48 protein-coding genes (1 of these 48 running past the window's edge) are annotated in these 57,671 nt (G+C 65.1%); 32 read left to right on the top strand and 16 right to left on the bottom strand.

Annotated elements, in window-relative coordinates:
- The 3 genes from WIMU1_RS18235 to WIMU1_RS18225 form a co-directional block, all read left to right on the top strand.
- On the top strand, positions 1–143 hold the final stretch of the coding sequence (locus WIMU1_RS18235) for a succinate dehydrogenase/fumarate reductase iron-sulfur subunit (RefSeq protein WP_062799328.1). It extends 604 nt beyond the left edge of the window; only the last 143 of its 747 coding nucleotides appear in the window; its start codon lies off the left edge, out of view; the stop codon is at positions 141–143.
- Positions 144–339: 196 nt separating this feature from the next.
- Positions 340–2,202 carry a maltose alpha-D-glucosyltransferase gene (gene treS / locus WIMU1_RS18230; RefSeq protein WP_062799795.1) on the top strand — a complete coding sequence of 621 codons (1,863 nt, stop codon included), beginning with the start codon at positions 340–342 and terminating at the stop codon, positions 2,200–2,202.
- Complete coding sequence (locus tag WIMU1_RS18225) at positions 2,199–3,575, top strand: maltokinase N-terminal cap-like domain-containing protein (protein WP_062799326.1); 1,377 nt, start codon at positions 2,199–2,201, stop codon at positions 3,573–3,575. Before treS ends, WIMU1_RS18225 begins: the two co-directional genes overlap by 4 nt.
- A 23-nt stretch (positions 3,576–3,598) precedes the next feature.
- Here the strand turns inward: WIMU1_RS18225 and WIMU1_RS18220 are convergent, their stop codons facing one another.
- Positions 3,599–4,132, bottom strand: a complete 534-nt coding sequence (locus WIMU1_RS18220) for a 2'-5' RNA ligase family protein (protein ID WP_062799324.1) — start codon at positions 4,130–4,132, stop codon at positions 3,599–3,601.
- Positions 4,133–4,211: 79 nt separating this feature from the next.
- Positions 4,212–6,506, bottom strand: coding sequence for a molybdopterin-dependent oxidoreductase (locus tag WIMU1_RS18215; RefSeq protein WP_062799794.1), 2,295 nt, complete (start codon positions 6,504–6,506; stop codon positions 4,212–4,214).
- 43 nt (positions 6,507–6,549) lie between these two features.
- Between WIMU1_RS18215 and WIMU1_RS18210 the strand changes: the two genes are divergently transcribed.
- Positions 6,550–7,614 carry an isocitrate/isopropylmalate dehydrogenase family protein gene (locus tag WIMU1_RS18210; RefSeq protein ID WP_062799322.1) on the top strand — a complete coding sequence of 355 codons (1,065 nt, stop codon included), beginning with the start codon at positions 6,550–6,552 and terminating at the stop codon, positions 7,612–7,614.
- On the opposite strand, the gene WIMU1_RS18205 is transcribed toward WIMU1_RS18210, so the two are convergent.
- Positions 7,611–8,405: a class I SAM-dependent methyltransferase gene (locus WIMU1_RS18205; RefSeq protein ID WP_062799321.1), complete on the bottom strand. Its 795-nt coding sequence runs from the start codon at positions 8,403–8,405 to the stop codon at positions 7,611–7,613. The two genes, WIMU1_RS18210 and WIMU1_RS18205, sit on opposite strands and share 4 nt — an antisense overlap.
- A 168-nt stretch (positions 8,406–8,573) precedes the next feature.
- On the opposite strand from WIMU1_RS18205, the gene rpsA reads away from it, so the two are divergent.
- The 3 genes from rpsA to coaE all read left to right on the top strand — a co-directional run bounded on the left by rpsA (position 8,574) and on the right by coaE (position 12,486).
- A complete protein-coding gene (gene rpsA / locus WIMU1_RS18200) occupies positions 8,574–10,064 on the top strand; it encodes a 30S ribosomal protein S1 (RefSeq protein WP_023960724.1) in 1,491 nt (496 codons plus the stop codon).
- 81 nt (positions 10,065–10,145) lie between these two features.
- The gene (gene aztD, locus WIMU1_RS18195) at positions 10,146–11,408 is read left to right on the top strand and encodes a zinc metallochaperone AztD (RefSeq protein WP_062799320.1); all 1,263 of its coding nucleotides are present in this window, start codon (positions 10,146–10,148) and stop codon (positions 11,406–11,408) included.
- A gap of 151 nt (positions 11,409–11,559) precedes the next feature.
- Positions 11,560–12,486 (top strand): dephospho-CoA kinase, encoded by a 927-nt coding sequence (gene coaE / locus WIMU1_RS18190; protein ID WP_062799319.1) that lies wholly within the window; start codon positions 11,560–11,562, stop codon positions 12,484–12,486.
- Between the two features lie 49 nt (positions 12,487–12,535).
- On the opposite strand, the gene WIMU1_RS18185 is transcribed toward coaE, so the two are convergent.
- The gene (locus tag WIMU1_RS18185) at positions 12,536–13,048 is read right to left on the bottom strand and encodes a ribonuclease FAU-1 family protein (protein ID WP_062799318.1); all 513 of its coding nucleotides are present in this window, start codon (positions 13,046–13,048) and stop codon (positions 12,536–12,538) included.
- A 119-nt stretch (positions 13,049–13,167) separates the two neighbouring features.
- On the opposite strand from WIMU1_RS18185, the gene uvrB reads away from it, so the two are divergent.
- Together uvrB and WIMU1_RS18175 are read left to right on the top strand one after the other, a co-directional pair.
- Positions 13,168–15,327, top strand: coding sequence for an excinuclease ABC subunit UvrB (gene uvrB / locus WIMU1_RS18180; RefSeq protein WP_023960718.1), 2,160 nt, complete (start codon positions 13,168–13,170; stop codon positions 15,325–15,327).
- Between the two features lie 197 nt (positions 15,328–15,524).
- A complete protein-coding gene (locus WIMU1_RS18175) occupies positions 15,525–15,971 on the top strand; it encodes a universal stress protein (RefSeq protein WP_023960716.1) in 447 nt (148 codons plus the stop codon).
- Here the strand turns inward: WIMU1_RS18175 and WIMU1_RS18170 are convergent.
- The 5 genes from WIMU1_RS18170 to WIMU1_RS18150 form a co-directional block, all read right to left on the bottom strand.
- On the bottom strand, positions 15,959–18,211 hold the full coding sequence (locus WIMU1_RS18170; RefSeq protein WP_062799316.1) for a HelD family protein: 2,253 nt from the start codon (positions 18,209–18,211) through the stop codon (positions 15,959–15,961). The two genes, WIMU1_RS18175 and WIMU1_RS18170, sit on opposite strands and share 13 nt — an antisense overlap.
- Before the next feature lie 176 nt (positions 18,212–18,387).
- Positions 18,388–18,645, bottom strand: coding sequence for an HPr family phosphocarrier protein (locus tag WIMU1_RS18165; protein WP_023960713.1), 258 nt, complete (start codon positions 18,643–18,645; stop codon positions 18,388–18,390).
- Positions 18,646–18,695: 50 nt separating this feature from the next.
- The gene (locus WIMU1_RS18160) at positions 18,696–20,771 is read right to left on the bottom strand and encodes a PTS fructose transporter subunit IIABC (protein ID WP_062799314.1); all 2,076 of its coding nucleotides are present in this window, start codon (positions 20,769–20,771) and stop codon (positions 18,696–18,698) included.
- A 31-nt stretch (positions 20,772–20,802) separates the two neighbouring features.
- The gene (locus tag WIMU1_RS18155; protein WP_062799312.1) at positions 20,803–21,783 is read right to left on the bottom strand and encodes a 1-phosphofructokinase family hexose kinase; all 981 of its coding nucleotides are present in this window, start codon (positions 21,781–21,783) and stop codon (positions 20,803–20,805) included.
- Positions 21,780–22,547 (bottom strand): DeoR/GlpR family DNA-binding transcription regulator, encoded by a 768-nt coding sequence (locus WIMU1_RS18150; RefSeq protein WP_030173170.1) that lies wholly within the window; start codon positions 22,545–22,547, stop codon positions 21,780–21,782. Before WIMU1_RS18150 ends, WIMU1_RS18155 begins: the two co-directional genes overlap by 4 nt.
- Positions 22,548–22,704: 157 nt before the next feature.
- Here WIMU1_RS18150 and WIMU1_RS18145 point away from each other — a divergent pair, with 157 nt between their 5' ends.
- Positions 22,705–24,387, top strand: a complete 1,683-nt coding sequence (locus WIMU1_RS18145) for a phosphoenolpyruvate--protein phosphotransferase (RefSeq protein WP_062799310.1) — start codon at positions 22,705–22,707, stop codon at positions 24,385–24,387.
- A gap of 56 nt (positions 24,388–24,443) precedes the next feature.
- Here WIMU1_RS18145 and WIMU1_RS26710 read toward each other — a convergent pair whose 3' ends face one another.
- Positions 24,444–25,655, bottom strand: coding sequence for a DoxX family protein (locus WIMU1_RS26710; protein ID WP_084248374.1), 1,212 nt, complete (start codon positions 25,653–25,655; stop codon positions 24,444–24,446).
- 357 nt (positions 25,656–26,012) lie between these two features.
- Here WIMU1_RS26710 and WIMU1_RS18135 point away from each other — a divergent pair, with 357 nt between their 5' ends.
- On the top strand, positions 26,013–26,366 hold the full coding sequence (locus WIMU1_RS18135; RefSeq protein ID WP_147431383.1) for a hypothetical protein: 354 nt from the start codon (positions 26,013–26,015) through the stop codon (positions 26,364–26,366).
- Here WIMU1_RS18135 and WIMU1_RS18130 read toward each other — a convergent pair whose 3' ends face one another.
- Both WIMU1_RS18130 and WIMU1_RS18125 read right to left on the bottom strand, forming a co-directional pair.
- A complete protein-coding gene (locus tag WIMU1_RS18130; protein WP_062799307.1) occupies positions 26,367–27,041 on the bottom strand; it encodes an MBL fold metallo-hydrolase in 675 nt (224 codons plus the stop codon).
- Positions 27,042–27,060: 19 nt separating this feature from the next.
- Positions 27,061–28,038, bottom strand: a complete 978-nt coding sequence (locus WIMU1_RS18125; RefSeq protein WP_062799305.1) for a GlxA family transcriptional regulator — start codon at positions 28,036–28,038, stop codon at positions 27,061–27,063.
- Positions 28,039–28,066: 28 nt separating this feature from the next.
- On the opposite strand from WIMU1_RS18125, the gene WIMU1_RS18120 reads away from it, so the two are divergent.
- From WIMU1_RS18120 to ilvD, 3 genes are all read left to right on the top strand, one after another.
- Positions 28,067–29,434, top strand: a complete 1,368-nt coding sequence (locus WIMU1_RS18120; protein ID WP_084248373.1) for an MFS transporter — start codon at positions 28,067–28,069, stop codon at positions 29,432–29,434.
- A 171-nt stretch (positions 29,435–29,605) separates the two neighbouring features.
- Entirely contained in the window at positions 29,606–32,563 is a 2,958-nt protein-coding gene (gene uvrA / locus WIMU1_RS18115; protein ID WP_062799303.1) for an excinuclease ABC subunit UvrA, read from the top strand.
- A gap of 45 nt (positions 32,564–32,608) precedes the next feature.
- Complete coding sequence (gene ilvD / locus WIMU1_RS18110) at positions 32,609–34,297, top strand: dihydroxy-acid dehydratase (RefSeq protein WP_062799301.1); 1,689 nt, start codon at positions 32,609–32,611, stop codon at positions 34,295–34,297.
- A 77-nt stretch (positions 34,298–34,374) separates the two neighbouring features.
- Here ilvD and WIMU1_RS18105 read toward each other — a convergent pair whose 3' ends face one another.
- Entirely contained in the window at positions 34,375–34,725 is a 351-nt protein-coding gene (locus WIMU1_RS18105; RefSeq protein ID WP_023960690.1) for a DUF1844 domain-containing protein, read from the bottom strand.
- A gap of 364 nt (positions 34,726–35,089) precedes the next feature.
- Here WIMU1_RS18105 and infC point away from each other — a divergent pair, with 364 nt between their 5' ends.
- The 6 genes from infC to pheT all read left to right on the top strand — a co-directional run bounded on the left by infC (position 35,090) and on the right by pheT (position 40,855).
- Positions 35,090–35,722, top strand: a complete 633-nt coding sequence (gene infC / locus WIMU1_RS18100; RefSeq protein ID WP_051721925.1) for a translation initiation factor IF-3 — start codon at positions 35,090–35,092, stop codon at positions 35,720–35,722.
- Between the two features lie 36 nt (positions 35,723–35,758).
- On the top strand, positions 35,759–35,953 hold the full coding sequence (gene rpmI, locus WIMU1_RS18095) for a 50S ribosomal protein L35 (RefSeq protein ID WP_023960686.1): 195 nt from the start codon (positions 35,759–35,761) through the stop codon (positions 35,951–35,953).
- Positions 35,954–36,017: 64 nt separating this feature from the next.
- Positions 36,018–36,398, top strand: coding sequence for a 50S ribosomal protein L20 (gene rplT / locus WIMU1_RS18090; RefSeq protein ID WP_030173202.1), 381 nt, complete (start codon positions 36,018–36,020; stop codon positions 36,396–36,398).
- 17 nt (positions 36,399–36,415) lie between these two features.
- The gene (locus tag WIMU1_RS18085; protein ID WP_062799299.1) at positions 36,416–37,255 is read left to right on the top strand and encodes a TrmH family RNA methyltransferase; all 840 of its coding nucleotides are present in this window, start codon (positions 36,416–36,418) and stop codon (positions 37,253–37,255) included.
- 42 nt (positions 37,256–37,297) lie between these two features.
- Complete coding sequence (gene pheS / locus WIMU1_RS18080; protein WP_062799297.1) at positions 37,298–38,347, top strand: phenylalanine--tRNA ligase subunit alpha; 1,050 nt, start codon at positions 37,298–37,300, stop codon at positions 38,345–38,347.
- Positions 38,348–38,377: 30 nt separating this feature from the next.
- On the top strand, positions 38,378–40,855 hold the full coding sequence (gene pheT / locus WIMU1_RS18075) for a phenylalanine--tRNA ligase subunit beta (protein WP_062799295.1): 2,478 nt from the start codon (positions 38,378–38,380) through the stop codon (positions 40,853–40,855).
- Positions 40,856–40,933: 78 nt separating this feature from the next.
- Here the strand turns inward: pheT and WIMU1_RS18070 are convergent, their stop codons facing one another.
- The 3 genes from WIMU1_RS18070 to WIMU1_RS18060 are packed head-to-tail and all read right to left on the bottom strand — an operon-like array spanning position 40,934 to position 43,072.
- The gene (locus WIMU1_RS18070; RefSeq protein WP_062799293.1) at positions 40,934–41,533 is read right to left on the bottom strand and encodes a TetR/AcrR family transcriptional regulator; all 600 of its coding nucleotides are present in this window, start codon (positions 41,531–41,533) and stop codon (positions 40,934–40,936) included.
- Between the two features lie 46 nt (positions 41,534–41,579).
- A complete protein-coding gene (locus WIMU1_RS18065) occupies positions 41,580–42,335 on the bottom strand; it encodes an ABC transporter permease (protein ID WP_062799291.1) in 756 nt (251 codons plus the stop codon).
- Positions 42,332–43,072 carry an ABC transporter ATP-binding protein gene (locus WIMU1_RS18060; protein ID WP_062799289.1) on the bottom strand — a complete coding sequence of 247 codons (741 nt, stop codon included), beginning with the start codon at positions 43,070–43,072 and terminating at the stop codon, positions 42,332–42,334. The genes WIMU1_RS18065 and WIMU1_RS18060 overlap by 4 nt, the downstream gene beginning before the upstream one ends.
- Before the next feature lie 119 nt (positions 43,073–43,191).
- On the opposite strand from WIMU1_RS18060, the gene argC reads away from it, so the two are divergent.
- The 12 genes from argC (at position 43,192) to tyrS (ending at position 57,027) form a co-directional block, all read left to right on the top strand.
- Positions 43,192–44,229, top strand: coding sequence for an N-acetyl-gamma-glutamyl-phosphate reductase (gene argC, locus WIMU1_RS18055; RefSeq protein WP_062799790.1), 1,038 nt, complete (start codon positions 43,192–43,194; stop codon positions 44,227–44,229).
- An 86-nt stretch (positions 44,230–44,315) separates the two neighbouring features.
- On the top strand, positions 44,316–45,503 hold the full coding sequence (argJ, locus tag WIMU1_RS18050) for a bifunctional glutamate N-acetyltransferase/amino-acid acetyltransferase ArgJ (protein WP_030173229.1): 1,188 nt from the start codon (positions 44,316–44,318) through the stop codon (positions 45,501–45,503).
- Positions 45,503–46,468 (top strand): acetylglutamate kinase, encoded by a 966-nt coding sequence (gene argB / locus WIMU1_RS18045; RefSeq protein ID WP_245968997.1) that lies wholly within the window; start codon positions 45,503–45,505, stop codon positions 46,466–46,468. The genes argJ and argB overlap by 1 nt, the downstream gene beginning before the upstream one ends.
- Positions 46,465–47,658 carry an acetylornithine transaminase gene (locus tag WIMU1_RS18040; RefSeq protein ID WP_023960664.1) on the top strand — a complete coding sequence of 398 codons (1,194 nt, stop codon included), beginning with the start codon at positions 46,465–46,467 and terminating at the stop codon, positions 47,656–47,658. Before argB ends, WIMU1_RS18040 begins: the two co-directional genes overlap by 4 nt.
- Positions 47,655–48,578: an ornithine carbamoyltransferase gene (argF, locus tag WIMU1_RS18035; RefSeq protein ID WP_062799287.1), complete on the top strand. Its 924-nt coding sequence runs from the start codon at positions 47,655–47,657 to the stop codon at positions 48,576–48,578. Before WIMU1_RS18040 ends, argF begins: the two co-directional genes overlap by 4 nt.
- Positions 48,557–49,045, top strand: coding sequence for an arginine repressor (locus WIMU1_RS18030; RefSeq protein ID WP_051406618.1), 489 nt, complete (start codon positions 48,557–48,559; stop codon positions 49,043–49,045). Before argF ends, WIMU1_RS18030 begins: the two co-directional genes overlap by 22 nt.
- A gap of 77 nt (positions 49,046–49,122) precedes the next feature.
- On the top strand, positions 49,123–50,319 hold the full coding sequence (locus WIMU1_RS18025; RefSeq protein WP_023960659.1) for an argininosuccinate synthase: 1,197 nt from the start codon (positions 49,123–49,125) through the stop codon (positions 50,317–50,319).
- Positions 50,320–51,723 (top strand): argininosuccinate lyase, encoded by a 1,404-nt coding sequence (gene argH, locus WIMU1_RS18020; RefSeq protein ID WP_062799285.1) that lies wholly within the window; start codon positions 50,320–50,322, stop codon positions 51,721–51,723.
- Positions 51,724–51,809: 86 nt separating this feature from the next.
- Positions 51,810–54,791 carry an AMP-binding protein gene (locus WIMU1_RS18015; RefSeq protein WP_084248408.1) on the top strand — a complete coding sequence of 994 codons (2,982 nt, stop codon included), beginning with the start codon at positions 51,810–51,812 and terminating at the stop codon, positions 54,789–54,791.
- A gap of 32 nt (positions 54,792–54,823) precedes the next feature.
- Positions 54,824–55,063, top strand: a complete 240-nt coding sequence (locus tag WIMU1_RS18010) for a Trm112 family protein (RefSeq protein WP_023960653.1) — start codon at positions 54,824–54,826, stop codon at positions 55,061–55,063.
- 27 nt (positions 55,064–55,090) lie between these two features.
- Positions 55,091–55,762: a DNA-3-methyladenine glycosylase gene (locus tag WIMU1_RS18005; protein ID WP_245968999.1), complete on the top strand. Its 672-nt coding sequence runs from the start codon at positions 55,091–55,093 to the stop codon at positions 55,760–55,762.
- Positions 55,759–57,027 (top strand): tyrosine--tRNA ligase, encoded by a 1,269-nt coding sequence (gene tyrS, locus WIMU1_RS18000; protein ID WP_062799281.1) that lies wholly within the window; start codon positions 55,759–55,761, stop codon positions 57,025–57,027. The genes WIMU1_RS18005 and tyrS overlap by 4 nt, the downstream gene beginning before the upstream one ends.
- The last annotated feature ends 644 nt before the right edge of the window (positions 57,028–57,671 follow it).

Genomic DNA, 57,671 nt, shown 5'->3' with positions numbered 1-57,671 from the left:
GCAACATCACCAAGTGTTGTTCGGAAGTATGCCCGGAGCACATCAAGATCACCGACAATGCGCTGATCCCGATGAAGGAACGCGTTGTGGACCGCAAATACGATCCGCTGGTGTGGTTGGGTAACAAGCTTTTTCGGCGCTGAGACATTGGTGTTCGGCTTGAGGTCGGTGTTTGCCGGGTGAGTAGCCGCCCGGAGCGGCCGTCGGCCAGCGCATATCGGCTTTGCGGTAGCGGATGTGTGGCTTCGGCGGAATCCGGGTATGTGCGACCCGAACCAACACTGCGTTCAACACGTAGGGTTGGTCACGTCAACCGCCGAGCCGATCGACGAGGTGTGCATGCCGCTGGAGAACCCCCTGAACCCGCTCGAACCGCCGGTGCCGCCACCGGACACGGGCGACGCCGAGCACACTGCCGACGGCCATCTGGTCGAAGCGCAGTCCGACGACTTCGCTCATGCGAAGCCGTTGCGCGTCGACAACGACTGGTTCAAGAAAGCGGTGTTCTATGAGGTGCTGGTTCGAGCATTCAACGACTCCAACAACGACGGTGTCGGTGATCTTCGCGGCCTGATCGAGCAACTCGACTACCTGTCGTGGCTGGGCGTCGATTGCCTGTGGTTGCCGCCGTTCTACGACTCGCCGCTGCGCGACGGCGGGTACGACATCCGGGATTTCCGTACGGTGCTGCCCGAATTCGGCACGGTGGACGACTTCGTCGAGCTACTCGAGCAGGCTCATCGCCGGGGAATCCGGATCATCACCGACCTGGTCATGAACCACACGTCGGACACCCATCAATGGTTCCAGGAATCACGCACCGACCCTGACGGACCGTACGGCGACTACTACGTGTGGGCCGACGACGACTCGGGCTACTCCGACGCCCGGATCATCTTCGTCGACACCGAGATCTCAAACTGGACCTGGGATCCTGTTCGCGGCCAATACTATTGGCATCGATTCTTCTCCCATCAGCCCGATCTCAACTACGACAACCCCGAAGTCGCGACCGCGATGATCGACGTGATGCGGTTCTGGCTCGACCTGGGCATCGACGGCTTCCGCCTCGACGCTGTGCCGTACCTGTTCGAGCGCGAGGACACCAACTGCGAAAACCTCTCGGAGACGCACGAGTTCTTGCGGCGTTGCCGCAAGGTGGTCGACGACGAGTACCCCGGCCGCGTGTTGCTGGCCGAGGCCAACCAGTGGCCTGCAGATGTGGTGGATTACTTCGGTGAACCCGAGGAGGGCGACGAATGCCACATGGCATTCCACTTCCCGCTGATGCCGCGCATATTCATGGCCGTTCGGCGACAGAACAGGTTCCCCATCTCGGAGATCCTGGCTCAGACACCAGCGATCCCGAAATCGGCGCAGTGGGCGATCTTCCTGCGCAACCACGACGAGTTGACCCTCGAGATGGTCACCGACGAGGAACGCGACTACATGTACTCCGAGTATGCGAAAGACCCTCGGATGAAGGCGAACATCGGGATCCGCCGTCGCCTCGCGCCGCTGCTCGACAACGATCGAAATCAGCTCGAGCTGTTCACCGCGCTGCTCCTGAGTCTGCCGGGTTCGCCGATGTTGTACTACGGCGACGAGATCGGCATGGGCGACAACATCTGGCTCGGCGACCGGGATTCGGTTCGTACCCCCATGCAGTGGACGCCGGACCGCAACGCCGGGTTCTCCCGAACCGATCCGGCCCGGATGTATCTGCCGGTGATCATGGATCCCACCTACGGTTTCCAGTCGGTGAACGTGGAAGCGCAGATGAATTCCACGAACACCCTGCTGCACTGGACCAGGCGGATGATCGAGGTACGCAAGCAGCACCCGGCATTCGGCCTCGGGACGTTCACCGAACTCGGCAACAACAACCCGTCCGTGCTGACGTATCTGCGCGAGCTCGCCCCGTCGAACGAGGAACGTCGTTCCAGCGACGTGATTCTGTGCGTGAACAACCTGTCGCGTTTCCCGCAGGCGGTCATCCTCGATCTCACGCCGTTCGACGGCCGGATACCGGTGGAACTGACGGGATCGATCCCGTTCCCGAAGATCGAGGGCCACGACTACATGGTCACCTTGCCGGGTCACGGGTTCTATTGGTTTGCCTTGCAGCCCGATCCGGCTGACGCCAATGTCGCCCCGGGTTATCCGCTCAGCAGCGAAGCAGAGGCGGCGGTGCAGCCATGACCACTCCCGTACCCAGCGATGAACAGCTCGCCGTCGATCTCCGGAGCTGGTTGCCGAGTCAGCGCTGGTTCTCCGGCAAGAACCGAACGATCGCCCAGGTCCGGGTGGTGATGCGCGTTCCACTCCTCGACGAGGAGGGTTTCGCCGCCGAGCACGTACTGGTCGAAGTAGATTTCGATGCGGGTCCGCAGCAGCGTTATCAAATCCCCCTCGGGTTCCGGACACATTTGTCCGACCCACTGCTGACCTGGTCGCTACCCGAACCACCGTCGGATGTCGCTGCGGGGTACGACGGACTGCACGACCCGGAGATCCTCGCCCGGTACCTCACCGCGCTGGCCGGTCAGGAAGACCTCGGCCCGCTGGCGTTCCGGACGCTGCCCGACGTCACCATCGACCTCGCAGATACGGGCCGAAGTCTGGGTGTGGAACAGTCGAACACGTCGGTGGTGTACGGAGAGTCCCTGCTGTTCAAGGCCTTTCGCCAGGTTGAAGTCGGGATCAATCCCGATGTGGAACTCCATCGGGCGCTCAGCGAGGTGGGGTGTGAGCACGTCGCCGCTCTGCGTGGCTGGGTCGAAACCGAGATCGACGGCGAGACCACGACGTTGGGCATGGCTCAAGAATTCGTCGAGAACGCCGCCGACGGCTGGAGTATGGCGCTGGTCAGTGTGCGGGATCTCTTCGCCGAAGCCGATCTGCACGCAGCGGAACTCGGCAGCGACTTCGCGGGTGACGCAGAACGTCTCGGTGCCGCGGTGGCACACGTACACGCCGACCTCGCAGCGAGTCTCGGCACCGAAGAGCGCCAGGCTTCCGACCTCGCGATCGATGAGATGCGCGCTCGGCTCGATGCGGCCGCCGAAGCCATCCCCGACATCGCCGAGTACCGCGATGGCGTGCTCCGCGTGTACGACGAGGCCGCACAGGCCGGCCCGACCACGATCCAGCGGGTCCACGGTGACCTCCATCTCGGCCAGGTCTTGCGGACGCCCTGGAAGTGGCTGCTCATCGACTTCGAGGGCGAGCCGGTGAAGTCGGTTGCGGATCGTCGTAAACCCGACAGCCCGCTACGCGATGTTGCGGGAATGCTGCGGTCGTTCGACTACGCAGGACACCACCTGCTGGGAGAGAAGTCGCCCAATCGAACTCACCAGCGTGAGTTCCGTGCCAGTGAGTGGGTCGAACGGAACTCGTCGGCATTCTGTGACGGCTACGCAGCGGTCACCGGGACAGATCCGCGCGCTTCGTCAGCGCTGTTGCGGGCGTACGAACTGGACAAGGCCGTGTACGAAGCGGTGTACGAGGCGCGGCACCGGCCTTCGTGGCTGCCGTTGCCGTTGAGTGCGATCGCCAGGCTCGTCGCGCACTGACCTGCGTGCGCGGCGGCCGCCACTCAGACTCTGGGGAGTAGGTGGAACTCCTCGCGGCTGTCGCCGTTCCACCGTCGCAACCCGGCCACGGTGGCGGTGAAGGTATCGGGCGAATTGTTGAGCGCCGCAGCGACCTCGGCGATCTGCCCATGGTCGAGTCGACGCGCGAGCGTCACGTGTGGGGTCCAACTCCCCGGCGTCACATGCTGCAGAGGTTCACCCGTCACGTGCAAGGCGGCCGCGCGATAGACGGCGGCATGCAGGTGCAACAACGGCAGTGACGGCACCACGAGACGCGCCGCAGTGGCGCGTCGCCCCCTGAAGATCAGCAGGGCGCCGATGTCTACGGACATCCCCACCACGTCCGTCATCGCCACGAGAGTCGAGTCGATGGCGGGGTCGATCGACTCCGCGGCGACAAGGGTGACGTGCGGCCGATTGGACGTCGACCGGATGTTGCCCTGACTGGGAAGACCTGCTTCGGTCAGCGCGGCCCACTGTTCACCGATGGCGGTGTCGGTGTTCTCGTCGAATATGAGCTCTATCGAATGCGCCATCAGTGCTCACCTCGTCCGAATTTTGTCCAAAAGCTGAGCGGCGCAACAGGAACGGCCCGACGTGTGAATTGTCTCCGCGTCATTGCTGCCTCGACCACGCGAGATGGTCATGCACGACAACAGGTGCACGGTCGCCGTCGTATCTCTCGATCTGGACCCTCACCAATTGTCCGGTCGAGCCCTGCGCGAGCCGTGAGGTGCCCACGTCAGGAGCGAGCACGTTCGGATTACCGTGCACGCAGTCGGCGACGTTCGGTGCGCTGTAGTCGTACCAGGCTCCCGTGGAAATCTGTGCGACATGCCGTGCAACGTTGTCATCGAGCACCGCTCCGGCCAGCATCTGCGCAGTCTCGCTGCGGACCAGCACAACATCGCCTTCGTTGATCGAGCGCGCTGCGGCATCGTCGGGGTGGAGGCGAATCGGTTCTCGCCCCTGCACTTTCGAGGCCGCGCTGTACGCGCCGTGGTCGAGCTGGCTGTGCAGCCTCGTCTTCGGGTTGTTGGCGACAAGACACAACGGGTACCGACCCGAGCCGAGCCCGGCCACTTCGTGCGGCGAAAGCCACGCCGGATGCGGCGGACAGTCGTCGTACCCGAAGTCGTCGATGGTGTCCGAGACGATCTCGATCAGGCCGCTCGGGGTCGCCAACGGGTGGGCGATGGGGTCGTTGCGGAAGTCCTGGTACATCACGTGGCCGGCCATCGCGCCGCGAAGATCGAGCCGGCCCTTTTCCCAGAACTGCACGAAGTCTTCTCGGGGCCGGTACTGGTCGGGAGTCACCGCACGCCACCGCTCGTACATCTTCTCCAGCCAGCCGAGTTCGTCCAGATTCTCGGTGAACTCTTCGTGGACTCCGAGTCGTTTGCTCAGGTGGGAGAAGACGTCGTAGTCGTTCATCGACTCACCGACGGGAGAGGTGATCTGTCGCATGGCAACCATCGCCTCGTCGAAACGCCCGCAGCCGATGTCGTTGCGTTCGAGTGTGGTGGTCACCGGGAACACGATGTCGGCGTGGCGTGCGGTCGCCGTCCAGAACGGTTCGTGCACGATGACGGTCTCGGGTCGCCCGAACGCGCGTCGGAGGCGCCCGAGATCTTGGTGATGGTGGAACGGGTTGCCGCCGGCCCAATAGATCAGGCGGGTGTCCGGGTAGTTCATGGTCGTGCCGTTGAATTCGTAGCTCTCACCGGGGTGCAACAGCATGTCTGCGATGCGGGCGACCGGGATGAACTCACGCACCGGGTTGTAGCCCTGACGAAACGTGGGCAGGTCGTACGGGAGTTTGGCGGCGCCCATCCCTCCCGTCGAGCCGTAGCCGTGCCCGAAACCCCCACCGGGCAGTCCGATCTGACCGAGGAACGCGGCCAATGCGATGGAGGCCCACAGGGGCTGTTCGCCGAATGACGCCCGCTGCAGCGACCACGACGTGGTCACCATGGTCCTCGACGACGCCATCCGTCGCGCCAGTGCCGTGATGGTCGCGGCGTCGATACCGCAGATCTGCGCTGCCCAGCGTGCATCTTTGACCACGCCGTCCGACCGACCGCAGAGGTAGTCGGCGAATCGTTCGGTACCCGCGCAATGGTCGTCGAGAAACTCTTTGTCCCACAGCTTCTCGTCGAGAAGCACCCAGCACAACGCCAGCATCAGGGCAGTGTCGCTCGCCGGGGTGACGGGTATCCACTGGTCCCGCGGTTGTAATTCGAGGTCGTCCGCCAGCGGGCTGATCAAGACGAACTCGGCACCGTTGTCACGGGCGACGTCGATGGCACCTCGGACGATGTGTTTGCTGACCCCGCCGGCGTTGATCTGGAAGTTCTTGGCGGGGATCCCGCCGAAACACACGAACAACTCGGTGTGTTCACTCATCACCTGCCAGGTGGTCGGCTCGTACAACGGCTCCAGGCCGCCGACCACATGGGGGAGCAATGTCTCGGACGCTCCGTGGCTGTACGTGTGCCGTGACCTGGTATATCCGCCGAGGCAGTTGAGGAACCGGTGCAGTTGGCTCTGTGCATGGTGGAAGCGGCCCGCGCTGGCCCAGCCGTACGAGCCACCGAAGATCGCAGTGTTGCCGAATGTGGAACGCACACGCTCCAATTCGCGTGAGGCCAGGTCGAGCGCGTGGTCCCAGGTCACCTCCACGAACTCGTCGTCGCCCCGTGCGCCTGCACCCGGTCCGTCGTTCAGCCATCCGCGGCGGACGTACGGATGCAGGATGCGTGCACGGGTGTCGAGTGATGCCGGGATGTTGCCGAGCAGGGCCGAGGGGTCGGGATCGTCGGCGTCCGGGATGACACGCAGTCCGTCGGATTCGACGGATGCAGTGAACAAACCCCAGTGAGAGCTGTTGCCCAGTGCTTCGTTCGGCATGTGGCCAAGTGTCGCAGCAGTCCGGTCTGGGAGCATCGGTGCCATGACACACCCGTATCGGATCGGTCTGATCGACGGCGACGGAATCGGGCCGGAAGTGGTGCCTGCAGCGGCCCGGATCGTGGAAGCGGCGGTCGGTGCCGCCGGTCGCGCAGTCGAGTGGGTACCGCTCGACATCGGACGCGCCGCCATCGAGTCGTACGGGGATGCGATCCCGCAGAAAACGCTGGCTGCCCTGGACGAATTGGAGATGTGGATACTCGGGCCGCACGATTCGGCGGGGTATCCGCCGGAGCACCGCACCGGATTGACGCCAGGCGCGGTCATCCGCAAACGCTTCGACCTGTTCGCCAACATCCGTCCGGCAAAGGCTTATTCGGGCATACCGGCGGTGAACCCGCGGATGGATCTGATCATCGTGCGCGAAAACAGCGAAGGGCTGTACGCAGACCGAAACATGGCGCGGGGCACGGGGGAGTTCATGCCGACACCGGATGTGGCGTTGGCGGTCGGGGTGGTCACCCGAGAGGCGTCGACACGAATTGCGGTGTCCGCGTTTGAACTCGCGATGACCCGTCGAAAACGGGTGACCATCGTGCACAAGGCGAATGTGCTGACAATGACAACCGGATTGTTCCGGGACGTGTGCCGTGACGTCGGCAGGCAGTACCCGGAGGTCGAGGTCGACGAGCAACATGTCGATGCCATGGCTGCGCACCTGGTCCGTCGAGGACACGAGTTCGATGTGGTGGTCACCGAGAACCTCTTCGGCGACATCCTGTCCGACCTCGCCGCGGAGCTGGCCGGTTCGCTCGGTACCGCCGCGTCGGTGAACAGCTCGGCCGACAAGGCGATGGCGCAGGCCGCGCACGGGGCTGCCCCCGACATCGCCGGACGAGGCCTGGCCAACCCGGTGGGCATCATCGGCTCGGCGGCGCTGCTGCTGGACTGGCAGGCCGCGCGAACCGGGGACGGCGCAGCGGCCGGTGCGGCGGGCGCGATTCGCGATGCGGTCGAGTCCGTGATCGCCGGTGGTCTCAGTACTCCTGACCTCGGAGGGGCGGCCACCACCGAGGAGTTCACGGCCGCCGTCCTGGACCGCTTCTAAGCGGGTTTGGTGCAGCAGAAGATCGCGGTGCCCGGGAAGTAGTGACCACGCAGCGGACTCCACTGGCCCCACTCCTGGTCGAAACCCTCCGGCCACTCCGGCTCGATCAGATCGACGAGAAGCAGGCCGGCGTCGCGGATCTCCCGGATGCGGTCGCCCAACGTCCGATGGTGCTCGACGTAACTGACGGTGCCATCGCTCTCGGTCTCGACATACGGGGTCCGGTCGAAATAGGGGAGCATCACGGTCAGGCCGGCAGGCCCTGGGTCGTCCGGAAAGGCCCACCGCATCGGGTGGTTGACCGAGAACACCCACCGGCCACCCGGTTTGAGCACCCGCGCTACCTCCGCCATCACCCCGGCCGAATCGGCCACGAACGGGACGGCGCCGAACGCCGAGCAGACGATGTCGAAGACATTGTCGGCAAACGGCAGTTGCTCGGCGCCGGCTTGGACGAGTCCTGGCTGTGGACCGCCCCGGGCCATGGCCACCTGCCCGCGCCGCAACATCTCCCGGGAGAGGTCCAGGCCGATGACCCGCGCGCCCTGCGCGGCAAGCCAACGACTGCACGGCGCAGAACCACAACCCACCTCGAGGACGTCGCGGTCGGCGACCTCCCCGAGTAGTCGGACGTCCTCTTCGCGCAGCCCTTCGGGGCACCAGACGAAGTCTCCGTCGGCGCTTTCGGCACCGAGGAAAGCCCCGTGCGCCTCGTGGTAATTCTCCGCATCGGCGTCCCACCAGCGGCGATTCGCCGATACGCTGGTTCGCGAGTCGATTCTGGTGCGCATCAGGGGTTGTGGTTTCGGGGTATTTGCCCAGCCCAGCGGGCCTGGCGTATCCTCAGACACGCGCGTGCCTGAGCCCGCGTGGTTCTTCATGCCGGTCACTCATCTGTGGCCACTGTTGATCCCGCATTACTGTCCCTACAACCCAACCTGTCCGGAGCCATCTAACATATGCCGTCCACGACCATTACCTCACCACAAGTAGCCGTTAACGATATCGGCTCGGCTGAGGATTTTCTTGCCGCCATCGATGCCACTATCAAGTACTTCAATGATGGCGACATCGTCGAGGGCACCATCGTCAAGGTTGACCGCGACGAAGTGCTGCTCGACATCGGTTACAAGACCGAGGGAGTGATCCCGTCCCGCGAACTGTCCATCAAGCACGACGTCGACCCCAGCGAGGTTGTCAGCGTCGGCGATGAGGTGGAAGCACTCGTCCTCACCAAGGAGGACAAAGAGGGTCGGTTGATCCTGTCCAAGAAGCGCGCTCAGTACGAGCGTGCGTGGGGCACCATCGAAGAGCTCAAGGAAAAGGACGAGGCCGTCAAGGGCACCGTCATCGAGGTCGTCAAGGGCGGCCTGATCCTGGACATCGGTCTGCGCGGATTCCTCCCCGCATCGCTGGTGGAGATGCGTCGCGTGCGCGATCTGCAGCCGTACATCGGCAAGGAGATCGAAGCCAAGATCATCGAGCTGGACAAGAACCGGAACAACGTCGTCCTGTCGCGCCGCGCGTGGCTGGAGCAGACGCAGTCCGAGGTGCGCAGCGAGTTCCTGCACCAGCTCCAGAAGGGCCAGGTCCGCAAGGGCGTCGTGTCCTCGATCGTCAACTTCGGCGCATTCGTCGATCTCGGCGGCGTCGACGGCCTGGTGCACGTCTCCGAGCTGTCTTGGAAGCACATCGATCATCCGTCCGAGGTTGTCGCTGTGGGCGACGAGGTCACCGTCGAGGTTCTCGACGTCGATCTCGACCGCGAGCGTGTCTCGTTGTCGCTCAAGGCAACTCAGGAAGATCCGTGGCGTCAGTTCGCCCGCACGCATGCCATCGGGCAGATCGTGCCGGGTAAGGTCACCAAGCTGGTTCCGTTCGGTGCGTTCGTGCGCGTCGAAGAGGGCATCGAAGGCCTCGTCCACATCTCGGAGCTGGCCGAGCGCCACGTCGAGGTGCCGGATCAGGTTGTCGCAGTCGGCGACGACGCGATGGTCAAGGTCATCGACATCGACCTCGAACGTCGCCGGATCTCGTTGAGCCTCAAGCAGGCCAACGAAGACTACACCGAAGAGTTCGACCCGTCGAAGTACGGCATGGCCGACAGCTACGACGAGCAGGGCAACTACATCTTCCCCGAGGGCTTCGACTCCGAGACCAACGAATGGCTCGAAGGTTTCGAGAAGCAGCGGGAAGCGTGGGAGTCGCGCTACGCCGAGGCCGAGCGTCGTCACAAGATGCACACCGCTCAGATGGAGAAGTTCGCCGCTGCCGCCGAGGCCGCTGCCAACGCTCCGACCGACTACTCGTCGGATTCCGCTGACAAGGTCGGTGGTGACGCCGCATCCGCGACGTCCTCCTCCTCGTCGTCGGCGCCGAAGAGTGGTGGATCGCTTGCCAGCGACGAGCAGCTCGCTGCTCTGCGCGAGAAGCTGTCCGGCAACGCCTGATAGAGCACTGACAAGAACGCCCCCGGCCTTTCTGGCCGGGGGCTTTTTTGTGTCTGCACATGCACGTATCGCGTTTTGACAATGATTATCATTACCAAGGATCATCAAATCGTGAAATCTACTCGTGCTCTACAGATCGTGTCGCTCCTCTCGGCGGTTGGCTTGCTTGCCGCATGTGGAAGTGATGGCGGTTCCAGTGATTCGACTTCAACCCAGAGTTCGGTGGCGGCCTCGTCTGCCGTCGAACAACAATCGGCCACACCTCGGTTGGCATACACACACGAGAACGGCATCGAGGTACTCGATGCCGAGTCGCTCGAACCGGTGGGTGAGGTGGAGACCGAAGGTTTCATCCGCCTCAACCCGGCCGATGACGGACGGCACCTGTTCGTCTCGCAGTCAGACGGTTTCACCGTCTTCGACATGGGAACGTGGACGCGCCAGCACGGCGACCACGGCCATTACTACACTGCTCCGCCGGCGATGACGGACCTGAAGTTCGGCGGCGAAGAGCCGGGCCACGTGGTGCCGCACGATGGCCGGATCACCTTGTTCTCTGACGGCACCGGCGAGATCGACGTCGTACCCCCCGCGGAGCTTTCCCGCGGCAACGCCGAGTCGGAAAAGCACCAGGTTCCTCCGCATCACGGTGTTGCGGTCGCCCGTGAAGACGGCACGTTGGTGACCACTGTCGGCACCGAGGAGTCGCGTAACGGCATCCAGATCCTGGGACCGGACAACGCGGTGCTGGCCACCAACGACCAGTGCCAAGGCGTCCACGGTGAGGCGATGGCCGCCGACGGAACACTCGCTTTCGGATGCCAGGATGGCCTGCTTGTCGTGCGAGGCAACGACATTCGGAAGGTCACCAGCCCTGATCCCTACGGCCGAATCGGAAATCAGGCCGGGTCGGAATCGTCACCGGTGGTACTGGGTGACTACAAGGTGGACAAAGATGCCGAGCTCGAACGGCCCACTCGGGTCACCCTGACCAACACCGAGTCAGGTGAGCTGAAATTGGTGGAACTCGGCACCAGCTACAGCTTCCGTTCACTGGGTCGCGGCCCCAACGGCGAGGCGCTCGTGCTCGGAACCGACGGAGACATCCACGTGATCGACCCGCAGACCGCCGCGGTCACGCGAAAGATCGAAGCCGTGGGGGACTGGACCGAACCTGTCGAGTGGCAAGACCCGCGCCCGACGCTCTTTGTCATGGATTCGGTGGCCTACGTGACCGATCCGAGTGCCAACAAGCTGGTGGCGGTCGACCTCACCAACGGAACCAAGATCGCGGAGACCCAGCTGGACAACACCCCGAACGAGTTGTCGGGTGTCAGTGGCTGATATCGACGTGACCGCCACCGCTTGATGGTTCGGCTCCGATACGTGACACGCTCGTCGAACAAGGACCTGATGGACTCGACCACGATCCGCCGGCGCCACAGATCGCAACCCTGCTGCGCATGCGCACTCGCCGATCTGTGACACTGACCACGTGATTCGAGTAGGTCTGACCGGCGGTATCGGAGCCGGCAAGTCAACGGTGGCGCGCACTCTCGTCGATCGCGGCGCATACATCATCGACGCCGACGTGATCGCGCGCGAGGTGGTGGCTCCCGGCACCGACGGACTGTCCCAGCTGGTCGCGGCCTTCGGAGACGACATCCTGGCGGCGGACGGGAGTCTTGACCGGGCAGCCTTGGCCGCCAAGGCCTTTGTCGATGACGAACAACGCAAAAAGCTCAACGCCATCACGCATCCCTTGGTCGGTGCCCGCGCGTTCGAGCTCCTCGAGGCTGCCCCGGATGACGCCGTGGTGGTCCAGGACATACCTCTACTGGTCGAGAACGGCAGCGCTCCCTTCTTCCATCTCGTGGTCATCGTCCATGCCGACGAAGAGGACAGGGTGGCGCGGTTGACCGGCCAGCGCGGTATGCCCGAAGCCGATGCCCGGGCGCGGATCAAGGCGCAGGCCTCCGAGGCGGACCGCCGCGCCGTCGCCGACGTCTGGCTCGACAACAGTGGTGCCCCCGACGATCTGGCGGCCCTGGCCCACCATCTGTGGGACGAGAGACTTGTTCCCTACGAACGCAACGTGCGCAGCCGGACGTGCGCCCGGCGGCCGGAGAACCTGGTGGATCACCGCCCGGAATGGTCGCTCCAGGCCACCCGGTTGAGCAATCGGCTACGTCTTCTGGGTGCGGAGAAGATCGTGGGCGTCACCCATGTCGGACCAACGGCATCCGCCGGGGAAAGAGCCGCCGACGTTCTCGACTTCGAAGTGCAGCTCGCCCCGGATGTCGATCCGGCCGATCTCGACGATGCCCTCGCCGACGGGGGTTTCCCGGCGCTGACGCCTGGACTGCACGCCAACGCCGATCCCGGCCGCGCGGTCACCATCCGTCTGACCACCCCGAGCTGAGCTGCCACCGAGCTGATTGCCCCGACCTGAATGACCCGGGCTTCCCGCGTCAGTCCCAGCTCAGTTCGGCGCCTTGCGCTGCCAGCCAGGACTCGACGTCATGGTTGTGTTCGGCGGCACCAGCCATCGTGCGTGCAGCGATGCGGACTGCCGCCTCGGCCCGGTCGTGGGGCAACAGCCACGCCGCGTGCGCGTCGAACAGCTCGTCGACGTCCTCGAGCTCGAGTGGCCGTCCGGGTCGGTCGATCAGGTCGAGGTACCAGTCCTCGGAATGCCAGCGGCCGTGTGCGTCGGGACCGGTGAACATCCCGACGTCGATGTAGAGCCGCTGGTCACGTTCGAAACCGGCTCGGTAATGGAAGATGCTGACGCGTAGACCGAAGCCGGGAAGCAACCAGGACTGCAGGCGGTGGAACTCGGCGTGGTCGGCGGGGCGGTCCATGTAGAGCCCGAAATCGGTGGTCCGGTAGGTGTCCACCTGCCGCCGGAAGCCTTTCGGATCGGTGTTCGTGCCCGCCGCGACGTCGAAGACCTCGTGTTTGGGTGGATGCAACGCGGCCATGCAGCACGCTAACCCACCGCGGTGCGACGAGATCGACGCCGAGCCGGTGCGTCTCCTGTGTTCGCGCACGGCGCATTCGGCGGGCGCCGCTTGTCGGACGTCGCGTTTACTCTGGATACATGGCTTTTGCAGCAGAACATCCGGTCGTTGCGCACTCGGAATTCCGGCCGGTCGGGGAGATCGAGCGGTCACACGCACCTTTTCAGGTGGTCAGTGACCACAAGCCGGCCGGTGACCAGCCGACCGCGATCAAAGAACTCGAGCGGCGTCTGCGCGCTGGAGAGAAAGATGTGGTGCTGCTCGGTGCCACCGGTACCGGTAAATCCGCGACCACGGCCTGGCTGATCGAGAAGGTACAACGCCCGACCCTGGTGATGGCACCCAACAAGACGCTTGCCGCTCAGCTTGCCAACGAGCTGCGAGACATGTTGCCGCACAACGCAGTCGAGTACTTCGTCTCGTACTACGACTACTACCAGCCCGAGGCGTACATCGCTCAGACCGACACCTACATCGAGAAGGACTCCTCGATCAACGACGATGTCGAGCGGTTGCGGCACTCGGCCACGTTCAACTTGCTGTCGCGGCGGGACGTTGTGGTGGTGGCCTCGGTGTCGTGCATCTACGGACTCGGTACCCCGCAGTCGTATCTCGACCGTTCGGTTCATCTGGACGTCGGCCAGGAGGTCGACCGGGATGCGCTGCTGCGGCTGCTCGTCGACGTGCAGTACACCCGCAACGACGTGAGTTTCACCCGCGGCAGCTTCCGGGTCCGCGGCGACACCGTCGAGATCATCCCCTCGTATGAGGAATTGGCGGTGAGGATCGAGTTCTTCGGCGACGAGATCGAGGCCTTGTACTACCTGCATCCCTTGACCGGTGACGTCGTGCGTCAGGTCAAGAACCTCCGCATCTTCCCGGCCACGCACTACGTCGCGGGGCCCGACCGGATGGAGCGGGCCATCGCCTCCATCGAGGCCGAACTCGAGGAGCGGCTCGCCGAACTCGAGGGCAAGGGCAAGCTGCTCGAGGCACAGCGCCTGCGGATGCGCACCAACTACGACGTCGAGATGATGCGGCAGGTCGGGTTCTGTTCGGGCATCGAGAACTACTCGCGGCACATCGACGGTCGCGGTCCGGGTACCGCACCGGCAACGCTCATCGACTACTTCCCCGAGGACTTCCTGCTTGTCATCGACGAGTCGCATGTCACGGTTCCGCAGATCGGCGCCATGTACGAGGGGGACATGTCGCGTAAACGCAACCTGGTGGATTTCGGTTTCCGTCTGCCATCAGCCGTGGACAACCGGCCACTCACGTGGAGTGAGTTCGTCGACCGGATCGGGCAGACGGTGTACCTGTCGGCCACGCCCGGCCCGTATGAGCTGGGCCAGGCAAACGGTGAGTTCGTCGAACAGGTGATCCGGCCTACCGGTCTCGTCGATCCGCAGGTGGTGGTCAAACCCACCAAGGGCCAGATCGACGACCTGGTGCACGAGATCAAGCTGCGCACCGACAAGGACGAACGCGTCTTGGTGACCACACTGACCAAGAAGATGTCCGAGGACCTCACCGACTACCTGCTGGAGCTGGGCATCCGGGTGCGGTATCTCCACTCGGAGGTCGACACCCTTCGCCGGGTGGAACTCCTCCGGCAGCTGCGCACCGGTGAATACGACGTCCTGGTCGGTATCAACCTGCTCCGCGAGGGGCTCGACCTTCCCGAGGTGTCGCTCGTGGCCATCCTCGACGCCGACAAGGAAGGGTTCCTGCGCAGCACCACCAGCCTCATCCAGACGATCGGGCGTGCGGCGCGAAACGTGTCCGGTGAAGTTCACATGTACGCCGACAAGATCACCGACTCGATGCGCAACGCCATCGACGAAACCGACCGCCGTCGCGAGAAGCAGATCGCCTACAACAAGAAGATGGGCGTCGACCCGCAGCCGCTGCGTAAGAAGATCGCCGACATCCTCGACCAGGTGTACGAGGAAGCCGAGGACAACGCCGTCGCGATCGGCGGGTCGGGGCGCAACTCGAGTCGCGGTCGCAGGGCCCAGGGCGAGCCCGGCCGGTCGTCGTCGTCTTCGGGTGTCCTCGACTCGCGCGACGTCTCGGCCATGCCTCGTGCCGAGCTCGCCGACCTCATCGCTGCACTCACGGACCAGATGATGAATGCGGCTCGGGATCTGCAGTTCGAGCTTGCGGGCCGATTGCGAGACGAGATCGCGGACCTCAAGAAGGAGCTGCGTGGCATGGATGCAGCCGGAATCCGCTGAACCCGGCCGACTGTGATCGTCATGACGATGTGCTGTTCTGCCTGGTCAACGGTACGTCTGACGGTCCCGTCGGCCGATACCACGTAATCGAACGGCCGTTACGGGATACCCTCTCCACGGAAGATGCCGCCCGGGGTGGCAGGGGCACGGACAATCGTCGGCGCCCGTGATCTACACAGAACATTGATGGAGGATGGATGAGCGCATACCAGACCGTCGTTGTGGGAACCGATGGTTCTGAATCGTCGATGAAGGCGGTTGAGCGGGCAGGCGCGATCAGTGGTGACAAAGCGCAACTGATCATCGCTTGCGCCTACTTTCCGACCGACGATCGTGACGTTTCCGCAGTCTCGGATGTGCTCAAGGAAGAGGCGTACCAGGTCCACGGATCTGCGCCCACCGAAGAGATCCTGCGAACAGCGCGCGAGCGTGCGGCCAACGCCGGGGGCGGCAACATCTCCACCCGGCCCGTGGTCGGATCACCTGTCGACGCACTGCTGAACCTTGTTGCCGACAGCAAGGCCGATCTGCTTGTCGTCGGTAACAAGGGTCTGAACTCGATTGCAGGACGACTGCTGGGTTCGGTGCCCGCTGACGTTGCGCGCAAGTCGAAGTGTGACGTCCTGATCGTTCACACGGTCTGAGCAGGCGCCCGGAGCGGTTCGGGCAACTCGGCGTTGTGCACGATCGCCAACTGCTGAGTTGCCCGGGTCAGCGCCACGTAGAGGTCGCCCCACCCGCGTGCCGACTGGCCGACGATCATGGCCGGTTCGACCACCACTGTGCGGTCGAACTCCAATCCCTTGCACTGCGCCACGGTCAGTACCGACAGTTCGGGTGAGTTCTCGATCTCTCCGGTCACCGCCCGGATCTGGTCGACCAGTCCGTCCGGCGCAATGATCGCTGCTATGCCGTCGAGTGATGCCGTGGCCAGTTTGGCCGCGGTGGCCGGAAGGTCGTCGACCGACGTCCGCTCGAACGTCGGGGCCTTGCCGCTCGACCGGATCGAGTTCGGGGCGGCCATGTCGGGGTCGATGCGTTCGAGGATCGGGGCAGCCACCGCCATGATCTCGCTGGGCGTCCGGTAATTCACTGTCAGGTCGTACTTACGCCAGCGCCGTGCCACGTAGGGACTGAGAACTTCGTCCCATGACGTGGTGCCCGCCGGATCTCCGGTCTGCGCAGTGTCGCCGATGACCGTCATCCAGCGGTTGGGTATGCGGCGCATGATCATTCGCCAGGCCATTGCCGACAATTCCTGGGCCTCGTCGACGATCACGTGACCGAAGGCCCACGTCCGGTCGTTGTAGGCGCGCTCGGCGGTTGTCAGGGCAACCCTGGTGGTCTGTCGCGCAGCGAGCTGCTCGGCGTCGATCAGGTCGTAGGCCATCAAGATCTCGGGGTCGAGCTCGTCTTCGAGGTCTTGCGGTGCCGAACCGGTCAGGATGTCGAGCGCGTCCTGTGCCTCGGACAGCTTCTGTCGCCACTGGGCTCGCTCACGTTCTTCGTCACCGTCGTCGTCGACGCCGATGATCTCCGCGAGCTCGTCGAGCAACGGCGCGTCGGCCGCGCTGAATCCGCCGCGCTGCGTTCGCAGGATGGATTGACGCTCGCTGTCGGACCATGTCGGGGTTGCAGAGGCAATCCGTTCGGGTGAGGTCAACAGGTCCGCCAGCACCACCTGTGGTGAGAGCTGCGGCCAGAAGTGCGCCAGGGCGGCATTGATGTCGGGGTCGGCCCGCATCTCGTCGCGGATGTCGGCGATGTCCATGTTGCTCAGCAACTGCGATCCGTCGATCAGGCTTGCGCCGATCCGCTCGGCGTGCTGCTGCGCCAGCGAGTCGAACGCCGACCGCAGGAAGACCGATCGAGCGTGATTGTGTGGGCGCCGAGACGATCGTGCCCGACCCCTGGCGCGCTGGATCACCTTGCTGCTGATCGTGAGTGGGTAGCCGTCGAACCTCAGCTCGATTGGGGACTTCGGCAATTCCTGCCGATCACGTACGGCCTGCCGCAGTACATCGACGATCGCGGGGTCGCCTTTGAGAGTGGTGGCGACGGGGTTGTCGGTCAACGATGCCCGTACGCCCGGGTAGAGGTCGCCGACGGTGGACAGCAATACGCCGCTCTCGCCGAGGGAGGGGAGCACCTGGCCGATGTAGTTCAAGAAGGTGGTGTTGGGGCCCACGATGAGCACACCGCTGCGCGCGAGGGTGTCGCGGTAGGTGTAGAGCAGATACGCCGCACGGTGCAGGGCCACCGCCGTCTTCCCGGTTCCCGGTCCGCCCTGCACCACCAGGACGCCGCGGTGCGAGGCACGGATGATCTCGTCCTGCTCACGCTGGATGGTCTCGACGATGTCGGTCATGTGCCCGGTGCGGGCGGCATTCAAGGCGTTGATCAGGGCGGATTCGTTCACCACGTCGCCGTGACCGGTGGTGTCGGCATCCTCGAGTTCGGTCATGTCGAGCCGCTCGTCGTTGACGGCGGTGATCTTGCGGTTGCGGGTTCGGATGTGGCGACGGACTTGCACGCCCTCTGGAGAGGCTGGGGTGGCCAGGTAGAACGGCCGGCTCATCGGTGCGCGCCAGTCGAGGAGCAGGGTGCTGTCCTGCTCGTCGTCGTCCAGGATGCCGATACGGCCGATACGGCGAACCTCCCCGGTCTCGAGATCGAGACGACCGAAGTAGAGGTTGTGTTCGGCGGCATCGAACTTCGTCAGATCATCGGTGTAGAGGCGCTCGTAGGACTCACGCTCGGACCGGGCCTGCGGCGTTCCGCCGGTATCGCGGAGGGCAGACGCCAACCGCGACTGGGTGTTGCGGCGCATCCGGTCCAATCGGCCGTACACCCGGTCGAGATGACGCTGTTCAGCCTCGAACACGTTCCTCCTCGTTGTGGTGGAGCAAAAATAGTGCCAAAGGATAACGCGGTGGCCCGGGAGATCGTTCCCGGACCACCGCGTCGTCAGATGTCCATCATCGAGGGGGCCGCACCGGCCGTCGCAACCGGGTCGGGCGGTCGGGCGGCGAATCGAGAGTCGAGTGCACCGCCCGCCGATCAGGCGTCGAGGTCGGATGCCACCAGTTTGGCAATGGTGTCCAGGGCAGCCTGGTCTTCGCTCTCGACGGTGACCTCGGTGCCGGCGGTGGCGCCGAGGGTCATGATGAGCAGGGCCGATCCGGCATCCACCGGTTCGCCGCCCGCGACCGAAAGAGTCACCGGGACACCGGCTTCGGCTACTGCTTCGGCGATGACCGCGGCGGGGCGGGCGTGCAGGCCGACGGACGAACCGACTGGGACGTTGGTGCTGGGCATGATTTCTCCTTTGTTGACAATTGGTTTCGTGAGTTCTGATATCCGGTGGATCAGGCGGTGGCGAGAACCTTCGACTTCGCCGCCTGTGGCTTACGCGGCTTGATCAGCTGCTTGGCTCCGACGACGCACGCGGCTGAGACCGCGGTGCCGATGGCCAGCGACAGGAAGAACCATCCGATTCCACCGATCGCGAACGACACGAAGATGCCGCCGTGCGGCGCGCTCAACGTGGCACCGGTGGCCATGATCAGTCCGCCGGTGACTGCTCCGCCGGCCATCATCGAGGGGATGACACGCAGCGGGTCGGCTGCCGCAAACGGGATTGCGCCCTCGGAGATGAACGAGGCACCCAAGAGCCATGCCGCCTTGCCGTTCTCCCGTTCTGCTTCGGTGAACAAGCCGGGCCGAACCGTCGAGGCCAATGCCATCGCCAGCGGTGGCACCATGCCGGCAGCCATCACAGCGGCCATGATCTTGAGCGACGCGTCATCGGTGACCGACAGGCCTGCCACGGCGAACGCGTACGCGGCCTTGTTGACCGGGCCGCCGAGGTCGAAGCACATCATCAGACCGAGGATGATCCCGAGCAGGATGGCCGAGGAACCGGAGAGCCCGTTGAGCCAGTCGGTCAACCCGTCGGTGATCGCTGCGAGGGGCTTGCCGAGTACCACGAACATCAGGACACCGACGATCAGAGAGGCGAAGAGCGGGATGACCACCACGGGCATCAATCCGCGAGCCCAGTGGGGTACCCCGATCCGGCCGATCCACAGAGCGGCGAAGCCCGCGATCAGGCCACCGACGAGGCCACCGATGAATCCCGCACCGACGAATACTGCGACCGCACCGGCGGTGAAGCCGGGTGCCAGTCCGGGCCTGTCGGCTATCGCGAAGGCGATGTACCCGGCGAGCGCCGGGACCAGGAAGCTGAACGCGAGCGATCCGAGTTGGAAGAGCACCGCGCCGAGGTAGGTCTTCAGTCCACCATCAGGCAGTTGTGTCAGAGAGTTGTCGAGAGTGATCTTCTCGGCGGTGTCGGTGATCTCGTAGCCCGCGAGCAAGAAGCCCAACGCGATGAGCAGACCTCCGGCGGCGACGAACGGGATCATGTAGCTCACGCCGGTCAGCAGGATCTGCCGTAGGCGTGTACCCCAACCGATACCGGTGGTCGCGGATGCGCCGTCGTTGCCGGCGGCCGCGTCACCTGCCACCTTGGCCGCTGACGGATCGAGGCTGGCTCGCAGCGCCTCGGTGACCATGGCGTCCGGCTCATTGATCGCCCGCTTCACCCCGGACGCCACCACTGGCTTGCCCGCGAATCGCTCACGGCCTTTCACGCCGACGTCCGTGGCGAAGATGACGGCCCCCGCATCGGCGATGATCTGGGCCGCGAGGGGAGTGCTGCCACTCGAACCCTGCGTCTCGACATGCACGGTCACGCCGGCCCGCTCGCCCGCGGCCACAAGGGAGTCGGCCGCCATATAGGTGTGCGCGATGCCGGTCGGGCACGCCGTCACCGCGACGAGGGTCTTGTTCGGGACGTCGGAGCTGTCGGTGTCGGTCGGCTTCGTGTCGGCAGGGTCGGTGGTGGCCGCCGAAGCGGCTGGGGTCGAGACGGTCGACGGGGACGGACCCGGCGGCGTGGCGGGCGCGAGTACCTCCTCCACAAGGGCGACCACGTCGTTGGGAGTGGCTGCTGCTCGCAGCGACGCCACGAATGCCGGCTTGACCAGTGCGCGCGCAAGACTGGACAGCAGCTTCATGTGTTCGGAACCGGCGCCTTCGGGTGCGGCGATCAGGAACACGAGGTCGGCAGGGCCGTCCGGCGCGCCGAAGTCGACTTTCGGCGACAGGCGGGCGAAACCGAGAGATGCGGTGGCGATCGACGCATCCCGGCAATGTGGGATGGCGATGCCGCCCGGCAGGCCGGTGGCCGACTGGGACTCACGTGCGAGGGCAGCGGCTTTGAGCGCATCCACGTCGGACGTGCGGCCATCTGCTGCGAGCCGGTGTGCCAGCGCGTCGATGACAGCATCTTTGGTGGTGCCCAGATCGGCGTCGAGCGCGATCAGTTCCGGGCTGATGATCGCCGGTGCGGAACCGGCTCGGATCGTCGGGTGGGACATGACTATTCCTTAGGGGGTGGTGGAGCCGGGATCAGTGGTTGCCGATGACCGGGTTGAGCGCGGTGACGGTCACGGCGCCGGGCTGGGTGTGGTGAGGACTCGGCAAAGCCGTTCCCGGTAGCGCTGCTGCGGCGCTGCCATACGAGACCGCCCAGGCGAGGCGGTCGGCCGGTCCGGCATTTTGCAGATCGGCGAGTAGATATCCGGCCAGCGACGAATCGCCGGCTCCGACCGTGCTGCGCGGCGCGATCGGGGGAGTTGTTGCGTGCCAGGCGCCTTCGTCGTTGACGAGAACGGCTCCTGCGGCGCCCAGAGTTGCCAGCACGGCACGCGGGCCGCCGGCCTCGATCAGCGATCTCGCGGCCCGGGCGGTCGGCAACGGGTCCCCGTGCTCGGCGGCGAGTTCGAGCTCGGCGCCGTCCAGCCCGGTGAGCTGACCGAGTTCTGTTGCGTTCGGTTTGATGAGATCCGGTGCGGCCGAGGGGAACCGGGCCGCGAGGGCGAGCAGCGGTTCATCGGAGGTGTCCACTGCGATCTGGGTCGGCCCGACGCGGAGCGCGGTGACGAGGTCGGCGTACCAATCGGCCGGAACACCAGGGGGTAACGACCCGGACAACACGACCCACACGGCCGAGCCTGCGAGATCCTGCAGGCAAGCCGTCAGGGCTGCCAGCGTTTCCGGTGGCAGGGCTGCCCCTGGCTCGTTGATCTTTGTTGTCGTGCCGTCGGGTTCGGTGACCGTGAGGTTGACCCGGGCTGTTCCTGGGTGCGAGATACCGCGGTGGTCGATTCCTGCCTCGTCCAATGCCAGCAGGATCGGCTCACCGGGGTTGCCGGGCAACACCGCGATCGAACGCTTGCCTGCAGCCGTGACGACGCGGGAGACATTGACGCCCTTGCCTCCGGGATGGGAGGTCGCTGCCGATGCGCGATGTACTGCGCCGCGCTGGAGTGGCCCGGTCAGATTGATCGTGCGGTCGATGCTCGGATTTGCGGTGAGGGTGACGATCATGCCGTCACCACCTCGACGTCGTGTGCAAGCAGTTCGGCGCGATCCGACTCGCGCAGGGCGCTGTCGGTGATGAGGACGTCGACCCTGTCGATGGGGGCGAAACTGATCAGGTCTTCTCGGCCGACCTTTGACGAATCAGCAACCACCACGACACGGTGCGCGCTGGTGACCATCGCCCGTTTGATCGCGGCCTCATCGCTGTCGGGAGTGGACAGACCGTGGCGCAGACTGAGTCCGTTGGTCCCGACGAAGGCGACGTCGATCCGCATCGACGCCAGGGTTCGCAGCGCGTCGTCACCGACCACTGCCTGGGTGATCCCGCGGACACGTCCGCCGAGCAGATGCAGGCGTGACCCACCGAGGCCTCCCACTCGGGCCGCGACCGGGATGGAGTTGGTGACGATGACGAGGTCCATGTCGGCGGGGAGGTGAGCAGCAACTCGGGCCGTGGTCGTCCCGGCGTCGAGCAGGATGCTGCCGCCGACCGGGGGTAGCTGGTCCACGGCCGCCTTGCCGATTCGGTCCTTCTCTCCGGATCGACTGTGCTCGCGTTCGGCGGTGCCGACCTCGATGGCTGTGAGCGCGGATGCGGGTACTGCGCCACCATGGACCCGTCGGATCACCCCGAGCCTGTCGAGGGCCGCCAGATCGCGACGCACCGTCTCGGTCGTCACGCCGTACAGATCGGACAGATCAGCGACCGACATGCGGCCTTTCTGCGCGATCAGCGCGGCCATGGCCTGCTGCCGCTCCTCTGCGTACATCTGCCCTCCATGTGGGTTACGTTGCTAGTTGGTGTTGCTTTATGTTGTTTTATGCCCGATCGTATTGCTTTGTCAAGGATTTTGAGTAATCTGAATCACATCGAGTCGGGTTGGTGACGTAGACACGAAAGCCCGCAGACTTGTCAGAGGAGGACGGATGACGAAGTCAACGCTGATCGGAAGCCCGCGAAGGGTGTTGCACGGAACGCCGGTGGTACCAGGCGTGGTGGCGGGTCCGGTGATCGTTCCGGGTCCACGCGTCGCGCCGCCGCTCGACGACACCGTGATCGACCCGGCGGACCGCGACCGCGAGCTGCAGGCGTTCCGCGAGGGCACCAAAGCTGTTGCGTCGCGACTGCAGGCACGGGCCGCGGTGTCGAGCGGAGCGGCCTCCGAAGTGCTCGCCGCCAACGCGGCCATGGCAACGGACCGGGGCTGGCTGGGTGCAGCCGAAAAGCTCATCGCGGCCGGCAATTCCGCCACTGCAGCGACAGCCGCGGCCACAGAACAGTTCGTGGCCATGTTCACCAAACTCGGCGGCCTGATGGCCGAGCGCGTGACCGATCTCCGCGATGTCCGTGACCGCGTGCTGGCCGAGCTGATCGGGGCTCCCGAACCGGGGGTTCCGGAACCGGACGTTCCGTCGATCCTTTTCGCGGAGGACCTGGCGCCCGCAGATACAGCGGGCCTCGACCCGGCAATGGTCATCGGGCTGGCGACCTCGCTCGGTGGCCCGACCAGCCATACCGCGATCATCGCGCGCCAGCTGGGAATCCCTTGCGTCGTGGCGGTCACCGGCCTCGACGAGGTCGCAGCGGGGAGTTCGGTCCTGCTCGACGGCGCCGAAGGCGAGATCACCGTGTCACCCGATGCGGCCGCGGCATCCGAAGCAGTGGCGCAGTACCGGTTGATTGCCGAGCGCACAGCCGCGTGGACCGGGCCCGGGGCGACAGCCGACGGTCATCGAGTCGACGTCCTCGCGAACGTACAAGACGGCGCCGGGGCGCGGGTGGCCGCGGAGACCTCAGCAGGTGGGATCGGGCTGTTCCGGACCGAACTGTGCTTCCTCGACCGAGAGACCGAACCGACGGTCGCCGAGCAATCTGCGATCTATCGCGAAGTGCTCGATGCCTTCCCGGACGCAAAGGTCGTCGTTCGCACACTCGATGCCGGGTCGGACAAGCCGTTGCGATTCGCCGAACACCCACATGAGGCCAATCCGGCTCTGGGGGTACGTGGCATCCGGATCGCAGCCCGTGACAGTGGCATTCTCGATCGGCAACTGGACGCGATTGCTGCTGCGGCCGAAGGGGTTTCACGCCCGTGGGTGATGGCGCCCATGATCTCGACGGCTGCCGAAGCTGAGTCGTTCGCCGCGAAAGTCCGTGAACGCGGGCTTGTCCCCGGAGTGATGATCGAGGTCCCGGCAGCGGCGTTGCTCGCCGAACGGATCCTCGACCACGTCGACTTCCTGTCGGTGGGAACCAACGATCTCGCGCAGTACACGATGGCAGCCGACCGGATGTCGGCCGACCTCGCCGAGCTCACCGATCCCTGGCAGCCCGCTGTCCTGTCACTGTTGGCGCGCACGGCAGTCGCCGGCGCCGCCGTGAACAAGCCGGTGGGGGTGTGTGGGGAAGCAGCGGCGGATCCGCTGCTCGCCTGCGTGCTGGTCGGTTTCGGGATCACATCGCTGTCGGCGGCAGCGTCGGCAGTTGCGGGCGTCGGTGCCAAGCTGGCGACGGTGACTTTGGATCAGTGCCGTCGAGCAGCAGACGCGGTATCGCAAACGGCAGATCCGATGAGTGCGCGGGCAGCAGCTCGCAGTCTTCTGGACTGACTGCGTTTGTGGGCTGCTGCCCGCGTCTCAGGAATCAAGCGGTCGAACGGACGAACCTACTGCGCTTTCTTGGCCTGCTTGCGTGCCTGGGCTGACAGCTTGACGCCTTCGTCGGCTGCACGCTCGGCGAGCTGTGCGGCGTAGACGCGGGCCGATTCGGCAAGCTCGGGTGCCCGGTCACGAGCGGTCGCGAGCGTCTTCTCTGCGTACCCATTGGTGGCAGCCAACGTCTGTGATGCAGACGCGGCGAGCTCGGCGCGACGATCGGCAGCAGCGCTCTTCGCCTTGGCTCCGTTGGTGAGGGCCTGCTTGGCGAACTTGGTCTGCTGCTTGGTCAGCTTGGCCTGCTGCTTGGCGGCGGTCTTACCCAATTTCGCCTGCTTCTTGCCGGCCTGCTTGCTCAGCTTGGCCTGCTTCTTCGCAGCGGCCTTGCTGAGCGACGCTGTGCGCTCGGTGGCGACCTCGGCGAGCTTCGCGCTCTGTGTGGTGGCCTTGGCCGCGAGCTCCCCGGCACGCTCAGAAGCGACCCCGGCGAGAACTGCGCCACGCTTGGACGCCACGTCGACGATCTCGCTGCCGCGTTCGCCTGCGACATCGGCCAGGACGGCCGCCCGCTGCGACGCCTTCTGTGCCAGTTCGGCAGCCCGCTCAGACGCGACCTCGGCGAACTTGCCGCCGCGGTCGGAGGCCACCTCGGCCAGATCGCCTGTTCGCTCGCCGACGACCTCGGCGATGTGCGACGCACGATCGGCCAGGACGCCTGCGGTCGAAGCGCTCGCAGCGGCGGTAGGCAGTACTGCACTGACCTTGTCACTGGCGATCGCCGCGGCCTTGCGTCCGCGCCATGCCAGCGACGGCTTGCCTTCGGTGTCGACGGTTGCGATCAGCAGCCCGCCGAGCAGTCCCACGTTCTTGATGAAATGCGCTTGCTGCTCGGCCCGCTCGTGCGGGTCGGTCTCGTTCCAGAAGTCGTTTCCGGCCAGCGTGGTGGGGATGACAACGCCGGCAAGGGTCAGCGAAGCGAGCCGCGGGAACTTGCCGGTCGCCAGTGCCAGGCCACCGATGATGTGGACGGCGCCGTTGATACGGACAACCACCTGCGCGTCAGCCGGGATCAGGTCGGCGGCCTGCGGCGGGAGCTGGGTTTTTGCTTTGTCGACGAACGGCTGCGCGGTTTCGGCTAGCTGTTCCGGGCGTCGGATCGCGTCGATCCCAGTTGCGATGAACGCGGTCGCGAGCATGGGACGGGCAATGCGGCGGATGAGCATAGAAGGGCCTCCTCAAGACACTTGTTACATGGACCTGTCCCCGGGAAAGTCATGCGTGAAACCTTCCTCTCGCCAGGTGGTCCGACAGAACCTGCTTAACGGATGGACTCTGTTGACCCTATAGATCAACCAGGGCCCGTGTGATGGTCCCTCGCATTGGGTAGACATCTGCCGACCGAACGGAGGTGAGTGGTGCCCATCGAACACGGGGATGTCGGCTGCTGGGTGGTGAAGTGCAACCCGGTGACCGGGACCGACTACTTCGCGGCCATCGCTGCAGATGATGAGGCACAGGGACCTGTCCCAAACCTTCATTCAGACAGCTGGTGCCTGAGTCCGCGGTCGGGGAGGAGCCGGATGGTCTCGCCCGGCGACCTCATAGCCCTGTGGGTGACCGGTCCGAAGAACCCCGGAGTCTATGAAGTGGGCTGGGTGGTCGAGAACCGCGAGGACCCGTCGAACTCGATCGGCGTCCCCGAACCACGAAAGGTCCACTACATGGGCTTACGGCTCGGTGCGGACAACCATGTGCCGCGCGGGTTGATGCAGGCCACCCCGGGTCTGGACCGGTGCGAGCAGCTGCGGGCGCCGATGATGTCCAATCCCAGTTATCTGACAGTCGACGAAGCCAGGGTGCTTGCTCGTCTCGTCGCGGCCAGGGTGTCCGAGGATGTCGTGGTAGCGGCCCGGTGGAACACACTGCTCACCTGATCACCAGCCGCGTTCGCGCCACTCATCGAGGTGAGGCCGCTCGGCCCCCAGCGTGGTGTCGAGGCCGTGCCCGGGGTAGACCACAGAGCTGTCATCGAAGCGGTCGAAAAGTTTGGTCGTCACGTCGTTCAGCAGGATCTCGAAGTCGCCGTCGCGGTGTGTCTTTCCGACACCACCCGGGAAGAGCGAATCGCCGGTGAACAGGTGGGTGACGTCGTCTTCGAGGACCAGCGCGATGGAGCCGTCGGTGTGACCCTTCAGGTGGATGGCCTCCAGGCGGAGTTCACCCACCTCGATGACGTCGCCCTCGTCGATCAGCCGGTCTGTCTTCACCTGAATCGGCTCGGCGTCGATTCGGCCTGCGGCGGTGGGAAGACCGGTCGCCTTGACCACCTCTTCGAGTGCGATCCAATGGTCCGGGTGCCAATGGGTGGTGAAGATCAGCTCGATGTTGCCGTGATTCCTGATCAGCTCGACGAGCGTGTCCGCGTCATTCGCAGCATCGATCAGCAGCGCCTTGCCGGTTTGCTTGCAGGTGATCACGTAGACGTTGTTGTCCATCGGACCGACCGACAATTTGACGATGGTCGCCCGAGGCGTCGATTTGCGTTGAGGGACTTCGGATTCACTGAAGTCACCGGTGTATGTGTCGGAAATCGGGGCCGCTGCACTCATGGCTCATGACCTTACTTGGTCACTGGCCCTGGAAGGTCCGGCGATAACGGGTCGGGGACGTCCCCAGGTGGTTGCGGAGGTGGTGACGGAGATTGGCCCCGTTGGCCAGACCCGACAGTCTGGCCACCTCGTCGACCGGAAGGTCGCGGGACTCGAGTAGTTCGCGGGCGTGGTGCACACGCTGTTTACGGACCCAGACCGCAGGCGTGTCACCGGTTTCTTCGCGGAACCGCCGGTTGAAGGTACGCACACTCATGTTGGACTGACGGGCGAGCTGGGCAACGGTGAGTGGCTCGGTCAGGTTGTGGCGAGCCCACTCCCGCACCGCCGATGTAGAAGCGTCGCCGACGTCGGGTACTGCAGCGTCGATGTATTGGGCCTGGCCGCCATCGCGCCATGGTGGCACCACGCAGTACTTGGCCACCCGGTTCGCGACCCGCGCACCGTGGTCGCGGCGAATCATGTGCAGACAGAGGTCGATTCCTGCCGCCAGGCCCGCCGAGGTGAGAACGTCCCCGTCGTCGACGAACAGAACGTCCTCGTCGAGGTGCACCGCCGGGTAGAGCCGGCGCAGGTCGTCGGCCTTGTCCCAGTGGGTGGTCGCCGGTCGGCCGTCGAGAAGCCCTGCTGCCGCGAGCGCGAAGGCGCCGGTACAGATCGACACGATTCGGGTGCCCGTCCGTACGCGCTCCAGCGCTTGACGCAGATCGGCGGGGCAGGTGCCGCCGAAGCGGACCTCGTGCAGCCTGGTCCCGGGGATCACGACCGTGTCCGCCGAGTCGAGAGCTTCAGGACCACGGGTGGGCACCATCGCGAACCCGGACAGGGTCCGCACGGGCTCGGTCGACAGGCCGATCAACTCGACGTCGTACAGCGGATTTCCCGCATCGTCGGCGGCCTGCCCGAACGCCATCGGCGGAATCGTCGCATCGAACCCGATCACCGGCTCGAGCATCAGCACAGCGATTCGATGAGGGGTCGGGATGCGAGAAGCCATGGCAGCATTTTTACAGATGTTGTCATCTATGCCAATGGCGGCGCCGATCGGCGACAGCGAGAGTTGTCCGGTGACCATCGCCGAGACCCCGCGCGTCCGCTCCGGCCCCCGTCTGCACTGGGCGTGGACAGTGGCCGCCGTCAGCTTCGTGGCGCTTCTTGCGGCGGCCGGCTTCCGGTCGGTTCCCAGCGTGATGATGGACCCGTTGCACCAGGAGTTCGGCTGGTCCCACGGCACGGTGGGTCTGGCGATGTCGATCAACATGACATTGTTCGGTCTGACCGCGCCGTTCTCGGCGGCACTGATGGACCGTTTCGGAGTGCGTCCGATCCTCGCCGGCGCACTCACCCTGATCGCACTGGGCACCGCTCTCAGCGTCTTCATGACCGCCGGGTGGCAGCTGCTGCTGCTCTGGGGCGTTCTGGTGGGTATCGGCACCGGGTCGATCTCGATGGGGTTCGTGGCCACGGTCGCCACCCGCTGGTTCGTCGAACGCCGCGGATTGGTGACCGGGGTCCTGACGGCTGCGAGCGCCACGGGGCAGCTGATCTTCCTCCCGCTGGTGGCCCTGGTCACCACTCGATACGGGTGGCGGTTGGCGGCCCTGATCGTCGCGGCAGCTGCCTTGGCGGTGGTTCCGCTGATCGTGGTCTTCATGCGAAACCATCCGAGCGACAAGGGGATCAGCGCATACGGTGCGCCGATCGAGCAGCAGCCGTCGCAACCGCCCGTCGCGCGCTCGGGCAGTTTTCGCATGGCTCTGGAAGGGCTGGTGATCGGTGCGCGTACACGGGTGTTCTGGTTGCTCGCGGCGAGTTTCGCGATCTGTGGGGCGACGACAAACGGACTGATCGGCACCCACTTCATCCCGGCTGCGCACGACCATGGAATGCCGACAACGGTCGCTGCAGGTCTACTCGCCACCATCGGGGTGTTCGACGTCGCAGGCACGATCTTCTCCGGCTGGCTCACCGACCGTGTGGACGCTCGGATCCTGCTTGCCGTCTATTACGTGGGAAGGGGAGTGTCACTGCTCGCCCTGCCCGCGCTGCTGTCTCCGCATGCCGAACCGAGCACATGGGTGTTCATCATCTTCTACGGTCTGGACTGGGTAGCGACGGTCCCGCCCACCATCGCGCTGTGCCGAACCCACTTCGCGGACCGCACACCGGTGGTGTTCGGTTGGGTGTTCGCCGCGCATCAACTGGGGGCTGCGGTGGCGGCGTTCGGCGCGGGCCATCTGCGCGACCAGCACGGCAGCTACGACATGGCGTTCTACGTCGCATCCGGCCTCTGCGTCGTCGCTGCGCTGCTGTCCCTGGGCGTTCGGAGGCCCGCGGTTGCCAACACCCAACCGTCGGTGCCATCGAAGCGACTCGCGCAGGATACGCGCTGATCAGCGGGGCGAAATGAGTGGTTGAGAGTCGGCTCGGCCGGGGTGCGATTTGCTGGGGCCGGTATCTTGTCAGTGGGTGCCTCTAGCATTGCCGGGTACGCCCCTGGCTGACACCGACCTTCCGACCTGCATGCGGTCGGTACCCCCGATTCGACACCGAAAAGGACCACTGTGGCTGATCGCCTCATCGTGCGCGGAGCCCGCGAACACAACCTGCGCGGCATCGACGTCGACCTCCCGCGTGACAGCTTGATCGTCTTCACGGGGCTGTCCGGCTCGGGAAAATCGAGCCTGGCGTTCGACACGATCTTCGCCGAAGGACAGCGCCGCTACGTCGAGTCGTTGTCGGCATACGCGCGTCAGTTCCTCGGTCAAATGGACAAGCCCGACGTCGACTTCATCGAGGGGCTGTCACCCGCGGTCTCGATCGACCAGAAGTCGACCAACCGGAACCCGCGTTCCACCGTCGGCACCATCACCGAGGTTTACGACTACCTCCGTCTGCTCTACGCACGTGCGGGCAAGGCCCACTGCCCCGAGTGCGGTTCGGCCATCGAGAAGCAGACCCCTCAGCAAATCGTCGACCAGGTGCTCGAGATGGAGCAGGGCATCCGTTTCCAGGTGTTGGCGCCGGTGGTCCGCACCCGCAAGGGTGAATTCGTCGACCTGTTCGGAACTCTTCAGACACAAGGCTTTTCGCGTGCCCGGATCGATGGCGTGGTGTACCCGCTCACCGATCCGCCAAAGCTCAAGAAGCAGGAAAAGCACGACATCGAGGTCGTGGTGGACCGGTTGTCCGTCAAGTCCTCGGCCAAACAGCGACTCACCGACTCGGTCGAGACCGCATTGGGCCTGGCCGACGGTGTGGTGGTCCTCGACTTCGTCGACCTGGAGGAGAACGACCCCCACCGGGAACGGCGCTTCTCCGAGCGGATGGCCTGCCCCAACGGCCACCCGATCGCCATCGACGACCTCGAACCGCGGTCCTTTTCGTTCAACTCGCCGTACGGTGCGTGCCCGGAGTGCGACGGGCTCGGCATCCGCAAAGAGGTGGACGAGGAACTCGTCGTGCCCGACCCGGACCTGTCGCTTGCCGACGGTGCGATCGCGCCGTGGTCCGGCGGCCACAACGCCGACTATTTCCTCCGGTTGCTCTCAGGCCTCGGCGACGAGATGGGGTTCGACACCAAGACACCGTGGAAGAAGCTCCCGATCAAGGCGCGCAAGGCGATCCTCAACGGCAGCGACCACCAGGTGCACGTCCGTTTCCGGAACCGCTACGGCCGCACGCGCTCGTACTACACCGAGTTCGAAGGTGTGATGTCGTTCCTGCACCGGCGCATGGAACAGACCGAGTCCGAGCAGATGAAGGACCGGTACGAGGGATACATGCGTGACATCCCCTGTCCCGAGTGCGGTGGCGCCCGCCTGCGCCCCGAGATCCTCGCCGTGACCCTCGATCACCAGCGTTTCGGTGAGAAGTCGATCGCGGACGTGTGTGCGTTGTCCGTTGCCGAGTGCGCCGACTACCTGTCCGACCTCAAGCTGGGCTCGCGCGAGCAGGCCATCGCCGGACGTGTGCTCAAAGAGGTGCAATCCCGCATCACCTTCTTGCTGGACGTCGGTCTCGAGTACCTGTCGTTGTCACGGGCTGCCGGATCGCTCTCCGGCGGCGAGGCGCAACGCATCCGCCTGGCCACCCAGATCGGCTCCGGTCTGGCCGGCGTGCTGTACGTGCTCGACGAACCATCGATCGGTCTCCACCAGCGCGACAACCGTCGTCTCATCGACACCCTCACCCGGCTGCGCAACCTGGGCAACACCCTCATCGTCGTCGAGCACGACGAAGACACCATCCGCTCGGCCGACTGGATCGTCGACATCGGACCGTATGCCGGCGAGCACGGTGGGCGTGTGGTGCACAGCGGCAGCTACAAGGATCTGCTGACCAACACCGAGTCCCTGACCGGTGCATATCTGTCCGGTCGAGAGTTCCTCGAGGTCCCCGAGATCCGGCGTCCGATCGACCGCAAGCGACAGCTGACCGTTGTCGGCGCACGTGAGCACAACTTGGACAACATCGACGTGGTGTTCCCACTCGGTGTGCTCACCGCGGTCACCGGCGTCTCGGGTTCGGGCAAGTCCACGCTCGTCAACGACATCCTGGCCACGGTGATGGCCAACAAGCTCAACGGTGCGCGCCAGGTACCGGGCAGGCACACGCGGATCAACGGCATGGACAATCTCGACAAGCTGGTGCGCGTCGACCAGTCGCCGATCGGTCGGACCCCGCGGTCGAACCCGGCCACCTACACCGGTGTGTTCGACAAGATCCGTACTCTCTTCGCCGCGACCACCGAGGCGAAGGTTCGTGGCTACCAGCCGGGACGATTCTCGTTCAACGTCAAGGGCGGTCGCTGCGAGGCGTGTACCGGCGAGGGCACCATCAAGATCGAGATGAACTTCCTGCCCGACGTGTACGTCCCCTGCGAGGTGTGCCACGGTGCGCGGTACAACCGCGAAACGCTGGAGGTCCACTACAAGGGCAAGACCATCTCCGAGGTCTTGGACATGCCGATCGAGGAGGCCGTCGATTTCTTCGAGGCCATCACCTCGATCCACCGATACCTCAAGACCCTCAACGACGTCGGTTTGGGCTACGTCCGACTCGGACAGCCGGCCCCGACACTGTCCGGTGGCGAGGCGCAGCGTGTGAAGCTGGCCGCCGAGCTCCAGAAGCGGTCGACCGGACGCACGGCATACGTGTTGGACGAGCCGACCACCGGCCTGCACTTCGAGGACATCCGCAAGCTGCTCAAGGTGATCAACGGGCTCGTCGACAAGGGCAACTCCGTGATCGTCATCGAGCACAACCTCGACGTCATCAAGACTGCGGACTGGGTCATCGACATGGGGCCGGAGGGTGGTTCCGGTGGCGGCACGGTCGTGGCGGAAGGTACGCCCGAAGATGTCGCAGCAGTGCCGGAGAGCCACACCGGGAAGTTCCTCGCGGAGATGCTCAAACCGCAGACGGTCGCGTCCGTCCCAGCCAAGCCCAAGCGCAAAACGCCCGCACGCAAAGCTGCGGCGAAGCAGACTGGTCGTAAGCAAGAGGTCGCAGCGAGTTGATCGCGGCCGACCGGCTGTCCCATCCACCGAGTAGGAGTCAGCACCATGGTTGACATGAAGCCGCGCAGTCGCACCGTCACCGACGGGATCTCGGCGGCACCCAGCCGCGGGATGTTGCGAGCGGTCGGAATGGGCGACGAGGACTGGGGTAAGGCCCAGATCGGCATCGGGAGCTCGTGGAACGAGATCACACCGTGCAACCTCTCGCTCGATCGGCTCGCGCAGGCGGCCAAGGAGGGCGTGCACGCCGGCGGTGGTTATCCACTGCAGTTCGGCACCATCTCGGTGTCGGACGGCATCTCGATGGGCCACGAGGGCATGCACTTCTCCCTGGTGTCGCGGGAGGTGATCGCCGACTCGGTGGAAACCGTGATGCAGGCCGAACGGCTCGACGGGTCGGTTCTGCTCGCCGGTTGCGACAAGTCTCTGCCCGGGATGCTGATGGCCGCCGCTCGCCTCGACCTCGCCTCGGTGTTCCTCTATGCCGGCACCATCGCCCCCGGTTGGGTCAAGCTGAGTGACGGCACCGAGCGGGACGTCACGCTGATCGACGCTTTCGAAGCCGTCGGGGCCTGCCGGGTCGGTTCGATGTCCGAGGAGGATCTCGGCCGCATCGAGCGCGCCATCTGTCCCGGTGAGGGTGCCTGCGGAGGTATGTACACCGCGAACACGATGGCGTCGATCGCTGAGGCGATGGGTATGAGCCTGCCGGGATCGGCGTCGCCGCCCGCAGCGGACCGCAGGCGTGACGCCTTCGCGCACCGCTCCGGCGAGGCAGTGGTCAACCTGATCCGTCTCGGCATCACGGCCCGCGACATCATCACCAAACCTGCGCTCGAGAACGCCATCACGGTCACCATGGCCCTCGGCGGTTCCACCAATGCCGTCCTGCACCTGCTGGCCATCGCCAGTGAAGCGGATGTCGATCTCGATCTCGACGACTTCAACCGCATCGGTGACCGCACCCCCCACCTGGGCGACCTCAAACCCTTCGGCCGGTTCGTGATGAACGACTTCGATCGTCACGGCGGTATCCCGGTGGTCATGAAGGCCCTGCTCGACGCCGGCTTGCTCAACGGGGATGCACTGACCGTCACCGGAAAGACGTTGTCGGAGAACCTCGCTGCGATGGACATCGCGCCACTCGACGGCGACGTCATCCGCACGCTGAGCAACCCCATCCACAAGACCGGCGGGATCACGGTGCTTCATGGCTCGCTGGCCCCCGAGGGCGCGGTGGTGAAGTCCGCGGGATTCGACGCCGACACCTTCGAGGGTCCGGCGCGAGTGTTCGAGCGCGAGCAGGGTGCGCTGGCCGCCCTCGCCGACGGCGTCATCAAAGCCGGTGACGTGGTGGTCATCCGATACGAAGGTCCTAAGGGCGGACCGGGCATGCGCGAGATGCTCGCGATCACCGGCGCCATCAAGGGGGCCGGCCTCGGCAAGGACGTGTTGCTGCTGACCGACGGCCGTTTCTCCGGCGGCACCACCGGCCTGTGCATCGGGCACCTCGCGCCCGAGGCATCCGACGGGGGACCGGTGGCCTTCATCCGCGACGGTGACCGCATTCGCGTCGACATCGCTGCGCGGACATTGGACCTCCTCGTCGACGACGACGAGCTGGAGTCACGCAAACAGGATTGGCAGCCTCTCGACCACAAGTACCAGCGGGGTGTGCTTTCCAAGTACGCCAAGCTGGTCCGTTCGGCGTCTGTCGGAGCCGTCACCCACTGACCCTTCCGGCCCCCGAAAGTGTGCCCTTCTGGCGAATGAATACCCAGGTCGCCTCCGCCAGAAGGGCACACTTCGGGCTAGTCGGTGACGGGGCCGGTCTGCTTCTCGCCCGGGCCCTTGCCCGGTTCATCGGGGTGCGCACTGGCCTCGCGGAAGGCGAGCTGCAGACTCTTGAGGCCGTCGCGCAGGGGAGCGGCGTGGATACCGAGGTCGGCAACCGACGACTGTACGAGTCCGGCCAGTGCGCCGATCAGTTTCCGCGCCTCGTCGAGGTCGAAGTGCGGACTGGTCGACGGGTCGCTCTCGGACAACCCCAGCTTTTCCGCCGCTGCACTCATCAACATCACCGCAGCACGCGTGATCACCTCGATGGCCGGAACCTCGGCCAGGTCGCGCACCTCGGGCTCGGAATTCACGTTTTCCGTCATGGCTGTTAGACTTCCACCTACGACCGCCCTGGCGTACGCCGGGGTTGCAAGTGGAGTTCACACTCCCACCGCTCGACGTCGGTGTCTTCGCAAGAAGCCCGCACAGTTGAACGGTCCGGTTTTGTCGCCGGAGGTATCCGCGTCAGCGGAATATTTCCGGTGGCCTCTGAGTTGGAGGCTGTGATCGCTGGGATGCGATAGGTGACATGAACCGGTCGGTGTGGGCCCCGTCGATGAACATTCATCGAGCCGGGGCCTTTTCGCTGAGGATCTGTCTTCACCAGTTGCTCCCGCGGTCCAACCCGACAGAAAACGTCTGCCACGAGGAACCACCTACGTACGCGGACACAAATGAGGAGGCCCCATCAGCACTGAGACTCGTATCAATGAGCGCATCCGAGTTCCCGAGGTCCGTTTGGTCGGACCGAACTCGGAGCAGGTCGGCATCGTCCGCGTGGAAGATGCCCTGCGCTTGGCTATCGAGGCCGATCTTGATCTGGTCGAGGTGGCCCCGAACGCGCGCCCGCCGGTCTGCAAGATCATGGACTACGGCAAGTTCAAATACGAGGCGGCACAGAAGCAGCGCGAATCGCGTCGCAACCAGCAGATGACCGTCATCAAGGAGCAGAAGCTCCGCCCCAAGATCGACGACCACGATTACGAGACCAAAAAAGGTCACGTCATCCGCTTCCTCGAAGCCGGGTCCAAGGTCAAGGTGACGATCATGTTCCGCGGACGCGAGCAGTCGCGACCCGAGCTCGGTTACCGATTGCTGCAGCGCTTGGGCAACGACGTCGGCGAGTACGGGTTCGTCGAGACCTCCGCCAAGCAGGATGGCCGCAACATGACGATGGTTCTGGCCCCGCACAAGGGCGCCAAGACCAAAGCACAAGCTCAAGCACAAGCTCAGGCACCGAAAGCGCAACCAGCGCAGAGTGCACCCAGTAAGCCTGCGGCAGATTCAGGACCGGCTCCGGCCGCAAATCCTGAAGGCTGACCGCCTCCCAGGCTGACCGAGAAGAAAGGCATAACCATGCCCAAGACAAAGACCCACAAGGGAACCGCGAAGCGATTCAAGGTGACCGGCAGTGGCAAGATCGTCCGCCAGCGCGCAAACCGTCGCCACTTGATGGAGCACAAGCCCACCAAGCGCACGCGTCGTCTCGACGGCACCGTCGTCGTCTCCGAGAACGATGCTCCCCGCATCAAGCGCCTGCTGAAGATCTGACGCTCCCCACAGACCACCCGCTGGCCGGTTCCCGGCAGCCGCACTACTAAGAGGTAAATCAACGATGGCACGCGTAAAAAGGGCGGTAAACGCCCAGAAGAAGCGTCGTACAACCCTGGAGGCTTCCAAGGGCTACCGCGGACAGCGTTCGCGGCTCTACCGCAAGGCCAAAGAGCAGCAGCTGCATTCGCTCACCTACGCGTACCGGGACCGCCGGGCGCGCAAGGGCGAGTTCCGCAAGCTCTGGATCTCGCGGATCAACGCCGCAGCCCGGGCCAACGACATCACCTACAACCGCTTCATCCAGGGTCTGAAGATCGCTGGTGTCGAGGTCGACCGGAAGATCCTCGCCGAGATCGCCGTCAGCGATCCCGAGGCCTTCACCGGTCTGGTTGCTGTCGCCAAGAAGGCGCTGCCGTCGGACGTCAACGCGCCGGCCGCCTGATCGAGCCCGCCAACAACATGTCCGCGCCGGACGTTCTCACCGAACGTTCGGCGCGGATTGTTTCGTACGCCAAACTGCACCGTTCCGCCGGCCGACGCAAAGCAGCCGCATTCCTGGCCGAGGGCGCCAACTCGGTGGCGGCTGCACTACAGAGTCGTCGCGCCCGAGTCCTGCTCGCGACGGACGACGCGCACCTCCGGCACGTCGACCTGATCGACGACGCTCAGCGCTCGGGCATCGAGGTCTGCGCGATCACAGAGGGCGCCGCGTCCAAGCTTGCCGACACGGTCACCAGCACTGGTCTGTTCGTGATTGCCGACCTGGTCGACGTACCCCTCGCCGACGTACTGGCGACCTCGCCTCGCCTGCTTGCGGTGCCCGTCGAGATGACCGACCCCGGCAATGCCGGCACGCTCATCCGAACTGCAGATGCAATGGGCGCCGACGCCGTGGTGCTGGCAGGCGACAGTGTGGACCCCCACAACGGGAAGTGTGTGCGTTCCACCGCCGGAAGCGTTTTCCATATCCCCATCGCTCGTGAGCGTGACATCGATGTGGTCCTGGCAGAACTGCGTGCCGCCGGGGTCGCGATCTGCGCAACATCCGGGAATGCCGAGCTGAGTCTGCCCGAGGCCGGCCACGTGTTGTCGGGTCCCACTGCTTGGCTCTTCGGCAATGAGGCGCACGGTCTGTCCGAGGACATCCTCGGCCGCGCCGACCATCGCATCTCGATCCCGATCAGGGGCCGGGCCGAGAGCCTCAACTTGGCTGCTGCGGCCGCGATCTGCCTGTATGCCAGCGCCGATGCGCATTCGGGTGTCGACTACCCTCGTACGGGGTCCAGCCCGACCCCCTGAACCTTTCTCCCCAACATCTGACGAGCAGGAGTTACCGCAGCCGTGGCCGACGAGTCGATCCCAATCAGCGAGGCGGACAAGTCACTCGCGACCGCAGTGGACGCCGCTGTGGCAGCGTTCTCCGACGCGGTCGACCTGCCCGCGCTCGCGGTCGCCAAGACCGAACACATGGGGGACAAGTCGGCGATCGCTCTGGCCCGCCGCGAGCTCGGCGCGCTGCCCAAAGAGCAGAAGGCCGAAGCGGGCAAGCGAGTCAACATCGCCCGCGGCCAGGTCCAGCGCGCCTACGAGGAACGACTGGCGGTCTTGACCGCCGAACGCGACGCGGCCGTCCTGGTCGCCGAGACCATCGATGTCACCTTGCCCAGTGCGCGTCGTCCGACGGGAGCGCGGCATCCGATCACGGTGATCGCCGATCAGGTCGCCGACGTGTTCGTCGGGATGGGCTGGGAGATCGCCGAAGGGCCTGAGGTCGAGACCGAGCACTTCAACTTCGATGCGCTGAACTTCCTGCCCGACCACCCGGCGCGGTCGATGCAGGACACCTTCTACATCGCTCCACCCGATTCACGGCAGGTGCTGCGCACACACACCTCACCCGTCCAGGTCCGCGCGATGCTCTCGCGTGACCTCCCGATCTACGTCGCCTGCCCGGGCCGCACGTTCCGCACCGACGAACTCGACAGCACCCATACCCCGGTGTTCCACCAGGTCGAGGGTCTGGCCGTGGACAAGGGACTGACCATGGCGCATCTACGCGGCACGCTCGACCTGTTCGCGAAGGCGCTGTTCGGACCCGAGACCGTGACCCGGATGCGGCCCAGCTATTTCCCGTTCACCGAACCGTCGGCCGAGGTGGACGTCTGGTTCACCGGTAAGAAGGGCGGCGCAGGCTGGGTGGAGTGGGGTGGCTGCGGCATGGTCAACCCTAATGTGTTGCGCGCCAGCGGAATCGACCCAGAGGTCTATTCGGGATTCGCTTTCGGCATGGGTCTCGAACGCACGCTGCAGTTCCGCAACGACCTGCCCGACATGCGCGACATGGTCGAGGGCGACATCCGATTCACGGTGCCCTTCGGCCCCGGCGCCTGATTTCCTTCCGAACGAAAGAGCTGAGTCCCAGTGCAAGTAGCGCAGTCGTGGCTGACCGAAGTCCTGCAACGTGGCGCGCCCGGATGGAGCGCATCGTCTGCCCAGATCGATGAAGGCTTCGTGCGGGTCGGCTTCGAGATCGAAGAGATCCGCTCGTTGCCCGTGATCACCGGTCCGCTGGTGGTCGGCCGGGTCAACCACATCGAGCAGCTCACCGAGTTCAAGAAGCCGATCCGGTACTGCCAGGTCGACGTCGGTGAAGCCGCTGATCGCGGAATCGTCTGTGGTGCACAGAACTTCGCCGAGGGTGACCTGATCGTCGCGGCTCTGCCAGGCAGCGTCTTGCCCGGCGACTTCGCCATCGCGGCACGCAAGACCTACGGCAGGGTGTCCGACGGAATGATCTGCTCGGTGTCGGAGATGGGCATCGGCAACGATCACAGCGGGATTCTGGTGTTGCCCCCGAACATCGCCGCCCCGGGGTCCGACGCCCGCGTGGTCCTGGGCCTGGACGACACCGTCATCGACGTCAATGTCACTCCCGACCGCGGCTACGCGTTCTCGGTCCGGGGGTTGTCCCGGGAGCTCGCCTGCAGCTTCGATCTGGAGTTCGTGGATCCCGCGGACAAACCCGACCTGTCCGCGAGCGCAGGCGATTCCGGCTGGCCTGTACGTATCGACCCGGCGTCGGGGGCCACGCGGTACAGCGCAGCTGTCGTCCGTGGCATCGACCCGACAGCTCCGTCGCCGTGGTGGCTCGTCAAACGGCTCATGTTGGCCGGTGTGCGTCCTATCTCGGCCGCTGTCGACATCACCAACTACGTGATGCTCGAACTGGGCCAACCGCTACACGCTTTCGACGCTGCGAAACTGTCGGGCGAGATCGTGGTGCGCCGCGCACTCGCCGGGGAAAAGCTGACCACGCTCGACGATGCCGTCCGCGTTCTCGACCCCGAAGACGTTGTGATCACCGACGAGTCGGGACCCATCGCGTTGGCGGGTGTGATGGGCGGGGCGTCCACCGAGATCAACCTCGAAAGCAGCGACGTGCTGCTCGAAGCCGCTACCTTCGATCCGGTTGCGGTCTTCCGTACGGCAAAACGGCATCGCCTCACCAGTGAGGCGAGCAAGCGATTCGAGCGGGTGGTCGACCCGCGTATCACCGATGTCGCGTTGCTCAGGGCTGCCCAGCTGCTCACCGAGATCTGCGGTGGCACAATCGATCCCGTCTACACAGATGTCGGTGATGTGGCTCCGCAGACTCCGGTCACGATGGCGTTGTCGGCGCCTTCGGCCACCGCGGGTATCGCCTATCCCGATGGCACCGCGGTGCGGCGCCTCGAGCAAGTCGGCTGTGAGGTCGCCGCGTCCGGTGACAACCTCACAGTGGTCCCGCCGAGTTGGCGTCCCGATCTACGACAGAGCGCCGATCTCGTGGAAGAGGTGCTACGCCTCGAGGGCTACGAGAACATCCCGGTTGCCGTTCCGACGGCTCCTGGCGGCACTGGCCTGACCCCGGCCCAGCGCCGCCGACGCAGCATCGGACGCAGCCTTGCGTTGTCGGGCTATGTCGAGGTGCTGCCTTACCCGTTCATGCCTGCCGATGTGTTCGACGTGTGGAACCTCCCGGCCGACGATCCGCGCCGCAACACCGTCAAGGTGCTCAACCCGCTGGAAGCGGACCGTCCGGAGTTGAACTCCACCCTGCTGCCCGGATTGTTGGAGATGGTGGGGCGCAACCTTGCTCGGGGACAACGTGATCTGTCGATGTTCGCAATCGGTCAGGTGGTGCTGGCCGGTGCCGGCGTGCACCCGGTGCCGGCGCTGCCGGTTGATCGTCGACCCACCGATGACGAGGTCGCCGAGCTGATCGGTTCGTTGCCCGCGCAGCCGCTGCATGTCGCCGCCGTTCTGACGGGTCTGCGAGAGCCGGCAGGGCCGTGGGGCAAGGGGCGTCAGGCCGACCCCACCGACGTCTTCGATGCCGTACGCATCATCGGCCAGGCTGCCGGTGTCGAGCTGACGCTGCGCTCGGGCTCCGAGGTGCCCTGGCATCCGGGCCGCTGCGCCGACGTTCTGGTCGATGACTCCGTGGTCGGCTGGGCGGGTGAACTGCATCCGGCGGTGCTCGAGAAGATGCACCTTCCGGCACGCTCCCTGGCGCTCGAGATCAACATCGACGCCGTACCGCTCAGCGAGCGCCTGGTGTCGCCGCGTATCTCGCCGTACCCTCCCGTGCTGCAAGACCTCGCAGTGGTCGTCGACGCCGATGTCGCGGCCGCCGATGTGCAGGCCGCGCTGGCCGCCGGCGCAGGTGAGCTGCTCGAGAGCATTGCTCTGTTCGATGTGTTCACCGGTGAGCAGGTGGGGGACGGCCGCAAGTCGTTGACCTTCTCCCTGCGCTTCCGGGCATCCGACCGCACCCTCACCGAAGACGAGGCCACTGCAGCCCGCGACGCCGCGCTCGCACAGGCGACGGCGACTGTCGGTGCACAGATGCGGAGCTGATCGACCGGGCGCCGCCTCGCGGCCGGCTGCTCGAATGGCGTGCTGACACCGACACGAGATCGGTGATGCCCCAATGCCCTACGAACTGATGGGGCCGGTGAGGTACCGCTGGATCGTTGGTCCGAGGTTGGCGACCACGTCGTCGGCCGGCAGCGAAGCGAGGGGTTCGAAACGCAGCAGGTACCGCGTCATGATCATGCCGAGTACCGCACTGCCCACGAGGTTGGCCCGCAGTCGCCCTGTGCCGGCGGGATTGTCGGCGCGTTCGGTGATATCTGCGAGCACCACCTCGAGCACCATGGTTCGGATCAGCGTCGGGTCGGGTCCACTGATCACCGTGCGCAGCAACGCGATTCCGGATTCTTGCAGTTCGCCGTCCCATACCCCCACCACGGTTCGGACGAGGGTGGGACCCAGTTCGTCAATCGGGATCTCGCGCAGGGGCCCCACCACGTCGAGCGGATCGATGGGCAATTCGATCGCGGCCAGGAACAGCTTGTGTTTGGTGCCGAAGTAGTGATGCACAAGTGTCGGATCCACCCCCGCGTCCGCGGCGACCGCACGAATGGATGTGCGGTCGAGTCCGTCACGAGCGAAGAGTGTGCGGGCCGACGTCAAGATCTGTCCCTTGGTGTCAGGTTCACCTGGGCGCCGTCCTGATCGTCTCGGTGCGCTCACCCCGGCATCATCTCAAGGTGCCGGTTGCGCCGGACGAGCCGGTCCATCACTCGGTCCGTCGCCGCAGCGAGGCGGCGGCCAACGCCAGTGCTGCGATGGTGCACAGCAGTACAACCAACAGGTCCCGCCACATCGTGCCGGTCGGGTCGGTGTATCTACCCACTTGATCGAGCGCTTCCACGGCGTAGCTCAACGGCATCACATTGCTGATCATCTCGAGCCACCGCGGCAGATCGGCTCGCGGGACGAAGAGTCCACACAGGAACAACTGGGGGATGACCACCACCGGCAAGAACTGGACGGCCTGGAACTCGGTCTGGGCAAAAGCGCTGCACAACAATCCGAGACCGACGCCGAGGATGGCGTCCAGGATCGCGATCACGAGAACCCATCCGATGCTTCCGGCCGTCTGCAGTCCGAGAATCCAGAACGACACGACACACGCAAGTGCTGCTTGGGCCATCGCGGCCGTGGAGAACGCGGCGCCGTAGCCGACCAGGAGGTCCGCCTTGCTCATGGGTGTGGTGAGCAGTCGTTCCAACGTGCCGGACGATCTCTCGCGCAACATCGCGATCGAGGTGATCAAGAACATGATGGCGAATGGGAGCACTCCGAGCAGAACGAGCGCGATCCGATCGAACGGCTCGGGTCCGCCGGGAGGACCGACCTGGTTCTCGAACATGAAGTACAGCAACGTCATCAAGATCACCGGGATGAGCAGGATCATGGCGATCGTTCGTGGGTCGGCCTTGAGTTGCCGCAGAACTCGGCCGGTGGTCGAGAGGGCGATGGTGGCATTCATGATGCGGTCCGTTCGGTGATCAGGGCGAGGAAGGCTTGTTCGAGGTTGGTCTGATGTGTCCGCGCGCGTAGTTCGTCCGGTGTGAGTTCAGCGATGACTCCGCCTTCGCGCATCAGCACGAGGGCGTCGCAATGGTCGGCCTCATCCATCACGTGACTGGACACGAGCAGGGTGGTCCCGGTGTCGGCCAGGGCACGGAAACGCACCCACAACTCCGCCCGCAGAACCGGGTCGAGCCCCACGGTCGGTTCGTCGAGTATCAAGATCTCGGGACTACCGACGAGGGCGCAGGCAATCGACACCCGGCTGCGCTGACCGCCTGACAACTGAGCAGTTCGGCGCCCACGGAAATCGTCGAGACCCACGGCGCGAATCGAGTCGTTGATCAGGTCGCGACGACGATAGAGGTCGGCGAAGTAACGAACATTCTCTTCGACGGTGAGATCTGTGTAGACCGAGGGAGCCTGCGTCACGTATCCGACGCGTCCGCGGAGTTCTTTCGCGCCGGCAGGGCGTTCCAGCACGGTGACGGAGCCGGACGTGATGCGTTGAGTGCCCACCACTGAACGCATGAGCGTGGTCTTCCCGCACCCCGATGGTCCGAGCAGTCCGGTGATCGATCCGCGGGGTACCGACAGCGTCACGCCGTTCAGTGCACGAGCGCTACCGCGCCTGACGACCAGGTTGTCGATTCGGACGGCGGGTTGCGGGTCGGTGGTGGAGTCTGGCTGTGCCATGGCGGTCTCAATTCATCTCGTGTTGAATTCATTGCCTGATGAAAAAGGTAGACCGCGCGAACGCGGCCGTCAATGGTGGGTTGATGAATTAACTTGCGGCAACGTGCATAATGAATCACATGACTGTGTCAGTGGCTGTCGCCGGAGCCAGCGGGTACGCGGGCGGGGAAATTCTTCGCCTGTTGCTCGGCCATCCCAAGTACATCTCGGGAGAGATGCGAATCGGTTCGCTCACCGCTGGTTCGAACGCGGGGTCGCTGATGGGTGCCCATCATCCCCACCTTCTGCCGCTGGCGGATCGCGAACTCGGCGAGACCACCACCGAAGCGCTGACCGGCCACGACGTGGTGTTCCTGGCGCTCCCGCACGGCACGTCGGGGCCGGTCGCCGACGCGTTGCCGCCCAGCACCCTGGTGATCGACTGCGGTGCCGACTTCCGCTTGCAGGACTCGGCGGAGTGGGACAAGTACTACGGCGGAAATCACGCCGGCAGTTGGCCCTACGGCCTGCCTGAGCTTCCCGGGAACCGCGAGATCTTGTCCGGTGCCTCGCGAATCGCAGTGCCGGGCTGCTATCCGACGGTGAGCACACTTGCGTTGCTACCCGCTGTCGCGGCGGGAATCGTCGGTCCGCAACTGACGATCGTCGCGGTGACCGGCGCCTCGGGCGCGGGCCGTTCGCCACGGGTCGATCTGCTGGGTTCGGAGGTGATCGGTTCTGCTCGTGCCTACGGGGTCGGCGGGTCACACAGGCATACACCTGAGATCATCCAGAACCTGTCGGCCGTGGGGAACTCACCGGTCAGCGTCTCCTTCACCCCGATACTGGTGCCGATGACCCGGGGCATACTCGCGACGTGCACAGCTCCCTCGACCGCAACCACCGCCGAGGCGCGTGCCGTGTACGAGAAGGCATATGCGGATGAGCCTTTTGTTGCGCTGTTGCCCGAAGGCCGGCTGCCGGCCACCGGATCGGTGATGGGGTCGAACGCGGTACAACTCAGCGTGGCCGTCGACGAGCGTGCGGGCACCCTGGTCGCCGTCGCTGCGATCGACAATCTCACCAAAGGCACCGGCGGCGGCGCGGTCCAATCCATGAACCTGGCGCTGGGCTGGGACGAAACAGAGGGTCTGAGCACTGTGGGTGTGGCGCCATGAGCAACGGTGATACGACTGTCAACGGCATCGAGCCCGATTCGGTTGCCGCGCCAGAGAATTGGCGGGAGGTGGCCGGCGGGCACCGGATGACTCGATTGCAGGGCGTCACGGCATCCTCAGGTTTCCGGGCTGCGGGCATCGCTGCGGGTATCAAGGCCAGCGGCAAGGAAGATCTGGCGTTGGTGTTCAACGAGGGCCCCGAGTACGAGGCCGCTGGTGTGTTCACGGAGAACAAGGTCAAGGCCGCGCCGGTGTTGTGGAGCCGGCAGGTCTTGTCCACCGGCAGGCTTCGGGCCGTGATCCTCAACTCCGGCGGTGCGAACGCCTGCACGGGGCCCGGGGGGTTCCAAGACGCGCACGCCACGGCGGAAGCCGTGGCAGAAGCCATCAGCGGCTGGGGTACCGAGACCGGCGCCATCGAGGTCGCCGTCTGCTCAACCGGTCTGATCGGTGACAGGTTGCCCATGGACAAGGTGCTGGCAGGCGTGACCGAGGTGGTACACGAGATGGGCGGCGGTATCTCGGGTGGGACCGATGCCGCGCACGCGATCATGACCACCGACACCGTGCCGAAGCAATCTGCGTTCCACCACGCCGACGGCTGGAATGTCGGAGGCATGGCCAAAGGTGCAGGCATGCTTGCTCCATCGTTGGCGACGATGTTGTCGGTGTTGACCACGGACGCGAAGGTGACCGCGGCTCAGCTCGACGAGGCACTGCGGGCGGCGGCAGCGATCACATTCGATCGGCTGGATGTCGACGGCGCCAGTTCCACCAACGACACCGTGTTGCTACTGAGCTCGGGCGCCAGTGAGGTCGAACCCACCCAGGCCGACCTCAACGAGGCGGTGCGGCTGGTGTGTGACGATCTCGCTGCCCAGATGCAGGCCGACGCCGAAGGTGTCACCAAACGAGTGGTGGTCACCGTGACCGGCGCAGCCAGTGATTCCGAAGCGCTTGTCGCGGCACGCACGATCGCCCGGGACAGTCTGGTGAAGACCGCGTTGTTCGGATCCGATCCCAACTGGGGCCGTGTCCTCGCCGCAGTCGGTATCGCGCCCATCGAGCTCGACCCTGACCGGATTGCCGTGCGGTTCAACGGTTCACCGGTGTGTGAACACGGGATGGGTGTCCCGGGCGCGCGCGAGGTGGATCTCTCGGTCACCGATATCGACCTCACTGTCGACCTGGGAATCGGATCGGGCAGCGCGTGGATCCGCACCACGGACCTGTCCCATGCGTATGTCGAAGAGAACTCGGCGTACTCGTCGTGATGGGCGCACTCACGCCTCTCGAGAAGGCCCACGTTCTCGCGGAAGCACTTCCGTGGCTGCAGCGGTTCTCCGGCAAGGTGATCGTCGTCAAATACGGCGGCAATGCCATGATCGACGACACCCTGAAGGCGGCATTCGCCGAGGACATGGTGTTCCTGCGGACCTGCGGAATCCATCCGGTCGTGGTCCACGGCGGCGGACCGCAGATCTCGGCGATGCTGCAACGCCTCGGGCTCACCGGCGAGTTCCGCGGTGGATTCCGGGTCACCACGCCGGAAGTGATGGATGTGGTGCGGATGGTGCTCTTCGGTCAGGTCGGCCGGGAACTCGTGGGTCTGATCAACGCACACGGACCCTATGCGGTCGGCATCTCGGGAGAAGACGCGCACCTGTTCACCGCGACGCGCCGCTCGGTTCTCGTGGACGGCGAGGCCACCGATATCGGGCTGGTGGGTGACGTGACGACCGTCGATCCTGCCGCCGTCACCGATCTCATTGCAGCGGGGCGTATTCCGGTGGTGTCGACCATCGCGCCCGACGCGGACGGGGTGGTGCACAACATCAATGCCGACACCGCCGCGGCAGCGCTGGCCCAGGCACTCGGTGCCGAGAAGCTGGTGGTGCTCACCGATGTCGAGGGGCTGTACACCAATTGGCCCGACCGCGACTCGCTGGTGTCGCAGATCAACACAACCGACCTCGCCGAGCTGCTCCCGCGGCTTGATTCGGGCATGGTCCCGAAGATGGAGGCGTGCTTGCGCGCAGTGGGCGGAGGTGTCGGTCAAGCGCATGTGATCGACGGGCGCACACCACATTCGATGCTCCTCGAGCTCTTCACGAGTGAGGGCATCGGCACCATGGTGGTTCCCGACCACGAACATGCGGCGCCGCAGGCCTATGGGCATGACGTGCCTGCCGTGGACCACGCTCAGACGCACTCGACACCTAGTGGGGAAGACAAATGACACACGATCGGACCGAGGCCTTGCAGGAACGGTGGTCGGCTTCGCTGATGAAGAACTACGGGACGCCGAAGGTGGCCCTGAAGTCCGGGCTCGGCGCGGTTCTCACCGATGTCGAGGGCCGCGAGTACCTCGACCTTCTCGGTGGGATCGCAGTGAACGTCCTGGGGCATGCCAACCCCGGCGTCATCGCGGCGGTGACCGAGCAGATGTCCACTCTCGGGCACACCTCGAACATCTATCTCAACGAACCGGTGGTCAAGCTGGCCGAAGCGCTGCTGTCGAGGTGGGGTGTCGAGGGCAGGGCGTTCTTCTGCAATTCCGGCGCCGAGGCCAACGAGGCGGCGTTCAAGATCGCCCGGCGCACCGGGAGGCCAGAGATCATCGCGGCCGAGCAGGCGTTCCACGGACGCACGATGGGGGCTCTGGCACTGACGGGCCAGCCGGCGAAACGCACGCCGTTCGAGCCGATGCCACCAGGGGTGCGCCACGTGCCCTACGGGGACATCGACGCGATGGCGGCAGCCATCGGACCGCAGACCGCTGCAGTCTTTCTCGAACCCATCATGGGCGAAAGCGGGGTGGTGGTGCCGCCTGCGGACTACCTCGCGTCGGTGCGGCAGCTCACCACCGACCACGGTGCCCTCCTGATCCTGGACGAGGTGCAGACCGGAATCGGCCGTACCGGAACGTTTTACGCACACCAGTCGGTCGGGATCACCCCAGACGTGATCACGTTGGCCAAGGGCCTCGGCGGCGGACTGCCGATCGGAGCGGTCCTGGCGACGGGCCCGGCCGCAGATCTGCTCGAACCCGGTCAACACGGCACCACGTTCGGTGGCAACCCGGTTTGCGCGGCGGCTGCGCTGTCGGTGCTCGATCAGATCGACTCCCAGGGGCTCACCGAGCATGCTGCATCGCTGGGCAAGTTCATCACCAGTGGCATCGACGATCTGGGCCACCCGCTGATCTCCCACACCCGCGGTGCGGGTCTGCTCTTGGCCGTTGTACTCACGGAGCCGGTCGCCGTTGCGGTCGAGGCCGCGGCTCGCGAGCGTGGGTTCCTCATCAACGCCCCGGCCCCGGACGTGCTGCGGCTGGCGCCGCCGTTGATCCTCACCGAAGATCAGGCAGCTGGGTTCGTGCAAGCGTTGCCCGGCATCCTCGACGCGGCCGGGCAGGCACAGTCATGACGCGGCACTTCTTGAGGGACGACGACCTGTCGCCGGAGGAGCAGGCCCGAGTGTTGGCCCTGGCTGCCGAGGTCAAGGCACAGCCTTTTGCTCACACACCGCTTTCCGGCCCCAAGGGTGTCGGGGTCATCTTCGACAAGAACTCCACCCGAACGCGGTTTTCCTTCGAGATGGGCATCGCCCAGCTCGGTGGGCACGCGGTGGTTGTCGACGGCAAGGAAACGCAACTGGGCCGTGATGAGACGCTGGCCGACACGGGCCGGGTCCTGTCCCGGTATGTGGAGGCGATCGTCTGGCGCACGTACGGTCAGAACCGTCTCGAAGAGATGGCGTCCACCGCAACCGTCCCGGTCATCAACGCCTTGTCCGACGACTTCCACCCGTGCCAGGTGCTGGCTGATCTGCAGACGATCATCGAACACAAAGGTCACGCTGCGGGTCTCACGCTCACCTACCTCGGGGACGGCGCGAACAACATGGCCCATTCATTGATGCTCGGCTGTGTGACGGCGGGAATGCACGTCAAAATCAGTGCACCGGAGGGGTTTACGCCCGACGAACGGTTTGTCGGCTACGCGCGGGACCGAGCGGCACTCACCGGCGGAAGCGTCGAGGTTGTCGTCGACCCGAAGTCGGCCGTTGCCGGGGCCGATGTTCTCGTGACCGACACCTGGGTGTCGATGGGTCAGGAAGACGACGGACGTGATCGGAGCGCCCCCTTCCGCGCCTATCAGATCAACTCCGATCTGCTGGCGCTTGCCGATCCCCAAGCCATCGTGCTGCATTGCCTGCCCGCACACCGCGGGGAGGAGATCACCGACGAGGTCATCGACGGACCACAGAGTGTGGTGTTCGACGAGGCGGAGAACCGGTTGCATGCTCAGAAGGCGGTGTTGTTGTGGCTGCTGGATCAACGGTGACCACCCGGGCCGGCCGACACGCGCGGATCATCGCTCTGCTGGCCGGCCGCGAGGTGCACAGTCAGACCCAGCTGCGGGAGCTTCTCGCCGCCGATGGCATCGACGCGACCCAGGCGACCATCTCCCGTGATCTCGACGAACTGGGTGCGGTGAAGATCCGCGGCGCCGACGGCGGATCCGGCATCTACGTGGTGCCAGAGGACGGCTCGCCGGTTCGCGGGGTCAGCGGCGGCACCGACCGCTTGTCGCGCCTGATGGGGGACCTGCTCGTGTCGATCGACTCCAGCGGCGCCATGGCGGTGTTGCGAACCCCGCCCGGCGCGGCGCACTATCTGGCCAGTGCGCTCGACCGGGCGAGCCTTCCCGAAGTCGTCGGCACCATCGCCGGGGACGACACGCTTTTTGTACTTGCCCGCGAGCCGATCACCGGCGCCGACCTGGCCGAGATGCTCGAGGCGCTGGCATGAGATTCTGAGCAGCACCACCTGACGAAACAGCCCTAAGACATACAACGCACGACCGAACTACAAGGAGTAACCCCCTCATGGCGCAGCGCGTGATCCTCGCGTATTCCGGCGGCCTGGACACCTCGGTGGCCATCAGCTGGATCGGTAAGGAAACCGGTAAGGAGGTGGTGGCCGTGGCCATCGACCTCGGCCAGGGTGGCGAGGACATGGAGGTGGTCCGCCAGCGAGCCCTCGACTGTGGGGCGGTGGAGTCGGTGGTGGTCGACGCACGTGACGAGTTCGCCGAGCAGTACTGCCTGCCTGCCATCACCAGCAACGCGCTGTACATGGATCGCTATCCACTGGTGTCGGCCATCTCCCGGCCGCTGATCGCCAAACATCTGGTGACCGCGGCCCGCGAACACGGCGGCACCACCGTCGCGCACGGTTGCACCGGCAAGGGCAACGACCAGGTTCGATTCGAGGTCGGATTCGGTTCGCTCGCACCGGAACTCGAGGTGATCGCACCGGTCCGCGACTACGCCTGGACCCGTGAGAAGGCCATCACCTTCGCCGAAGAGAACGCCATCCCCATCAACGTGTCCAAGAAGTCACCGTTCTCGATCGACCAGAACGTGTGGGGCCGGGCAGTGGAAACCGGTTTCCTCGAAGATCTCTGGAATGCACCCACCAAGGATGTGTACTCGTACACCGAGGATCCGACCATCAACTGGCAGGCACCCGACGAGGTCATCATCAGCTTCGAGAAGGGCCGCCCCACAGCGATCGACGGACGGCCGGTCTCGGTCCTCGAGGCGATCGTCGAACTCAACCGTCGGGCAGGCGCACACGGCGTCGGCCGCCTCGACGTGGTCGAGGACCGATTGGTCGGCATCAAGAGCCGCGAGATCTACGAGGCTCCGGGCGCCATGGTCTTGATCCGCGCGCACGAAGAGCTCGAACACGTCACCCTCGAGCGCGAACTCGGTCGTTTCAAGCGCGGCACCGACCGCAAGTGGGCCGAGCTCGTCTACGACGGACTGTGGTTCTCTCCCCTGAAGTCATCGCTCGAAGCGTTCGTCGACCACACACAGCAGCACGTGAGCGGCGACATCAGGCTCAACCTGCACGGTGGTCACATCGCGGTCACCGGTCGGCGCAGTGAGGAGTCGCTGTACGACTTCAACCTCGCCACCTACGACGAAGGCGACACATTCGACCAGTCGGCAGCCAAGGGCTTTGTCCATCTGCACGGCCTGTCGTCGAAGATCTCGGCGAAGCGGGATCTGCGCTAGATGTCCACGAACCAGGGATCTCTGTGGGGAGGCCGGTTCGCCTCTGGCCCGGCCGACGCCATGGCTGCCCTGAGCAAGTCCACTCACTTCGACTGGGTGTTGGCTCCGTACGACATTCGGGCCTCCCAGGCGCACGCCCGAGTTCTCCACAGCGCCGGCCTGCTGTCGGACGCCGACCTGCAGACCATGCAGGACGGACTCACGAGGTTGGCCGACGATGTCCGGTCGGGCGAGTTCGCACCTGCGGACAGCGACGAAGACGTCCATGGTGCGCTCGAACGCGGTCTGATCGAGCGGGTGGGAGCCGAGGTCGGTGGCCGGCTGCGCGCCGGTCGATCGCGGAACGACCAGGTGGCCACCCTCTTTCGGATGTGGCTGCGCGACGCCGTGCGGATGGTCTCGTCGGGGGTTCTCGATGTGGTGGACGCGCTGGTCGGCCAGGCACGGGCGCATCCCGATGCGGTGATGCCGGGCAAGACGCACCTGCAGGCTGCGCAGCCGGTGTTGCTCGCGCATCACCTGCTCGCGCACGCCCATCCGTTGATCCGTGATGTCGAGCGGCTGAAAGACTTTGATCGTCGCGCCGCCGTCTCGCCCTACGGGTCGGGTGCCTTGGCGGGGTCATCGTTGGGTCTCGACCCCGAGGCCATTGCCGCTGATCTCGGGTTCGATTCGGCGGCAGACAATTCGATCGACGCCACGTCGTCGCGGGACTTCGCTGCCGAAGCCGCCTTCGTCTTCGCGATGATCGGGGTCGACCTGTCCAGGATGGCCGAAGAGGTCATCCTCTGGAGCACACCGGAGTTCGGGTATGTGACGCTCGCCGACGAGTGGTCGACCGGCAGTTCGATAATGCCCCAGAAGAAGAATCCGGACGTCTCGGAGCTGACGCGCGGCAAGTCCGGACGGATGATCGGCAACCTCACCGGATTGCTGGCAACCCTGAAGGCACAACCGCTCGCGTACAACCGTGACCTGCAAGAGGACAAAGAGCCGGTCTTCGACTCGGTCACCCAGTTGCTCCTGCTGCTGCCGGCAATCGCGGGACTGGTCAGCACCCTGACCTTCGACGAGAACCGGATGGCAGAACTGGCTCCCGCCGGGTTCACGCTGGCCACCGACATCGCGGAGTGGATGGTTCGCGCGGGTGTGCCGTTCCGTGTTGCCCACGAGGTCGCGGGTGCATGTGTCCGCGCCGCCGAGGAAAAGGGGATCGGGCTGCCCGATCTCACCGACGACCAGTTCGCCGAGATCCATCCGGCGTTGACGCCGGCGGTTCGTGATGTGCTGACCGTCGAGGGGTCGATCGCCTCGCGGGACGCACGCGGCGGGACAGCCGGTGTGCGCGTCGCCGAGCAATTGAACAGGCTGGCCGAGGCCGCAATCGGACACAGGGACTTTTAGGGTTCCCGCCGGGGGCGGCCGCTGCGGCCGGGGTAGAGTGTGACGCCAGTCACGGTTCAACCAGATGTTGTTTCTTAGGGGTGTTTGTGCGCGGCCTTCCGAACGTCAAGGAAACCCTTGATCGTGTTGTAGCCACTGCCCAGAACGGGCTGGAGGTCATCAGGTACGGCAGTCTCGAGACCGGGACCAGACCTGCTCCGTTCCGGATCGAGGAAACCGTTCCGATGTACCAGCTGCGGCGGTACTTCCCGGATGAGCCCGGCGACGGTCCGCCCGTGGTGCTGGTGCCGCCGATGATGGTGTCTGCCAACGTCTACGACGTCACGGCCGACAACGGTGCAGTCACTGTCCTCCACCGCAACGGTCTCGACCCCTGGGTGGTCGACTTCGGTTCGCCGGACAAGGTCGTCGGCGGAATGGACCGCACCCTCGCCGACCACGTCGTGGCCATCAGCGAGGTCATCGACTCGGTTCGGGAGGCCACGGGCAAAGACGTCCACCTTGCCGGATATTCGCAGGGCGGAATGTTCTGCTACCAGACCGCCGCGTACCGACGTTCCGAGGGCATCGCGAGTCTCATCACCTACGGCAGCCCCGTCGACGTCCTCGGTGCGCTCCCTCTGGGATTGCCCGCAGCGCTGGTCACCCCGGGCGCACAGTTCCTGGCAGAGAACGTGTTCAACCGGATCTCGGTGCCCGGCTGGTTGGCGCGCACCGGTTTTCAGCTCCTCGACCCCGTGAAGGCGGCGCGCAGCCGCATCGACTTCCTGCGTCAGCTCCACGACCGCGAAGCTCTGCTGCCCCGGGAGGACTCGCGTCGATTCATCGAGGTCGATGGCTGGGTCGCGTGGTCCGGGCCTGCCGTGGCAGAGCTGTTGCGCCAGTTCGTCGTCCACAACCGGATGGTCGGCGGTGGCTTCGTGATCAAGGACCGTGTCGTCACGCTGGCAGAGGTCAGCTGCCCCGTATTGGCATTCCTCGGCGAGGCCGACGACATCGGTCAGCCGGTGGCCGTACGCGGCATCATGCGTGCGGCGCCGCTGTCGCAGGTGTATGAATCATCGCTTCCGGTCGGGCATTTCGGACTCGTCGTCGGATCGACCGCCGGCACCCGTACGTGGCCCACCACTGCGCAATGGATCCGGTGGCAGGACGGTTCCGCCGATCAGCCCGACCAGATCGAGAAGATGCACGACAACAGCGACGCGCTGGGTGGCTCCGGTGTCAGCTTCTCGTCGCGAGTGGTCCATGGTGTGGGGACGGCTGCCGGTGTCGGCGCAGAGGCCGGCCGGGATCTGGTCGGCGCGGCGAAGTCTGTCGGACGCACCACCGATGCCGTGCTCCGGGAATCTGCACGCGTGGTCCCGCGGCTCGTGCGGCTGGGCCAGTTGCAGGCCCGGACCACGATCTCGCTCGGGAAGTTGATGAACGAGAACGCCCGACGCAACGGCAAACAGGAGCTGTTCCTCTTCGAGGATCGGGTACTGAGCCACCGTCAGGTCAACGACCGTATCGACAACGTCGTGCGCGGTTTGATCGCGTGCGGGGTGCGTCCGGGCGAGCACGTCGGTGTGCTGATGCTGACCAGACCCAGTGCCCTGGTAGCGATCGCGGCACTGTCGAGATTGGGCGCCGTGGCAGTGATGCTCTCGCCCGGAAACGATCTCAAACAGTCTCTCCGGCTGGGCGATTGCTCCCTCGTACTCGCCGACCCTGCCAACCTCGACGATTCTGCGGCGATCGCCGACCGGGTGCTCGTACTGGGCGGCGGCGACACCCGAACACTCTCGCAGGCCGACGGCGAACGCATCATCGACATGGAGCAGATCGATCCGGACGCTGTCGAGGTACCCACGTGGTACCGGCCCGACCCGGGCCGTGCGGGCGACCTCGCGTTTGTTCTCTTCAGCAAGAACGGCGGCACCCTCGAGAAGTGGCCGGTGACCAACCATCGGTGGGCACTGTCGGCCTTCGGGGCCGCATCTGCCGCGGCACTCAGCAGCAACGACACCGTCTATTGCCTCACGCCGCTGCACCACGCCTCGGGACTGCTGACGGCCCTCGGTGGCACCGTTGCAGGTGGGGCTCGGATCGCGTTGTCCAACGGCATCGATCCGAAGCTGTTCTCCGCCGAGGTTCACCGGTACGGGATCACAGTGGTGTCCTACACGTGGTCGATGCTGCAGGACGTCATCCAATGCGACAGCCTTGCCATCCAGCCGCACAACCCGATTCGGTTGTTCATGGGCTCTGGCATATCCACCGGGCTGTGGGAAGACCTCCTCGAACGTTTCCCGCGTGCCCGGGTGCTCGAGTTCTTCGCCACCGGCGACGGTTCGGCGATCTTGGCCAACGTCACCGGCACCAAGGTCGGGTCGGCAGGCAGGCCGGTGCCCGGTGTCAACGAAGTCGCGATAGCGGCATACGACCTGGGGGAGAGCCGCCTGATCACAGACGACACCGGGTACGTCAGGGAAGCCCGCGTCGACGAGGTCGGGGTGATGCTGTCCAAGGCCCAGCAGCAGTACGAGGTGGGCGCAACGGTGCTGCGTGACGTGTTCGTCGTGGGCGACCGCTGGCAGCTGTCCGAGCACATGTTCAGACGCGATGCCGATGGGGATTTCTGGTTCATGGGCCACACCTCTTCGGTGATCCACTCGGCAGAGGGTTACATCTACCCCCAACCGATCGTCGACGGGCTGTCGCGGCTGGTGCAGGTCAAACACGCGGTCGTCTACAAGGTGGGGGAGCCCGGTAACCAGCTCGCGATCGCGGCGATCTCGAAGCAGTCCGACACCGGTTCACCCACAGGCTCGGCACTCAGGCTCGCGCTGGCCGAACTGACCCCGGCCGAACGGCCGCACATCATCCGTGTGCTCGACAACATCGAGGTGACCAACTCCTATCGTCCGCGGTCGGAGGCCCTACGTCAGGCGGGCATCCCCGCTGCCGGCGCTGGCGTCTGGTTCCGCGACGACGAGGGTCGGTACCGGAGGCTGACGCGGGCGATCGCCACCGAACGCGGTTGGCACGCCGGCGCGCGATCGGTCGCAGCGGTCGCCCACTGAGGTGACCGAATCGGAAAGGTACCGTTGACGCCGTGTCACATGAAGCCGGACTGAACCCCTTGTTGCTGACCTTGCTGGCATGCCCGCAGGACCACGGGCCCTTGCTGGTGATCGGCGACGAGCTGATGTACAACCCCAGGCTCCGCCGTGCCTATCGAATCGATGACGGCATACCCGCCCTGTTGATCGACGATGCGCGTGACGTCGGCGACGAAGAACACGAGCAATTGCTCCAGCGCGCCACTGCCACGACCGGTCCCTCGCCCAGCTGAACCTTGGTTCAACCGACTCTCTTCGACGTGGAGCGGCTGGCGGGTGCCACGCCGCTGCAGGCAGCGCGCCGACTACTCGGATCGCTGCTCGAGGTGGAAGCCGCCGACGGTGTGGTGCGGATGCGCATCGTCGAGGTCGAGGCCTACGGGGGCACCCCCGACAGTCGGTTCCCTGATCCTGCATCGCACGGATACCGGGGACCGACCGACCGGAACCGGGTGATGTTCGGGTCCGCGGGTCACCTGTACGTGTACCGGTCGTATGGCATCCACTGGTGCGCCAACATCTCCTACGGCCACGCCGGGCAGTGCGGTGGTGTGTTGATGCGCGCGGGCGAGATAGTCGATGGCCTAGACATCGCCAGACTCCGGCGCCCGACTGCCCGTGCCGACCACCAATTGGCCTGCGGCCCCGGCAATGTCGGTTCGGCACTCGCGATCAGCCGGGAACTGAACGGATCGGCGGTCTGCACGGGGGAGTCGCCCGTCAGGTTGTTCAGGGGTCCACGCGTACCGGCCGCCGCGGTCGAGAACGGGCCGCGCGTCGGCGTCAGTACGGCCCAGGATCGTCCGTGGCGTCTCTGGGACGGGCGCAGTCTCGCAGTGTCGAAGTACCGGCGCGCCCAGTCGTTGCCCTCCGGGACGCGCACCCTCCGCCTATCGGTACCTGCCGCGGGTACGGAAGGATCGACCCCGTGACCGATGCGATCCTCGACGAACTGACCTGGCGCGGGCTGATCGCCCAGACCACCGACATCGACGAGTTGGCAAAAGTGCTGACGAGTCCGACGACGCTCTACGCAGGGTTCGACCCCACCGCGCCGAGCCTGCACGCCGGCCACCTCGTTCCACTCCTCACGCTGAAGCGGTTCCAGCGTGCAGGCCACCGGCCCATAGTCCTCGCCGGTGGGGCGACGGGAATGATCGGTGATCCGCGCGACGTCGGGGAACGCACCATGCAGTCAGCGGACACGGTGGCCGAATCAGCGCGCAGGATCAGGTCCCAACTGGAGCGATTTGTCGACTTCGATGATTCGCCCACCGGTGCTGTGGTGGTCAACAACCTCGATTGGACGGGCAGCCTCCCGGTGGTCGACTTCCTACGAGACGTCGGCAAGCACTTCTCGGTCAACGTGATGCTGGCTCGTGACACCGTGCGACGCCGCCTGGAATCCGACGGTATGAGCTACACCGAATTCAGCTATATGTTGTTGCAGGCCAACGACTATCTGCAATTGAACCGCGAGTTCGGCTGCGCTCTGCAGGTGGGTGGTTCCGACCAGTGGGGCAACATCATCGCCGGGGTTGACCTCACCAGGAGGGTCGACGGCCGAGCTGTCCACGCGTTGACGGTCCCGCTGGTGACCTCGTCCGACGGCAAGAAGTTCGGCAAGTCAACCGGTGGTGGGAGCCTGTGGCTGGACCCGGAGCGGACCAGCCCCTACTCCTGGTACCAGTACTTCCTGAACACCGCGGACGCCGATGTGGTGCGTTACCTCAAGTGGTTCACCTTCCTGGGTCAGGAGGAGATCGCCGAACTCGAGCAGGTCACCCTGGAATCGCCGCACAAGCGCGAGGCGCAGCGACGGCTGGCGCAGGAGATGACCACTCTCGTCCACGGTCAGGCGAACACCGACGCGGTGCAACTGGCGAGCCAGGCGCTGTTCGGCCGTGCCGAATTGACCGAGCTCGACGAGAAGACGCTGGCCGCAGCTCTGTCCGAGACCACAATTGCCGACCTGGTCGCAGACTCTCAGCCGACCATCATCGACATCTTGGTGGCGACGGGACTGTCCGAGAGCAACAAAGCCGCTCGCCGAACCATCGGAGAAGGCGGCGCGTACGTCAACAACGTCAAGATCTCGGATCCGCAATGGCAGCCCGGTTCGACGGATCTGCTGCACGGATCGTGGTTGGTGGTGCGCCGTGGGAAGCGAAACTTCGCCGGCGCCCGGGTCCGATGACGCCTGTTCATGCGGTGTTACTCGAAAACACCCCTCTGACCAGGCGATTTGACGCCACGCTCACGACCGCGTAACTTTCTTCAAGTCAGCGAGTGAGGCGCCGGAGAGCGAGAGTCCGGAGCGGCCAAGAACACCGACGGGATGTTTTCCTGAAGGAACAACGCTGACCGCCCAAGTTAGATACGGATCCACTCCGGTGGAGCGTTTCTGCGCGGGTGGCTGAAGGCCGAGAGACCACGGAGCAGCCGGAAACGGAATGTTGCGAGCAGGTTTCAGAGCTGATAGGCTGGGAGACCTGCTCCGGACGAGATTCGGAGCGGAACTTCTAAGAAAGACAATAACAAATGCCCTCCGGGATGGCACCTGTTTTCAGGTGTCGAAGTCGGGGAGTGTGTGTTCTTTGAGAACTCGATAGTGTGTCGATGGATTGTTAGTGCCAATTTAGGTGCTGCGTTCTGTCACGGTGATCAGGCCCTTTGGGGGTTTGGTTGGTGATGGGGTGTGGTGCCGGCATTAGTTAGATATTATTTTGATCCCATCGCAGGTTTTGAGTCCTGTGGTGGTGTCAGTTTTTGTTTGGTTGGGATTGTGAAATCTCTTCAGGACATAATTTTTTTGAAAGGCACCTTTGTTGGTGTTCTTTT

The sequence above is a fragment of the Williamsia muralis NBRC 105860 genome (assembly GCF_001598915.1).
Taxonomy (GTDB): domain Bacteria; phylum Actinomycetota; class Actinomycetes; order Mycobacteriales; family Mycobacteriaceae; genus Williamsia; species Williamsia muralis.
Note: the sequence above shows the minus strand (reverse complement) of the source record. Positions and strands in the feature narration are given on the sequence as shown.

Bases quoted from the DNA above. Each gene is read 5' to 3' on its own strand.
- treS (WP_062799795.1), top strand. From the start codon at position 340: ATGCCGCTGGAGAACCCCCTGAACCCGCTCGAACCGCCGGTGCCGCCA.
- WIMU1_RS18225 (WP_062799326.1), top strand. From the start codon at position 2,199: ATGACCACTCCCGTACCCAGCGATGAACAGCTCGCCGTCGATCTCCGG.
- WIMU1_RS18220 (WP_062799324.1), bottom strand. From the start codon at position 4,132: ATGGCGCATTCGATAGAGCTCATATTCGACGAGAACACCGACACCGCC.
- WIMU1_RS18215 (WP_062799794.1), bottom strand. From the start codon at position 6,506: ATGCCGAACGAAGCACTGGGCAACAGCTCTCACTGGGGTTTGTTCACT.
- WIMU1_RS18210 (WP_062799322.1), top strand. From the start codon at position 6,550: ATGACACACCCGTATCGGATCGGTCTGATCGACGGCGACGGAATCGGG.
- WIMU1_RS18205 (WP_062799321.1), bottom strand. From the start codon at position 8,405: ATGCGCACCAGAATCGACTCGCGAACCAGCGTATCGGCGAATCGCCGC.
- rpsA (WP_023960724.1), top strand. From the start codon at position 8,574: ATGCCGTCCACGACCATTACCTCACCACAAGTAGCCGTTAACGATATC.
- aztD (WP_062799320.1), top strand. From the start codon at position 10,146: ATGATTATCATTACCAAGGATCATCAAATCGTGAAATCTACTCGTGCT.
- WIMU1_RS18185 (WP_062799318.1), bottom strand. From the start codon at position 13,048: ATGGCCGCGTTGCATCCACCCAAACACGAGGTCTTCGACGTCGCGGCG.
- uvrB (WP_023960718.1), top strand. From the start codon at position 13,168: ATGGCTTTTGCAGCAGAACATCCGGTCGTTGCGCACTCGGAATTCCGG.
- WIMU1_RS18175 (WP_023960716.1), top strand. From the start codon at position 15,525: ATGAGCGCATACCAGACCGTCGTTGTGGGAACCGATGGTTCTGAATCG.
- WIMU1_RS18165 (WP_023960713.1), bottom strand. From the start codon at position 18,645: ATGCCCAGCACCAACGTCCCAGTCGGTTCGTCCGTCGGCCTGCACGCC.
- WIMU1_RS18160 (WP_062799314.1), bottom strand. From the start codon at position 20,771: ATGTCCCACCCGACGATCCGAGCCGGTTCCGCACCGGCGATCATCAGC.
- WIMU1_RS18155 (WP_062799312.1), bottom strand. From the start codon at position 21,783: ATGATCGTCACCCTCACCGCAAATCCGAGCATCGACCGCACGATCAAT.
- WIMU1_RS18150 (WP_030173170.1), bottom strand. From the start codon at position 22,547: ATGTACGCAGAGGAGCGGCAGCAGGCCATGGCCGCGCTGATCGCGCAG.
- WIMU1_RS18145 (WP_062799310.1), top strand. From the start codon at position 22,705: ATGACGAAGTCAACGCTGATCGGAAGCCCGCGAAGGGTGTTGCACGGA.
- WIMU1_RS26710 (WP_084248374.1), bottom strand. From the start codon at position 25,655: ATGCTCATCCGCCGCATTGCCCGTCCCATGCTCGCGACCGCGTTCATC.
- WIMU1_RS18135 (WP_147431383.1), top strand. From the start codon at position 26,013: ATGGTCTCGCCCGGCGACCTCATAGCCCTGTGGGTGACCGGTCCGAAG.
- WIMU1_RS18130 (WP_062799307.1), bottom strand. From the start codon at position 27,041: ATGAGTGCAGCGGCCCCGATTTCCGACACATACACCGGTGACTTCAGT.
- WIMU1_RS18125 (WP_062799305.1), bottom strand. From the start codon at position 28,038: ATGGCTTCTCGCATCCCGACCCCTCATCGAATCGCTGTGCTGATGCTC.
- WIMU1_RS18120 (WP_084248373.1), top strand. From the start codon at position 28,067: ATGCCAATGGCGGCGCCGATCGGCGACAGCGAGAGTTGTCCGGTGACC.
- ilvD (WP_062799301.1), top strand. From the start codon at position 32,609: ATGGTTGACATGAAGCCGCGCAGTCGCACCGTCACCGACGGGATCTCG.
- WIMU1_RS18105 (WP_023960690.1), bottom strand. From the start codon at position 34,725: ATGACGGAAAACGTGAATTCCGAGCCCGAGGTGCGCGACCTGGCCGAG.
- rpmI (WP_023960686.1), top strand. From the start codon at position 35,759: ATGCCCAAGACAAAGACCCACAAGGGAACCGCGAAGCGATTCAAGGTG.
- rplT (WP_030173202.1), top strand. From the start codon at position 36,018: ATGGCACGCGTAAAAAGGGCGGTAAACGCCCAGAAGAAGCGTCGTACA.
- WIMU1_RS18085 (WP_062799299.1), top strand. From the start codon at position 36,416: ATGTCCGCGCCGGACGTTCTCACCGAACGTTCGGCGCGGATTGTTTCG.
- WIMU1_RS18065 (WP_062799291.1), bottom strand. From the start codon at position 42,335: ATGAATGCCACCATCGCCCTCTCGACCACCGGCCGAGTTCTGCGGCAA.
- WIMU1_RS18060 (WP_062799289.1), bottom strand. From the start codon at position 43,072: ATGGCACAGCCAGACTCCACCACCGACCCGCAACCCGCCGTCCGAATC.
- argC (WP_062799790.1), top strand. From the start codon at position 43,192: ATGACTGTGTCAGTGGCTGTCGCCGGAGCCAGCGGGTACGCGGGCGGG.
- argJ (WP_030173229.1), top strand. From the start codon at position 44,316: ATGACTCGATTGCAGGGCGTCACGGCATCCTCAGGTTTCCGGGCTGCG.
- argB (WP_245968997.1), top strand. From the start codon at position 45,503: ATGGGCGCACTCACGCCTCTCGAGAAGGCCCACGTTCTCGCGGAAGCA.
- WIMU1_RS18040 (WP_023960664.1), top strand. From the start codon at position 46,465: ATGACACACGATCGGACCGAGGCCTTGCAGGAACGGTGGTCGGCTTCG.
- argF (WP_062799287.1), top strand. From the start codon at position 47,655: ATGACGCGGCACTTCTTGAGGGACGACGACCTGTCGCCGGAGGAGCAG.
- WIMU1_RS18025 (WP_023960659.1), top strand. From the start codon at position 49,123: ATGGCGCAGCGCGTGATCCTCGCGTATTCCGGCGGCCTGGACACCTCG.
- argH (WP_062799285.1), top strand. From the start codon at position 50,320: ATGTCCACGAACCAGGGATCTCTGTGGGGAGGCCGGTTCGCCTCTGGC.